Here is a 57671-nt window from a genome sequence, read left to right as displayed (position 1 = left end):
TAGATGGTGGCCTGGCGGTGGCGGCAGACGTTGGAGATCAGGCGGACTTCGCCGTCGACGCGTTTGAGCATCTTGCCGTGATCCATCCAGGCCAGGGTCTGGTAGTCGCCCTCGTTGGGCACCATCAGCTCGTGACCATAGTACTGGGGGGCGTCGGCGAACAGCAGCTTCTGCTCGAGCTCGTAGAACGCCGGATCGAAATAGGTATAAACGGGTAGCTGGGCGGCAGACGCTTGAAGCAGCTGCGGTGAAGCCAGATCAGACATTATTCCCACACCTCCGTGGAAGAAGATATAAGACCAGCCGAATCTCGCTGTTAAGAAGACGAGTTTACGGAACAGATTCAAAAAAACACAAAGGACCCTGCCGGGTCCGAGGCCGGGATTGTGCCCCCATTCCCGACCCCCGGCAAGCTTTTTTTGCCTTGCCCCGAGACTGAGACAACCGGTTTTGCCGGTAAATCCCCCGCACCTCCCCTAAAAAAGTGATTTTTGGCTTTTTTCCCACTTAGAATCAGTGGCTTGCCATATTGATGCAACGCAACATTAGAGCTACGTGATGTTTTGTGCTATAGTCCGCGCCGCACACAATTTGACACAGCTTGGCAAAGCCAGGCCGACACTGCCGCACCTCGGTTTCACCCGGTTTCCGACACCTGATGGCCCTCGGAGACAAGCCGGAAAACCACGACGGTTATTTGGCAGACAGCGACAGATGTTGCCTGCACGAACCTCCTGGCCCCACGGCCCGCGAAGACCATCTCACACACCGGCCGGTCCCCGCGCGGCGGCGGCAAAAGTGCCCGCCGCTTGCCTTGCTGTTTGTCAAAACGACACGGGAAACGAGTTTTTTATCATTCACCCGCTATTTTCAAGATTTAAGCCTATGAGTTCGAGCATTCTCGTCATCAACTGCGGCAGCTCCTCGCTGAAATTTGCCCTCATCGATACCGTCACCCAGCACACCAGCCTGACCGGGCTGGCCGAGAAGCTGGGGCTCGCCGATGCACAGATCACATTCAAGTATCAGGGCGGGAAAGCAGTGCAGACCTTGGCGGCCGGCACGCACGCCGCGGCGATGCATGCCATCCTCGGCCAGTTGCAGGAGCTGGGGCTGTTCGACAGCGTGCGCGCCATCGGCCATCGCGTGGTGCACGGTGGTGAGCGCTTCAAGGCATCGACCCGCATCGATGACGAGGTGATCGCCGCGATCGAGGATTGCGCCCGCCTCGCCCCGCTGCACAACCCGGCCAACCTGCTGGGCATCCACACTGCCCTGGAGAGCTTCCCCGGCCTGCCGCAGGTGGCGGTGTTCGATACCGCCTTCCACCAGAGCATGCCGGAGCGCGCCTACCTGTACGCGGTGCCGATGGCGCTGTACCGCGAGCATGGCGTGCGCCGCTACGGCTTCCACGGCACCAGCTACCGCTTCGTCAGCGGCGAGGCTGCCCGCATGCTGGGCAAGCCGCTCGAGGACACCGCTTTCGTCTGCGCCCATCTTGGCAACGGCGCCTCAGCCGCTGCCATCCTGGGCGGCCAGGGCATGGACACCACGATGGGCCTGACCCCGCTCGAGGGGCTGGTGATGGGTACCCGCTCGGGCGACATCGACCCGGGCCTGTTCGGCTACCTGGCCGGGGCGCTAAAGCTCGATGTGAACGGTGTCACCGAACTCTTGAACAAGCAAAGCGGCTTGTTGGGCTTGTCGGAGCTGTCGAGCGATTGCCGCGAACTGGAAGACGCGGCGCAGGCCGGCAATCCGTCCGCCATCCTGGCGCTGGAGGTGTTCAGCTACCGCTTGGCCAAGCAGATCGCCGCGCTGACGGTGGCGCTGGGCCGGCTCGATGCCGTGCTGTTCACCGGCGGCATCGGCGAGAACTCGTCCTACCTGCGCGAGCGCGTGATCAAGCTGCTGGGTTTCCTCGGCCTGCAACTGGACGCCGACGCCAACCAGCGCTGCATCCGCGGTCAGGCCGGCTGCATCACCACGGACGGTTCGGTCCCGGCACTGGTGATCAACACCAACGAAGAGCTGATGATCGCACTCGATACTGCCGCGCTGGTGGAACAGGCCCGCTAACCTCCTGACTCGGACAAACACACTATGCAGACGTTTTTTCTGGCCCCGCTGGGCTTCGATGCCGGCCTGACCTCGGTGGCACTGGGCATGATCCGCGCGCTGGAGCAGGCAGGCTTGCGCGTCGGCTTCGTCAAGCCGATCGCCCAGGGCGCCGGCCACAACGAGCCGGAGCGTTCCACTCATTTCGCTCGAGCCATCTGCCGCCTGTCCTCACCCGAGCCGCTGACGATGGAGCGGGTGGAACATTTTCTGAGCCAGGGTCAGGTCGACCAGTTGATGGAGGAAGTGGTCAGCCTGTACCAGCAGGCGGCACGAAACGTGGACGTGCTGATCGTGGAGGGCTTGGTGCCGGATCAGAAGCACCCCTACTCCACCTTCCTCAACACCCGGATCGCCCGTAACCTGCAGGCACAGACCGTGCTGGTCGGCGCGGCCGACAAGCTCGCCAGTCACGAGATCGCCGAGCAGTTGGAGATCAGCATCCAGGCCTTCGGCGGAGACCACGGCAAAATCGCCGGCTACATCCTCAACCGGGTGCCGAAGCAGCATGACACCGCCCAGATCGCGCTGGAAATCCTCGAGTCGAGCCAGGCTTTGCAGCACAATCGGCTGCCGCTCCTGGGAGCGATTCCGCTCGAGCCGGAGCTCTTGGCCCCGCGCACGCTGGACGTGGCCAATTACCTCCAGGCACGCCTGCTGCATGCCGGTCAGATGACCCGGCGTCGCGTGCGCAGCACGGTGATCACCGCACGCACCGTACCCAACATCGTGCATCTGTTGAAGCCGGGCGCGCTGATCGTGACGCCGGGCGACCGCGAGGACATCGTGCTGGCCACCGCCATGGCGAGCATGAACGGCGTGCCGCTGGCCGGCTTGCTGCTGACCTGCGACGCGCTGCCCGATCCGCGCATCCAACAGCTGTGCCACCAGGCCTTCACCAGCGGCCTGCCGGTGCTGGCCTCGGAGTCGAATACGCTGGAGACCACCAGCCTCCTGACCAATATGAGCCTGCAGGTGCCGGCCGACGATCTGGAGCGCATGGAGCAGGTGATCGGCTTCGTCGCCGAGCATCTCGACGCCAAGGCGCTGCGCAACCGCGTCGGCGCACCGCGCGAGCACCGCCTGCCGCCGCCGGCGTTCCGCTTCCAGCTGATGGAGAAGGCGCGCCAGGCCAACAAACGCATCGTACTGCCGGAAGGCAACGAGCCGCGCACCATCAAGGCCGCCGCCATCTGCCACGAGAAGCGCATAGCGCATTGCGTGCTGATCGGCAGCCGCGCCGAGATCGAGCAGGTGGCCGAGGCGCAAGGCATCACGCTGCCGGCCGACATCGAGATCATGGACCCGAACGAGGTGCGCGGCCGCTACGTGGCGCCGATGGTCGAACTGCGCAAGAGCAAGGGCCTCAACGCGCCGATGGCCGAGCAGCAGCTGGAGGACAACGTGGTGCTGGGCACCATGATGCTGGCACTGGACGAGGTGGACGGCCTGGTGTCGGGCGCGGTGCACACCACCGCCAACACCATCCGCCCGGCGCTGCAGCTAATCAAGACCGCGCCCGAGGCGAAACTGGTGTCGTCGGTGTTCTTCATGCTGATGCCGGAGCAGGTGCTGGTCTACGGCGACTGCGCGGTGAACCCGGACCCGAGCGCCGACGAGCTGGCCGACATCGCCATCCAGTCGGCCGACTCCGCCGCCGCCTTCGGCATCCCGCCACGGGTGGCGATGATTTCCTACTCCACCGGCTCGTCCGGCAGTGGCAGCGACGTGGAGAAGGTGCGCGAAGCTACCCGCCTCGCGCGCGAGAAGCGCCCGGACCTGATCATCGACGGCCCTATGCAGTACGACGCCGCCTCGGTGGAGAGCGTCGGCCGGCAGAAAGCGCCGGACAGCCCGGTGGCCGGCCGCGCCACGGTATTCGTGTTCCCTGAACTCAACACCGGCAACACCACCTACAAGGCGGTGCAGCGTTCGGCCAACGTGGTCAGCGTCGGCCCGATGCTGCAGGGCCTGCGCAAGCCGGTGAACGACCTGTCGCGCGGCGCGCTAGTCGACGACATCGTCTATACCATCGCACTGACCGCCATCCAGGCCGACCAGCAGGCACACTGAGCCTCGCCCCTCCCGACCCGGCGTGGTGAAAACGCACCACGCCGGACCGCAACCCGTTGCATCAATCAAACACTTGTTTTAGATTGCTACAGCGGGTTTTTGCGCTTAAAGCCCCGAAAAAAACACAACAAACAACGACATAACAAAACGAGGAACGGGAGGGTTACATCATGGCTATACGCCGCATTGCCGAGTGGTTCATTCCTGACAGGGTGCGCGAGTCGCACGAGTTGGTCATCCGCGCCCGCACCGTGATCAGCGTCGGCCTGCTGGCCGGGCTGATCGTGCCGGTGTTCGCGTTGTCTTACTTCAAGCTCAACCACCCGGCCATGGCCTGGGGCATCCTGGCGGGTGGCGCGGGGCTGCTGCTGGGGCCGGTGCTGCTGAGGCTGACCGGCGCCATCCGCTTCACCGCCGAATTCATCGTCGGCTGCATGTTCGCCATGGTGTGCTGGATGAGCTACGTCAACGGGGGCATCCTGTCGTCCAGCGTGGTGTGGTACGCCTCCATCCCGTTCACCGCGATCTTTGTCGGCGGGCGGCGCTCAGGCGTGGCGTGGACGCTGCTGACCTTGATCGCCATCGGGGTGTTCCTGCTGCTCGACGGCGACCCGGGCGCCCTGCCCGAGGTGCCGATTCCCGCCGACGAACATCCCAAGCTCCTGGCCAAGTCGCTGGCCGGCCTGTCGCTGGTGGTGCTGACCTTGGCCATGGCCTTCGACAAGGCCAAGGCGCAGGGCTTCCAGAAGCTGGAGGCGGCCCGAACCGAGGCCGAACGCGCCACCCAGGCCATGCAGCAGATGATGGAACAGGTGACGCGCTCGATCCACGCCGCCTCCTGTGCCAGCCGCGAGATCGCCGATAGCACCACGCTGATGGCACGCACCATGGCCGAGCAGCGCCAGCGTACCGAAGACATGGTGGTATCGGCGCAGCAGATGGCGGTGGTCACCGGCGAGAACGCCGAGCAGTCGATCAGCGCCACGCGCATGGCGGAGGACACCGGCCAGGCCGCCAACGACGGTGGACAGGCGATGGACCAAGCGGTGAGCCAGCTCAACCAGGCGGGACAGGTCATTTCCCACGCCGCCAGCCGGCTCGAGGCGCTGGAGAAATGCAGTGCCGAGGTCAGCGGCATCGTGCAACTGATCCGCGATATCGCCGAGCAGACCAATCTGTTGGCGCTCAATGCCGCGATCGAAGCGGCGCGTGCCGGCGAGTCCGGGCGCGGCTTCGCCGTGGTGGCCGACGAGGTGCGCAAGCTGGCGGAAAGAACGCAGGGGGCTACGCTCGACATCGAGCAGAAGATCCGGCTGATCGTCGACGGTACCAACCAGTCGGTCGATGCCATGCGCGACGGCAACACCCAGATGCAGGCCGGACGCAGCCACGCCATCGCCGCACAGGACAAGCTCGCCGGCATCATCCGCGACACCCTCCGGCTGGGCGGCCTGCTGCAGCGGGTCTCCGACGCCGAAGCCAGCCAGAACCAGGGCTTTTCCCATTTCGCCGGCACCATCACCGCGATGGGCGAGGCCACCCGCACGCTGACGACGGAAACCGAGACCATCGCCGATGCCACCCGCCGGCTCGACAGCCTGATCGAAGAGCTGGGCGCCAGTGTCGCCCAGTTCCACCGGCAGGCCGCCTGATAGCCGGTGATGAGGCTGGTAGCGAGGAAAGCTGCCGGCCTCTTTACATGATCGCCTCGGGCATGACGCCGTGGCCCCCTTGCCATCGGGAGAGCGCCCCGATCCCCCACCGACCAAACACCCCATTAATCATCAAAACGAATTTGCTTTCCAGTTTTTATTCGTTTGGAAAATAAAGCACCGCCGTTACAGTGGTCGTCATATCCGAACAGACATAGGAACTGCACGATGGCTTTGCGCAAATTCACCGTTCTCGCCACCACCCTCACCCTGCTGGCCGGCGCCGCCGCACCGGCGCTGGCCGGCATCTCGCTGCTCAACGTGTCTTACGATCCGACGCGAGAGCTCTACCAGGACTTCAACACCGCCTTCGCCAAGTACTGGAAGGGCAAGACCGGCGAAACCGTCACCATCAAGCAGTCGCACGGCGGCTCCGGCAAACAAGCGCGCGCGGTGATCGACGGGCTGGAGGCCGACGTGGTGACGCTGGCGCTGGGCTACGACGTGGACGCCCTGAACACCGAGGCCAAGCTGATCCCGCCAAACTGGCAGAAACGCCTGCCCAACAACGCCTCGCCGTACACCTCGACCATCGTGTTCCTGGTACGCAAGGGCAACCCCAAGGGGATCCGCGACTGGAACGACCTGATCAAGCCGGGCGTGGAAGTGGTGACCCCGAATCCGAAAACCTCCGGCGGCGCACGCTGGAACTACCTGGCGGCGTGGGGCTACGCGCTGAAGCAGCCGGGTGGCAACGAGGCCAAGGCCAAAGACTTCGTGAAGCAGTTGTTCCAGCACGTGAAAGTGCTGGACTCGGGCGCGCGCGGTGCCACCGTCACCTTTACCCAGCGCAACATCGGCGACGTGCTGCTGGCCTGGGAGAACGAGGCCTATCTCTCTACCAAGGAGCTGGGCCCGGACAGGTTCGACATCGTGACGCCTTCCGTCTCCATCCTGGCCGAGCCGCCGGTCAGCGTGGTGGACAAGGTGGTCGACAAGCACGGCACGCGCAAGGTCGCCGAGGCCTATTTGCAGTACCTGTACAGCCCGGCCGGCCAGGAGCTGGCGGCGCAGAACTACTACCGTCCGCGTGACCCGAAGGTGGCCGCCAAGTACGCCGACAAGTTCAGCAAGGTGAAGCTGTTCACCATCGATCAGGTGTTCGGCGGCTGGACCAAGGCACAGAAGGTCCACTTCGCCGACGGCGGCGTGTTCGATCAGATTCAGGCCAGGTAAGGCGGTAGCATTGCTCCGCGCCAAACCGGTTTACGCTGCTCTCTCTCCCCTCACGCCGTGTCGTCAGACCGGCGTGTTTTTTTGTCCATTTTAGGCATTCCAGTTATATGGAAATGCCCGATTTCCTTTTCGGAAAATCGAATAAGCAACGAAGAAATCCTTATTTTTAGAATAAGGAAACTGCACATATGCTGGTTCCGGTTATTAAGGGGAATCGCCATATGTCCAATCGTTCATCAAAGAAGGGGGGATAAGCCATGAAGTCCACCACCCTCCCGCGCGTCTTGCCGGGGTTCACGCTATCGCTGGGATACACCATCAGCTATCTGTCGCTGATCGTGCTGATTCCGCTGGCGGCCGTGTTCATCAAGACGTCCACCATGTCGCTGGATGCGTTCTGGCAGGCCGTCACGGCCCCGCGCGTGCTGGCCTCGTACCGCCTGAGTTTCGGCATGGCGCTGCTGGCCGCCGCCATCAACAGCGTGTTCGGCCTGCTGCTGGCGTGGTCGCTGGTGCGCTACCGCTTTCCCGGCAAGAAGCTGGTCGACGCCCTGGTCGATCTGCCGTTCGCATTGCCGACCGCGGTGGCCGGCATCGCGCTCACCGCACTGTACGCCGGTAACGGCTGGATCGGCCGCTATCTCGAGCCGCTGGGCATCAAGGTGGCGTTCGGGCCGCTCGGCGTGCTGGTGGCGCTGGTGTTCATCGGCCTGCCCTTCGTGGTGCGCACGGTGCAGCCGGTGCTGGAAGACCTCGACACCGAGCTGGAAGAAGCCGCGACCTGCCTTGGCGCACACCGCTGGCAGACCTTCCGCCACGTGATCCTGCCGGTGCTGCAGCCGGCGCTGATGACCGGCTTCGCGCTGGCCTTCGCCCGCGCCGTGGGCGAGTACGGCTCGGTGATCTTCATCGCCGGCAACATCCCGATGGTGTCGGAAATCACTCCTCTGATGATCATCAGCAAGCTCGAACAATACGATTACAGCGGCGCCACGGCGATTGCCAGCGTGATGTTGGTGGTGTCCTTCCTGCTGCTGTTGGCGATCAACGGTCTGCAGGCCTGGAGCGCCCGTAAAACCGGAAGGAGTGCATGATGGCCGGCGCCGTTTCTACCCTCTACAGTCAGCACGATCGTGCCGCCCTGCTGGAAAGCCGCCAAGCCACGCGTGAGAACCCCTGGGTCAAGGGCAGCATCCTGGTGGTGGCGTTGAGCTTCTTCGCCGTGTTCCTGCTGTTGCCGCTGTTGGTGGTGTTCGTCGAGGCTCTCGCCAAGGGCTGGGGCACCTATCTCGACGCGCTGACCGAACCGGATGCCCTCTCGGCGATCTGGCTCACGCTGGGCGCAGCGGCTATCTCGGTGCCGCTCAACCTGGTGTTCGGCGTGGCGGCGGCCTGGGCGATCACCCGCTTCGAGTTCCGCGGCAAGCAGCTCTTGATCACGCTGATCGACCTGCCGTTTTCGGTGTCGCCGGTGGTGGCGGGCTTGATCTACGTGCTGGTGTTCAGCAACCACGGCTGGTTCGGACCGTGGCTGTCGGCACACGACATCAAGATCATTTTCGCCATTCCCGGCATCGTGCTGGCGACGGTGTTCGTCACCGTCCCTTTCATCGCCCGCGAACTGATCCCGCTGATGCAGGCGCAAGGCCGCGAGGAGGAAGAGGCCGCGGTGGTACTGGGCGCGCGCGGCTGGCAGGTGTTCTGGCACGTCACCCTGCCCAACATCCGCTGGGCGCTGCTGTACGGCGTGATCCTGAGCAATGCCCGCGCCATGGGTGAGTTCGGCGCGGTGTCGGTGGTGTCCGGCCACATCCGCGGCGAGACCAACACCCTGCCGCTGCATGTCGAGATTCTTTACAACGAATACAACTTCGCCGCGGCCTTCGCCGTGGCCTCGCTGCTGGCCATGCTGGCGCTGCTGACCCTGGTGGTGAAGAGCTGGGTGGAGTGGCGCGCTCAGCGCGATTAACAAAAACCCTCCTGCGTTGTTGCGCCGCCTTGTCGTACTACTTGTACAGCCTGCGGCAGCGCGCCTAGCAGGAGCCGTTGCACTGATTTTTGTTAGCCGCGCCCAGGCGTGGTTAAGGAGAAAAATATGAGCATCCAGGTACAGAACATCCACAAGGCTTTCGGCAACTTCGTCGCGCTGGACAATCTCTCCCTCGATTTTCCCAGCGGCGAACTCGTTGCCCTGCTGGGGCCCTCCGGTTGCGGCAAGACCACCTTGTTGAGGGTCATCGCCGGGCTGGAACAGGCCGATTCCGGCAAGGTGCTACTGGAGGGCGAGGATGCCTCGGACACCCACGTGCGCGAGCGTCAGGTCGGTTTCGTGTTCCAGCACTACGCGCTGTTCCGCCACATGACAGTGTTCGACAACGTCGCCTTCGGCCTGCGCATGAAGCCGCGCAAGGAGCGTCCGTCCGAGGCCGAGATCAAGCGCAAAGTGCACGAGTTGCTGCAACTGGTGCAGCTCGACTGGCTGGCCGACCGCTTCCCGGCGCAGCTCTCCGGCGGCCAGCGCCAGCGCATCGCCTTGGCCCGCGCCCTGGCGGTGGAGCCGCGCGTGCTGCTCTTGGACGAGCCGTTCGGCGCGCTCGATGCCAAGGTACGCAAGGAACTGCGCCGCTGGCTGCGCCGCCTGCACGACGAGCTGCACATCACCTCGATCTTCGTCACGCACGATCAGGAAGAGGCGTTGGAAGTGGCCGACCGCGTGGTGCTGATGAACCACGGCAAGGTGGAACAGATCGGCACCCCGGACGAGGTCTATCGCCATCCGGCCACCTCCTTCGTCTACGGTTTCCTCGGTTCGGCCAACCGCTTCGAGGGCCGTCACGCGGCTGGCGGCATCGACGTCGGCGGCACGCACTTGGCGGCATCGGCGCACCACGCCGGCGAGGATAGCGAGGTGGTGGCCTTCGTCCGCCCCCACGAGCTGGACATCCTGCTGGACGAAGATGGTGCCGGTATCCCGGCGCGCATCACCCGTGTGCTCAGCGTCGGCGCCTTGACCCGTGTCGAACTCGAGGGCACCGGCAATCAGGACGGCCAGCACTACGACGTCGAACTTCCGTACGAGACCTGGCACGCCCAGGCCTTCAACGCCGGCCAGCAGGTCCGCCTGCAGCCGCGTGCGCTACGGGTGTTCGCCCAGAACGAAACGGCAGGACAGCGATGAACTTTCAGCAACTGCGCATCATCCGCGAGACGGTACGGCAGAACTTCAACCTGACCGAGGTCGCCAACGCGCTGTTCACCTCGCAATCGGGTGTCAGCAAGCACATCAAGGACCTGGAGGACGAACTGGGCGTCGAGCTGTTCGTGCGCAAGGGCAAGCGCTTCCTCGGCCTGACCGACCCGGGCAAGGAGCTGTTGACCATCGTCGAGCGCATGCTGCTCGACGCCGGCAACGTCAAGAGATTGGCCGAGCAGTTCAGCCAGCGCGACCAGGGCCAATTGACCATCGCCACCACCCATACCCAGGCGCGCTACGCCCTGCCCAAGGTGGTGACGGCGTTCAAGAAGGCCTTCCCCAAGGTGCACCTAGTGCTGCTGCAGGCGAGCCCGGACGAACTGGTGCGGCTGCTCTTGGACGGCCAGGCCGACATCGGCATCGCCACCGAGGCTATCTCGGAAGTGCCGGAACTGGTGTCCTTCCCCTATTACAGCTGGTATCACACGGTGATCGCACCGCCGGACCACCCTCTGCACAGCATCAAGCCGCTGACGCTGGAGGCGCTCGCTGACTACCCTCTGGTCACCTACCACCAGGGCTTCACTGGCCGTGCCCAGATCGACCGCGCCTTCGCCGAGGCCGGACTAGTGCCGGACGTGGTGATGGCGGCCCTGGATGCCGACGTGATCAAGACCTACGTCGAGCTGGAAATGGGCGTGGGCATCGTCGCCTCGATGGCTGTCGACGCACAGCGCGACCACGGCGTAGTCGAAGTCGACGCTCCCCCGTTGTTCGGCCACCAAACCTCACGCATCGCCATCCACCGCGGCCACTACCTGCGCAGCTACGCCTACCGCTTCATCGAATTGTGCTCGGCGGCACTGGACGAGGAGACAGTGCGACGCGCCTTGGCGCCGGTGGCGCAGGACTAACCTCCGCCCGCATTTGCCCAAAGGGCGGCCAGCCTGACAAGCAGGCTGGCCGCCCTGTCTGTTTCCATACAAGCAGCATCCCGTCCGCAACGCGCCCCGCCGTGGCCCTCAGCCACCATCGGCTTTCCCAGCCGCGTCAAGCAGAATGAAAATGACAACTTGTTCTATTTATAAAAATATCTTGCAATTGGAATATTTATTTTCAATAACAGAAACTCCACTACTGGAGTACATACCAATCGCTTGCTCAGCAGCGTAAACCCACCGCTTCCAATCCATCGGTAATGAGGAGTAAGGCACCATGGGCATCAGCAAGGGCATCGACATCTACGGCTACGTCAGCAATCCAAGCTATACGATTACCGCCGAGACGAGGGGAAACGACGATCTGACTTTCAGCCAGGCTGACGACCCCCTCATCGGCAGCATGCAGCACGGCCATCGCGAGATCGACAGCGGCAACATCGACTGGGACGAGCGCACCGGCCGCTTCACCCTGCAGGCCAAGGTCAACGGCAGCAAGGCCCTCACCCGCTACGCGGAGATCGCCCCCTCCACCGGCAACCTGGGCGACACCGACATGGGCAATATGCTCGACACCAACTCGGTGATCGCCCCTGGCCGCTACGCGGTGTCCTACGGCTTCTACGACGCCGGCCACAACCAGTCGCACCAGGCCTACCTCTACCTCACCGAAGACCATAGCCACTGGATGGGCAACCTCGCCGCCGCCAAACCGGCGGTGCTGGAGGCTCCATTCGGCAAGTTCGTGCTGCCCGGCGCCCACGATGCCGGCATGTTCACCGGCTTGGGCAATGCCGGTGAGGCCCGCGACCTCATCCACCGCCTGATCGTGCACTATGGCGACAGCGAGAAAGCCGCCGCCGCCATCATCACTGCGCTGGGCCTGGGAGCGGCATCGTTCCCGGTACTGGGGCCGACACTGACCACCGCGCTGGTCGCTGCCCTCGTACTGCTGGAAACCACCGACACCCCGCTGCGCGCGCTGGTGAACCTGGGCTACACCCAGAAGGAACCGATCAGCACCCAGTTGGCGCTGGGTACCCGCTACTTCGACTTCCGCCCCGGCTACAACGCCAGCTTCTACCGCAAGGACGACCTGCTGCGCCACCAGCACGCGTTCATTCCCGGCTGCCGCTTCGACGACTTCCTGCGCCGCGTGGTGGAATTCCTGGGCAGCCACTCGCAGGAAATCGTGGTCGTCAACATCAAGTACGACGGTTTCCTGGAAAACGGCATGAAACCGGCCGGCAGTGAAATCACCCGTTACCTCGGCACCGCGCTGGCCGGCAAAGGCATCGCGCTGGGCGACAGAACCGACCTGCAAACCAGCTACCAGGAACTGCTGGACAGCCGCAAGCGGCTGATCGTGCTGGAAGGCAATGATCACTGCCGCGACTCCTACTCGGACAGCGGCTACGCCACCAACGACCCCGCAAGCGTCATCGCCTGTCTGGACCAGACCCTCGCTCAACCCGAACAGGACTGGACCGTGCTCCAGTTGCAAGCCACCTATACCGCCACCACCGAGGGCATCGCCAAGGCGATAGCCACCTTCAGCGACGCCGCCTCGCCGCTGTTGTCCACCAAGGCCCGGTTCGACCACGCCACCTATCCGTGGGTCGCCGACCGCCGCCATGTCGCCGACCGTTGCGGAGGCCGGCTGCTGGTGCTGCTCAACGACTTCGTCGACAACGCGCTGACCAGCCATTGCCTGGCGATCACCCGGCAACGCCACGGCGAATAGGTCGACGGCAGCAAATCGCCACGGGTCCGGGTGGTGGTGGACTACTGCTGCAGATCGCCAGCCGGCTCGGCCAGCCTCAGGCCTAGCGACCCGCACCTCTGCTATACTCGCGCTTTCCCGTTTTCGCCGTTCTTTGAAGCGCATGACCACCACCCGCCCGCTGGCCGAACTGAAGGCCGCCCTGCCCTCCTGCCTGATCCGCGACCGCCACGGTCTGAAGCGCAAGCTCGCCGACGCCGAACAACGGCTGAAGAAACAGCAGCCGGCCGACAAGCTGCTGGCCGACGTGGCGCAGCAGATCGCCCGCTCGCAGAGCCGCGCCGAAGCGCGCTCGGCCCACCTGCCCAAGCCCGAGTTCGACCTTGCGCTGCCGGTCAACCAGAAGCGCGACGAGATCCGGGCCGCCATCGCCGCCCACCAGGTGGTAATCATCTGCGGCGAAACCGGCTCGGGCAAGACGACGCAGATCCCCAAGATCTGCCTGGAACTGGGACGTGGGGTGTACGGGCTGATCGGTCACACCCAGCCGCGCCGGCTCGCCGCGCGCTCGGTGGCGACGCGCATCGCGCAGGAACTGGGCAGCGAGTTGGGGGCCCACGTCGGTTTCAAGGTGCGCTTCACCGACAAGCTGTCGGAACGCAGCGTCATCAAACTGATGACCGACGGCATCCTGCTGGCGGAAACGCAGACCGACCGCTACCTCGAAGCCTACGACACCATCATCATCGACGAGGCACACGAGCGTAGCCTCAACATCGACTTCCTGCTGGGCTACCTCAAGCAGATGCTGCCGCGCCGGCCGGACCTCAAGGTGATCGTCACCTCGGCCACCATCGACGCCGACCGCTTCGCGCGCCATTTCGACAACGCGCCGGTGATCGAGGTCTCCGGCCGCACCTTCCCGGTGGAAGTGCGCTACCGCCCGCTCAAGGAGCGCGACGAAGACGAGCGCGAAGTGGAGATGGAAGACGCCATCGTCGAGGCGGTGGACGAAATCTCGCGCCACGGCCCGGGCGACATGCTGGTGTTCCTGCCCGGCGAGCGCGAGATTCGTGACACGGCGGAGAAGCTGCGCAAGTCCGGCATCCGCGGCTACGAGATCCTGCCGCTGTTCGCCCGTCTCTCCAACGAAGATCAGCAGAAGATCTTCAAGCCTTCGGGCGGACGGCGCATCGTGCTCGCCACCAACGTGGCCGAGACCTCGCTCACCGTGCCCGGCATCAAGTACGTGATCGATACCGGTCTCGCCCGCGTCAACCGCTACTCGCCGCGCGCCAAGGTCGAGCAGCTGCAAGTCGAAAAGATTTCCCAGGCGGCGGCGCGCCAGCGTGCCGGCCGTTGCGGCCGGGTCGAGGCCGGCATCTGTGTGCGCCTCTACGGCGAGGACGACTTCAACGCCCGCCCGGCCTTCACCGATCCGGAAATCGTGCGCTCCAACCTCGCCGCGGTGATCCTGCGCATGGCGGCGCTGCGGCTCGGCCGCGTCGACGAATTCCCCTTCATCGAAGCGCCGTCGTCCCGGCTGATCGCCGACGGCTACCAAGTGCTGACCGAACTGGGCGCGGTGGACGACAAGAGCGAGCTGACCCCGGTCGGCAAGGAACTGGCGCGGCTGCCGATCGACCCCAAGATCGGCCGCATGCTGCTCGCGGCGCGCGATCTGGGCTGTGCGCGCGAAGTGCTGATCATCGCTGCAGCGCTCTCCATCCAGGACCCGCGCGAGCGGCCGTTCGAAGCGCGCGAAGCCGCCGAGCGCGCCCAGCAGAAATTTGCCGACGACAAGTCCGACTTCCTGTCCTTCCTGCACCTGTGGGACTTCTTCCAGGACTCGCTCAAGCACAAGAAATCCAACCGCCAGCTGATCAACCTGTGCCACGAGCATTTCCTGTCCTATCTCAGGATGCGCGAATGGCGCGAACTGCACGGCCAGCTCGCCGAGATCGCCGCCGAGATGGGGCTGATCCAGCGCCACGAGGCCCACGCCGAAGCCGAAACCGGCGCCAACCTCGACCAGCTCAGCGCCAAGAAACGCCAGCAGCTCGACGCCGTCGCCTACGAGCGCCTGCACCAGGCGCTGCTGACCGGCCTGATCGGCAACCTCGGCATGAAATCGCAGGAAAGCGACGACTACCTCGGCGCGCGCGGCGTGCACTTCCACGTTTTCCCCGGCTCCGGCCTGAAGAAAGCTAAGCCGAAATGGCTAGTGGCGGCCGAACTGGTGGAAACCACCAAGCTCTACGCCCGCTGCGTCGGCAAGGTCGAACCAGAATGGGTCGAAAAGCTCGCGCCGCACCTCGTCAAATACCACTACTTCGATCCGCACTGGGAAAAGAGCCGCGGCGAAGTGGTGGCGAGCGAACGCGTCACCCTCTACGGCCTGACGCTGGTGCCGCGCCGCCCGGTCAGCTACGGCCGCATCGCGCCGGAAGAAGCGCGCGAACTGTTCATCCGTGGCGCGCTGGTGGCGATGGAATACGCCAGCAACGCCCCCTGGTTCCAGCGCAACCAGCAGTTGATCCGCGAGGTGGAACAACTCGAACACAAGGCGCGGCGCCAGGACGTGCTGGTGGATGAAGAGGCCCTCTACGCCTTCTACGCCGAACGCATCCCGGCGGATGTCGTCGACGCCGCCAGCTTCGAGGCCTGGCGCAAGCAAGCCGAACAGGCCAACCCCAAGCTGCTGTTCCTGACGCGCGAAGAACTGATGCGCCACGCCGCCCAGCACGTCACCGTCAATCAGTTCCCGGAATGGCTCGAGCATGAAGACGGCAAGCTGCGCCTGAAATACCGCTTCGAGCCCAACCACCCGCTCGACGGCGTGACCGTGGACGTGCCGCTCGCCATCCTCAACCGGCTCGAACCGGCGCCGTTTGAATGGCTGGTGCCGGGCATGATCCGCGAGAAGCTGCAGCTGATGATCAAGAGCCTGCCCAAACAGGTACGCCGCACCTGCGTGCCGGTGCCGGACTTCGTCACCCGCTTCCTGTCGGCCGACCCCGACCTGACCCAACCGATCGCCCCGCAGCTCGCGCGTTTCATCCTACGCGACACCGGCGGGGTGAAGGTGGCCGTCGACGACTTCGACCTCTCCACGCTGCCGCAGCACCTGCTGTTCAACTTCCGCGTCATCGACGACGGCAAGCAGGAAATCGGCCTCGGCCGCGACCTGCTGGCTTTGCAGAAGCAGTTCGGCCAGGCTGCTCAGCTCACCTTCCGCGACACCTCGGCCGAATTCGAGCGTGATGAAGTGACGAGCTGGGACTTCGGTGAACTGCCGGCGGCGATCCAGTTCGCACGCGGTCGCCAGCAACTCACCGGCTACCCGGCGCTGACGCTGGAAACCGACAAGGTGGCGATCCGCCTCTACGACACCGAATACGCCGCCCAGCGCGCCCACCGCCTGGGCGTGATCCGGCTGCTGCAACTGCAGCTCAAGGAACAGATGAAGCAGCTCGGCAAGGGCCTGCCCGGCATGACCCAGATCGGATTGCAATTGAGGGGCGTGGCCAACGTCGACGACCTCTTGGCCGACGCCATCGCCTGCATCTGCGACCGCGCCTTCATCGGTGACGACGAGTTGCCGCGCACCGAAAAGGCCTTCAACGACCAGAAGGCGCGGGCGCGCACCCGGCTGCCGGCGGTGATCCAGGCGGTGACTGCCTACCTCAACCAGATCGCCGGCGAATACCAGGCACTGCAGCCCAAGCTCGCCAAGCACAAACTGGGCCGCGAGCTCGCCGAACAGCTGGGCCGCCTCGTCCACAAGGGCTTCCTCTCCGCCACGCCGTGGAGCCAGCTCGCCCACCTGCCGCGCTATATGAAGGCGATGAGCCTGCGCATGGACAAGCACGCGGCCAACCCGCAGCGCGACGGCCAGCGTGCCGCCGAAATCCGCCAGTTGTGGACGCTGTGGGAAACCCGCCTGGCCGAGGCCGAAGACAAGGGCGAAGCGACGCCGGAACTGCTCGACTTCCGCTGGAAAATCGAAGAGTTGCGCGTCAGCCTGTTTGCCCAGGAGCTGAAAACGCCTTACCCTGTCTCGCTCAAGCGCTTGATGAAAGAATGGGAAACCATTTCGGGTAAATAAGTCCCCCACCTTGTTTACCGGGCCTAAACTTGTAGCATGGCTTGGAGAATCGAAAAAGAATGACAGCGTCTTCTGGAAAAAATCCGCTGGACAGCCTTATCAAGGTCGGGGAAGCACTGCCCATCAACCTCTACACCAAGAACGGCTTCCTGCTGCTGGGCAAGGGCCATTACGTCCTGACCGACAAGCAGAAGGAACGCCTGCTTGCCCACAGCTCGGTCGAGGCCACCCAGCGCGCACTGCAGAACAAGCCCGACCCCACGGCCAAGCGGGCCGACGGCACAGCGGAACTGATCGAGCCGTTCGAAGAAGTGCACAACATCACCCCCCGGCTCGACTACCTGCTCAACTGCGCCCTGTCCGAGCCGATGTTCGAGCTCAAGCTGCGCGAACTGGCCGAGCGCCTGATCGGGCTGTGCGACAAGGTGCCGGACGGGCTGCTGGCGTCGATGCTGCTGCTGCCGATCCAGCGCTATACCGCCGCACACAGCATCCACACCGCCATCCTCGCAGCCCTGATCTCCAAGCGGCTCGACACCCCGGCGGACGCCCGGCTGATCCTGATCGCCGCCGCGCTCACCATGAACCTCTCCATCGCCCCGCTGATGGACGAGCTCTACAGCCAGGCCGCCCCGCTCACCCCGGAGCAGCAGGAGGAAGTCGCCGGCCACCCGCTGCTCTCCTCCGCCATCCTGCGCGAATGCGGCGTCGCCGACGAACTGTGGCACACCTTGGTGCAGCAGCATCACGAGGAATGGGACGGCAGCGGCTACCCGCAGCGGCTGGAGCGCGCCGACATCCACCCGCTGGCCCACCTCCTGCATCTGGCCGACATCTCCGCCGCCAAACTGGTGCCGCGCAGCTACCGCAAGGCCATCCTGCCGCAAAACGCGCTGGCCCAGTTGTTCCAGAACCGCGACCAGCAGGTCGACAGCCAGTACGTCACGCTGCTGGTGAAGGAAATGGGCGTCTACCCGCCAGGCAGCTTCGTCCGGCTGGCCAGCCACGAACTCGGCGTGGTCGTCGCCCGGCGCGAGCGCGCCGACCAGCCCCTGGTCGCCGCCCTGCGCCGTGAAGACGGCGCGGCCTATGGCGGCCCTCTCTTGCGCGAAACGAGGCAGAAGGAATACCAGATCATGGGCATGATCCCGCTAAGCCAGGCCGGCATCCGCCCGCAATACCTGTCGGGGCTGTGGAAGAAGAGGAAGCACTAGGACTGCGGCATTATCCACCCGCCGCTCCGCCTCGTGCAGGCTACAATGGCATCAGCCAATGCGTGATAAATACCCATGAGCAACCACCCCGATAACAAGACCAAACTGCATCCCCTGCTGCTCAGGGTCGGGCAGGAACTGCCTGTCGACGTCTACGCCAACAATGGCCTCCTGCTGCTGAAAAAAGGCCATTACGTACTCAGCACGGAGCAGCGCGACAAGCTGCTCAACGTCGGGATGGGGGACAAGGATGCCGTCGAGGCCCGGCTCGAACGGGAAAAGCGCGAGCGCGCCGAGGCGTTGCGCAAGCAGGAAGAAGCGCAACGGCCGGCCAACCCGCTGCTGGAGATGGAGTTTCTCGGCCAACGGGTACAGGGCTTGCTGATCCACGGCCTGGCCGTCGCCGGTCTGGGCGACAGCCTGCACAGCGTCGCCCGGCGTCTGCACGAGCTGGCCCTCAGCCAGCCTGACGCCTTGCTGGCAGCCATTCTGCTGGTGCCGCAACGCGATCACGGCAGCGGCCACCCCTTGCATGCGGCCGCGTTGCTGGCGGTGCTGAGCCGCCGCCTGGGTCTCGCCGAAGCGGCCCAGCACAGTCTGATCGGCGCCGCGCTGACCATGAACATCGCGGTCACCGGCCTGCTCAACCAGATGTCCGCTCAAGACACGCCGGCCACACCCCAGCAACGCGAGGCGCTGTTCGCTCATCCACTGCTGAGCTCGGCCATTCTGCGCGAGGCCGGCATCGACGACGAGCTGTGGCACACGCTGGTGCAACAGCATCACGAGGAATGGAACGGTTCGGGCTACCCGCTGCGGCTGAAGCGCGGCGAGATCGAGCCGCTGGCGCATCTACTGCATCTGGTCGACGTTCTGACGGCCCGGCTGTCACCCTCGCCCGGCCACGCTAGCGAGCCGGCGGCACGCATCATGGCCAAGCTGTTCCAAGGCGGCTATGGCGAATTCGACCCGCAGTACACCGCCTTGCTGATCAAGGAGATCGGCATCTACCCGCCGGGCAGTTGCGTGCGGCTGGCCAACGGCGAAATCGCCGTGGTCACCCACCGCCGCGAGAAAGCCAACGAGCCCCGCGTGGCGGCGCTGCGCAAGGCGGACGGCCCGCCCTACGCCGAGCCGCTGCTGCGCGAGACCCGCAACCCCGGTTTCCACATCATCGAAGCGGTGACACTGGCCCAGGCGGGGGTCCGCCCCGGCTTTCTCGCCAAGCTGTGGAAGCCCTGAACGGCAGGGCACTAAAGACAAAGGCCACCGCATGCGGTGGCCTTGCTCTTGATGGAGTAGCCGGATCAGCTGGCCTCGCCCACCGCCGGCCCCTTCAGCGCATCCGGCGGCATGGCGAGACGCGCCACCGTGGCGCGGGCGGCGGCGAAGGCGGCGCTGTCCAGCGTCTTTTCCCACTCCGCCTGTTCGCCCTGCCCTTCCATGCGCGCCAGCCGTTCTGCCAGCCCGGCAATGGCCGGATCGGCGAGCGTGGCGAGCAGTTCGTCGGCGAGATCCGGGCGGTTGCATACCAGGGCCATGTCGCAGCCGGCTGCGAAGGCAGCTCGCGCCCGGTCGGCGATACCACCGGCCCCAGCCGCCCCTTCCATGCACAGATCGTCGGAAAAGATCACCCCATCGAAACCGACCCGGCGACGCAGGATGTCCTGCAACCAGACGCGCGAGAAACCGGCCGGCTGGTCATCCACCTGCGGATAGACCACATGCGCCGGCATCACCGAGGTCAGGCCGGCGGCGGACAGGCGCACGAAGGGTTTGATGTCATCGGCCATCAGCTCGTCCAGGCCGCGCTCGTCGACCGGGATGACGTGATGGCTGTCGCCCTCGACATAGCCATGGCCGGGAAAGTGCTTGCCGCAGGTCGCCATGCCGCCCTTTTTCAAGCCGCGCTGCAGCGCCAGCGCCAGGGCGGACACCACTTCCGGATCGCGGCTGAAGCTGCGGTTGCCGATCACCGCGCAACGCCCCCAGTCGAGATCGAGCACCGGGGTGAACGACAGGTCGACGCCGCAGGCGCGCAGCTCGGCGGCCAGCACGTAGCCGACGGTCTCGGCCAGGCTTTCCGCTTCGCCCGGATCACGCTGCCAGGCTTCGCCCAGCACGCGCATCGGCGGCAGCCGGGTGAAGCCGTCGAGGAAGCGCTGCACGCGGCCACCCTCGTGGTCGACCGCGATCAGCAGGTGCGGTGTGCGCAGGGCGCGGATTTCGGCGGTCAGCGCCTTGAGTTGCTCGATGTTCTCGAAATTGCGCCGGAACAGGATCACCCCGCCGACCAGCGGTTGGCGGAGCCGCTCGCGCTCGGCGTCGCTCAGGGTAAAGCCCGCCACGTCCACCATCACGGGGCCGCGCGGCAAGGAAACAGTGCTGTGCATAGGAGTCAGGCCTGCAAGTGGGCTGGAGGAGTGGCCAGGGGCACGCCCTCCAGCACGACAAAGGCGAGCGCGTGGTCGCGCTCGTCGCTGATGGAAAGATGGCTGCCGACCACGCCACGGCTTTCGGCGAAGCGCTGCAACTCGGGACTGAAGACCAGCAGCGGCTTGCCCAGGGCATCGTGATCGACGGCGATGGCGGTAAGCAGCACCGGGGCGCGGATACCGGTTCCCAAGGCTTTCGAGGCCGCTTCCTTGACGGCGAAGCGCTTGGCCAGCAGGCGCGCCGGGTCGCTGCTGGCGGCAAAGGCGGCCCGCTCGGACGGTGCCAGGATGCGCCGCCCGGCCTTGTCGCCCCAGCGGTCCAGCAGGGCCTGCATGCGCGCCACGGCGACGATGTCGGTGCCGATGCCGTAGATCATGGTAACGATCGCTTACTGATGGGCGTCGCGCCGGCCTTCGATCATCAGCGCCTTCATCGAGCGCACCGCCTCGGGGAAGCCGACGAACAGCGCCTGGCTGACGATGGCGTGGCCGATGTTGAGCTCGGCGATTTCGGCAATCGCCGCCACCGGCTTGACGTTATGGTACGAGAGGCCATGGCCGGCATTGACCACGAAGCCGAGGTGCGCGGCGAACACCGCCGCCTCACGCACTCGCGCCAGTTCGCGCTCACGTTCGGCCTGATGCACGGCGTCGGCGTAGGCGCCGGTATGCAGCTCAATCACGCGGGCGCCGGCGTCGCGGGCCGCCTCGATCTGCTGGTTGTCCGGGTCGATGAACAGCGACACGCGGATGCCGGCCTCGGTGAGGGCCTGGGTGTAGTCGCGCACCTGGTCGAAGTGGCGGATCACGTCGAGCCCGCCCTCGGTGGTGATCTCTTCGCGTTTTTCCGGCACCAGGCAGACGTCGTCCGGCTTGACCGCCAGCGCATTGGCCAGCATTTCCTCGGTCAGCGCCATTTCCAGGTTCATGCGCGTCTTGATCACCTGGCGCATCGCCACCACGTCGGCGTCCTGGATGTGACGGCGGTCTTCGCGCAGGTGCAGGGTAATCAGGTCGGCACCGGCCGTCTCGGCCACCAGCGCCGCCTCGACCGGGCTCGGGTAACGGGTGCCGCGCGCCTGGCGCAGGGTGGCCACGTGGTCGATATTCACGCCCAACAGAATCATCGTCTACTCCATCTCCCTCTGGCGTCAGTCGCCCAGGGCACTAATTGATTGCAGCAGCTCGCGGGTGGCCAACGCTTGCGCCCCCAGGAGCTGCCCCAGAAAAAGTCGCATCAGGCTGCGCGCTGCGCGCCGCGTGGACAGTTCGGTAAAGTCGCCGCCGACCATGGCCAGCAGCGCCCGTCCCTCGATCACTTGTTGCGTCGCCTGCACCGGTTCACCGTGCCAGCGCTGCGGCACCTGCTCGGGGCCGCACAGGTAGGCGGCGTCGGGTTCCACGCTCCGCCCTGCCGCATCGACGTCGAACGGTGGCGCGTAACCCAGTGCGCGCACCAGGCCCAGCTCGAAACGGCGCAGCACCGACGACAGCGAACCGCCCGCCGCCAGCCCGCGCACCGCCTCGGCGTAGACCGCGAAGGCTTCCGGGTGCGGGTCGTCGCGCGCAGTCAGCTTGATCAGCAGTTCGTTGAGGTAGAACCCGCACACCAGCGGCAGACCGGCCAGTTGCGGTACCCCGCCCTGCCAGTCGGCGGTGTGCAGGGTGCGCACTTCGTTCTTGCCGAACCAGGCCAGCCGCAGCGGCTGGAACGGCAGCAGCACCCCGCGTAGGTCGGAACGGGGACGGCGCGCGCCGCGCGCCACCAGGGTGATACGCCCATGATCGCGCGTCAGCACGTCGAGAAGCAGGCTGGTTTCGCGGTACGGCTGGGCATGCAGCACGTAGGCCGGCTGGCGGTCAATCCGGCCCGGGTTCATCGTCCCTCGGGTTCGTGAAATCGTGCGCACGCTCGACGCGTGCCACCTTCAGCGAGAAAGCCTGATACCACACCTCGCGCCCGAGGCGCTGAGCCACCATGTGCTCGGCGTGGTGGCGCCAGGCGGCGATCGCTTCCACGCTATCCCAGTAAGACACGGTAATGCCGAAACCGTTTTCATCGCGGGCGCTTTCCACGCCGAGAAACCCCGGCTGCACGCTGGCCAGCCGCATCATGCGCTCGGCCATCTCGGCGTAGCCCTGGTCACCGTCGGTGCGCTGCGAGGAGAAGATGACGGTCCAGTAAGGCGGCAACGGCAGGGACGCTGGCATGATCAGTTGAGGCCGAATTCCTTGAGGAAGCGCACGTCGTCCGCCCAGCCGCTCTTGACCTTGACCCACACTTCCAGATAGACCTTGCCGTCGAACAGTTTTTCCATGTCGAGGCGGGCTTCGGTCGAAATCTTCTTCAGCTTCTCGCCGCCCTTGCCGATCAGGATGCCCTTCTGGCCTTCCTTGTCGACCAGCACGGCGACGTGGATGCGGCGCAGCGCGCCGTCGAGTTCGAACTGCTCGACTTCCACGTTCATCGAGTACGGCAGTTCCTCGCCCAGGTAGCGGAACAGCTTCTCGCGCACGATCTCGGCGGCGAGGAAGCGCTCGCTCTTGTCGGTGACCATGTCTTCCGGGTAGAGCGGCATCGATTCCGGCAGGTGCGGGCGCACCTTGTCGAGCAGCTCGGCGAGACGCTGGCCGTGCTTGGCGCTGACCACCTCGACGTCGGCAAAGGCGAAATCTGCCCTCACGGTCTCGATGAATTCGGCCAGAGCCAGCTTGTCCTTGGCCTTGTCCAGCTTGTTGATCACCAGCATCACCGGGGTGTGCTTGGGCAACAGCGGCAACAGTTCCTTGTCGGCCCCGGTCCAGCGCATGGCTTCGATGACGAACAGCACGCAATCGACGTCCGACAGCGTTTCCTTGACGCTGCGGTTGAGCACCTCGTTGAGCGCCCCCTTGTGGAAGGTCTGGAAACCAGGGGTGTCGACGAACACGAACTGCGCGCTGTCTTCGGTATGGATGCCGTTGACGCGGTGGCGCGTGGTCTGCGCCTTTTTCGAGGTGATGCTGACCTTCTGGCCGATCAGGTGGTTCATCAACGTCGATTTGCCGACGTTGGGACGGCCGACGATGGCGACAAAGCCGCAGTGGAATGGGGTATCAGTCATGCGTGTTTCTTGCCCGAGGACAGCTTCCGTTCGAGGTGTGCCAGTGCGGTTTCGGCCGATTGCTGCTCGGCGGCGCGGCGGCTGCTGCCCTCGCCGGTGACGATGACAGCCAGTTCGCCCAAGTCGCACTCCACCTTGAACCATTGTTCATGAGCCTCTCCGCTCTGGGAGAGGATGCGGTATTTCGGCAACGCCAGCTTGCGCGCCTGCAGGGCTTCCTGCAAGCGAGTCTTGGCATCCTTGGCGTGCTTGGTGGGATCGATCGCGGCCACACGCGCCTCGTACAGGCGGCGTACCACGCTCTCGGCGGCGGCGAAGTCGGCATCGAAGCTGACGGCGGCGAAGGTCGCTTCCAGTGCATCGGCCAGGATGGACGGACGGTTGAAGCCTCCGCTCTTCAGTTCGCCTTCTCCCAGGTACAGGTAGTCGCCCAAACCCAATCCTTGGGCGATTTCGGCCAGCGCGCTCTGGTTGACCAGGTTGGCGCGCAGGCGCGACAACTCCCCCTCGCTCAGACGGGGGAAGCGATCGAACAGCATGCGCGCCACGGTATAGTTGAGAATGCTGTCGCCGACGAATTCAAAACGCTCGTTGTTGGGCGTGCCGTAGCTGCGATGCGTCAGGGCCTGGCGCAACAGTTCCGGGCGTGAAAAACGATAGCCCAACGCGGCCGACAGGCGGCCAAACTTTACTTCGGTCTGCGATACACTCATTGGGAAGAATCGGTTTTGCCTGCTTCGGTTTCAAAATCAAACGTCAGGCCGACATTGGCGAACAACGGCACTTCACGGCGATAGGCGGCACGGATATGCACTACGCCGGAACCTGCCACCACCTGGAGATCCTGGCCGCGGATCGAACTGATGTCGGCCACATCGGCCTTGGTATTGAAGTCCTTGCGAATCTGGTATTCGCTGGAGGAGGTTTCACTGCCCAAATCTCTTACCGCTTGCTTGACCGCCGCGTATTCGACGTAGACCGGGATCACCTTGAAACCCAGCAGTACGACGCCGCCGATAAAGGCCATCAGCACCAGCGTCGAAATGAACGTAAAGCCGTATTGACCTCGTTGCATTGCTCCCTCCCCCTTAGACTGTCAAAGCCGAAGACCGCTCAGCGGATGCTATGACCGATACGCGACAGGTCGCTGAAGTTCATCCACACCAGGAATGCCTTGCCCACCAGCAGCTTGTCGGCGACGAAGCCCCAGTAGCGGCCGTCCAGGCTGTTGTCGCGGTTGTCGCCCATCATGAAATAGTGCCCTTCCGGCACGCGGCAGGTGAAGCCATTGTCATCATAGACACAACGCTCGCGGAAAGGAAAATCCATGACCTGGCTCAGGCTCAGCGTCGGCGCTTCCGGGATGTTGAGCACCTTGAAACTCTTGGCGCCCAGCTTCTCCTGGTATTGTTCGTTGCGGATCATGGCCAGGCCCTGCTCCAGGTACTCGTAGTTGCCATCCTGCTGATCCGGCACCGGCTGTCCGTTCACGATCAGACGCTTGTTGCGGTACTCCACCGTGTCGCCCGGCAGACCGATTACGCGCTTGATGTAGTTGATGCTGGGCTGCGGCGGAAAGTTGAACACCACCACGTCGCCCCGCTCGACCTTGTTGACCGGGATCAGCACGGTGTTCAGCACCGGCACGCGAATACCGTAGGAGAACTTGTTGACCAGGATGAAATCGCCGACCACCAGCCCCGGCCGCATCGAGCTGGAGGGAATCTGGAAGGGCTCGACCAGGAAGGAGCGCAGCACGAACACCACGAAGATGACCGGGAAGAAACCGCGCGCGTAGTCGACGAAGTGCCCCACCTCGCGGTTTTCGGCCTGCCTCTTCTTGGCCAGCAGCAGCTTGTCCAGCGCCCATACCGCCCCGGTGATCAGCACGAACACCAGCATCACGGCGGTGAAGCTCATGGCGCTGGACAGCATGCCGAAGCCACCCACCACCAGCGCGAGGTAGCCCCACTGAATGGATGCCGGCCAGTCCTTGGCGGCCGCCTCACGTTTGCCGCCGCTGAAGACGATCAGCATCAGGCCGATGACGGCCACCACCACGAACACCCAGAACAGATTTCCCCCCACTTACTTGTCCCCCACTTGAAGAATGGCGAGGAAGGCTTCCTGAGGAATTTCCACGTTGCCCACCTGCTTCATGCGCTTTTTGCCGGCCTTCTGTTTTTCCAGCAGCTTTTTCTTGCGGGTGATGTCGCCGCCGTAGCACTTGGCCAACACGTTCTTGCGCAGCGCCTTCACCGTCTCACGGGCAATGATATGGCTGCCGATGGCGGCCTGCACCGCGATGTCGAACATCTGGCGCGGGATCAGCTCGCGCATCTTGGCCACCAGTTCACGACCACGGTACTGGCTGCTGCCGCGGTGCACGATCAGCGACAGCGCATCCACCTTTTCGCCGTTGACCAGCACGTCCAGCTTGACCAGGTCGGCGGCGCGGAATTCCTTGAACTCGTAGTCCAGCGAGGCGTAACCGCGGCTGGTGGACTTGAGCTTGTCGAAGAAGTCCATCACCACTTCGTTCATCGGCAGATCGTACTTCAGCATCACCTGGCGGCCCATGTACTGCATGTTCACCTGTACGCCGCGCTTCTGGTTGCACAGCGTCATCACCGCGCCGACGTAGTCCTGCGGCACCAGGATGGTGGCGGTGATGATGGGCTCGCGCAGCTCGTCGAACTTGCCCGGATCCGGCAGTTTGGACGGGTTTTCCACCTCGATCACGCTGCCGTCCTTCATCACCACTTCGTACACTACAGTGGGCGCGGTGGTGATGAGATCCATGTCGAACTCGCGCTCCAGGCGCTCCTGCACGATCTCCAGGTGCAACAGGCCGAGGAAGCCGCAGCGGAAGCCGAAGCCCAGCGCCTGCGACACTTCCGGCTCGAACTTGAGCGAGGCGTCGTTGAGCTGCAACTTCTCCAGCGCGTCGCGCAGCGCGTCGTAGTCGTGCGATTCGACCGGGTAGAGGCCGGCGAACACCTGGGACTGCACCTCCTTGAAGCCCGGCAGCGGCTCGGTGGCCGGCTGGGTAGCCAGCGTGATGGTGTCACCCACCTTGGCCGACTTCAGCTCCTTGATGCCGGCGATGACGAAGCCCACTTCGCCGGCGTTGAGGCTGGCGCGCTGCACCGACTTCGGCGTGAACACGCCGACCTGCTCGCACAGGTACTCGGCGCCGGTGGCCATGAACTTGATCTTGTCCTTGGGCTTGAGCTGGCCGTCCTTGACGCGCACCAGCATCACCACGCCGACGTAGTTGTCGAACCAGGAGTCGATGATGAGCGCCTTGAGCGGGCCGTCCGGGTTGCCCTGCGGCGGCGGAATCTTGGTCACCACTGTCTCGAGGATGTCCTCGATGCCGATGCCGGACTTGGCCGAGGCGCGTACCGCGTCGATCGCCTCGATGCCGATGATGTCCTCGATCTCCTGGCTGACGCGCTCGGGCTCGGCCGCCGGCAGGTCGATCTTGTTGAGCACCGGCACCACTTCCACACCCAGGTCGATGGCGGTGTAGCAGTTGGCGACGGTCTGGGCCTCGACGCCCTGCGAGGCGTCGACCACCAGCAGCGCGCCTTCGCAGGCGGACAGCGAGCGGCTGACTTCGTAGGAAAAGTCGACGTGCCCCGGGGTGTCGATCAGGTTCAGGTTGTAGACCTGACCGTCGCGCGCCTTGTACTGCAGCGCCGCGGTCTGGGCCTTGATGGTGATGCCGCGCTCTTTCTCGATATCCATCGAGTCGAGAACCTGGGCGCTCATCTCGCGCATTTCCAGGCCGCCGCAGAACTGGATGAAACGGTCGGCCAGGGTCGATTTGCCATGGTCGATATGGGCAATGATCGAGAAGTTTCGGATGTTTTTCATCGGTATCCAGCAAAAATTAAGGGCACGCTGGCGTGCCCTTGACAACTCACACTGGCGCGGATTTTAGCCGATTTCGCCAAGATGTGCAGCCAGCCGCTGAGTATCCAGATGGTAATGACAGATTTCGTTGTCGCCATCCATCAAGACCGGCACCAGTTCGTTGAAGCGCTCCTCCAGCACGGGGTCCGCGTCGACGTCGATCACGTCGAGCGCGAAGCCGTGCTTTTGCTGCCACGGCTGGAGTTCGGCCAGCATCTGGTGGCACAGGCTGCAATACTCGCGAAAATACAGCGTCAGCCTCATTTAATCTCCTCAACGGTCAGCGGCACGAACAGCGTCACACCACGCCGCAACACCTGCAGCGCGATGGTGCCGCCCTTGCGTACCGAGCGCAGCGCCTCGCGCAGCTGGCGCGCACTCCTCAGCGGTTCGTCGCCGACACCGACGATCACATCGCCCGGCGCCATGCCGGCGCGCGCCGCCGACCCGCTCGCCTTCTGCACCAGCAGGCCGTATTCGACGCCGAGCCGCCTGAGCTGCACCGGCGCCAGTTCGGACAACTCCAGGCCGATGGACGCCATGCGCTCGCCTTGCGGCTCGGTCGGTTTCTGCGGCTGGCGGAATTCGCGCTCGGCGATGCTCGGCGCCTCTTCCTGCAACTCTTCCAGTACCACGGTCACCACGCGGGACGTGCGATTGCGCCAGATTTCCAGCGCCACCGGCTTGCCCGGCCGGAGGGCGCCGATCAGGCGCGGCATGTCGGCCGAGGATTCGACCGGCTGGCCGTCGATCTTGCGCACGACGTCACCGACGCGCAGCCCGGCCCGATCCGCCGGGCCGCCCTTCTCGACCGAATTGATCAACGCCCCGGCCGTCACCCCACGCAAGCCGAACGACTCGGCCAGTTCCTGCGTCAGCTCCTGGATGGACACGCCGATACGGCCCCGGCTCACCTTGCCTTCCGCCTTGAGCTGTTCGGCCACCTTCACCGCCACGTCGATGGGGATGGCGAAGGAAATGCCCATGAAGCCGCCGGAGCGGCTGTAGATCTGCGAGTTGATGCCGACCACCTCACCCTTGAGGTTGAACAGCGGCCCGCCGGAATTGCCGGGGTTCACCGCGGCATCGGTCTGGATGAACGGCACGTAGTTTTCGTCCGGCAGGCTGCGACCCTTGGCCGAGACGATGCCAGAGGTGACCGAATTCTCGAAGCCGAACGGCGAACCGATGGCCAGCACCCACTCCCCGACCTTGAGGTTGGCCGACGAACCCAGATGCGCCACCGGCAAGCGGGTCGCATCGATCTTGAGCAGCGCCACGTCGGTACGGGCATCCGAGCCGATCAGCCGTGCCTTGAAGCTGCGCTTATCACCCAGCGTCACCGTGATCTCCTCGGCCTTTGCTACCACGTGCGAGTTGGTCAGCACGTAGCCGTCCGACGAGACGATGAAGCCCGAACCGAGCGAGCGTTCCTTGCGTTCTTGCTGCTGGGGCGGGGCGAAACGGCGGAAGAATTCGAAGAACGGGTCGCCGCTGAATTCCTCGGGCACGGCGTTGATGGTCGAGCGCACAGTCTGCGTGGTGCTGATGTTGACCACGGCCTTGCCTTCCTGCTCGACGATCTGGGTGAAGTCCGGTAGGGGGCGCGCCTCGGCGGCCCATACCGGCCCGGAAATCACGGCAGCTGCCAGCATGGCAGAGACAATCAGTTTTTGGACCGACATGTTTTCTCCAGCATGAAAGGTTCAGAAGGAAACTTGGCGGTGATGATCGGCTGAAATGCGGCCGAATGCCGATGACAGCAGGCAGATCGACCCACCGCCAGCAAGGGGAAGGAAGAAACCGGGCAGGCCAGCCGGCGGCACTGACAGGGCATTCATCGGCGCTCCTTCAGGGCCCCTCAGGGAGTGGAACGGGGAGGCTCCCATGCGCATGCCTGCCCCATTGCCAGTACGCGAGCCCGGATTTCAGCCATATTTATTTCTGGACGACCCGGATCGATTTGAGCAAGGACAGCATGCTGGCTTCGGGCAGGTCGCCGACCAGGGTCAGCTGCATGCCTCCCTGGCTGGTCGTCGCCATGCCGACGGCGCCGTACAGGGTACTCACCCGCTCGGCCCGCTGTTCGCCTGCCTGCGGCTCGATGAACAGCGACAGCATGACCAGGCCGTCGGTATACACCAGATGCCGCACCAGACGCTCGGCCTGCCCCGAGAGGCTGCGTTGCACGGCGCGGATCAGGCGGAAGCCGCTGGGCAGACCGCTGACCTCCACGCCCTCCACTCCCGTTCCGCTCGATGCCGCCGCGCTCGCGTTGCGGATCGGGAAGCTGAGCGAGTAATGCGGCTTGAACAGGCTGCGATCCTTCGGGGCGACCAGCTCGATCTCGGTGAACATGTACTGTTCGATCGGCTCCTGCGCCGGAGTCAGCGTCATGATCTTGAGCGGCAGCAGGCTGGTGCGATCGAGACAGAGCCGCATACCGTAACGCGCCTTGTCCTTGGCCTTGAGTTCGAGCCAATCGCATTCGCGCTGCGCCACCCGGTCGCCGGTCAGGCGTTTGAGCGTGTAGGACTCGGCAACGCCGGCCATGTCGTCCGGCAACAGGGCCGGGAACAGCCGCATCGCACTGACCTTGGCGGCCATCAGGGCCTTCTTGTCCGGGCCGTAGCCGATCAGCTCGTTGCCGTTGCGAACGATCTCGCGCGGCGTGCCGTCGAGCGACTGGCGCAACTCGATCACCCCTTCCGCCCCAGTGCCGCGCACGATGCTGAACGTTTCCACCACACCGCTCATCTGGTGCAGATAGGTACCGGTCAAGACTTGGTTGCGGCTTACCTGGGCGGATTTCTTCAGGGTCTGCCAGTCATCGGCGGCATGCGCCAATGCCGGCAAAGCGAAACAGACAATGGCAGTCAGGTGCTTCAGCCGCATCAATGGCGAACTCCATTGCCGAGCGAGACTTTCACCACATCAGGATCGGAAGCCAACTCCTGATGCGCCAGCAGATAAGGGTCTTCCCCATTGCCATTCGCCATCGGACCATTGGCCGGCTCCACCTGCTGAGCCACCTGCACCGGCACCCCCTTGTCGGCGGCAACCATGGCCGTACCCTGGTCGTTGACCGCCAGTTGCTGCCACGCCACCACGGCAGCAAAACTCATGCTCGCGGCCAGTGCCACGGCGCTGACGGTGCGCACGCGCCCCTCTCGCAGCCAGCGTCGCGGCGCCAGCACAGTCGGCTCCTCGGCCAGTCGGGCAGCCACCCGATGGCGCACGTTGATGCTGTTCAGGCCAGAGGCACGCATGGCATCACCGATCAGATGATACTCATCCCATGCTTCCTTCAACGACTCGTCGGTACTGGCGGCGGCAATGACCCTGGCAGCCTCCGGTCCATCGAGTTCGTTATCCACCAGTGCGGATAATGATTCTTTCATGCTTACCACCTTTTATTCTTGGCCGTATCAAGCAACGGCCGAAGCTCGGATGCGATTGCCTCGCGCGCCCGGAAGATGCGCGAACGAACCGTACCGATGGGACAATTCATCACCTTGGCAATTTCGTCGTAGGAAAGACCATCCATTTCCCGCAGCGAAATCGCCGTCCTCAGCTCCTCAGGAAGCGCCTCTACCGCTGCATTCACCGTGTTCAGGATTTCCTTGTTCATCAACTCCGATTCGGGGGTGTTGAGGTCGGGGAGCTGCGACGCCATGTCGAAACTCTCGCCATCCTCGTCCTCCACCTCACTGTTGATGACCGGGCGTCGCCCGCTGGCACTGAGGAAGTTCTTGGCGGTGTTGATGCCGATACGGTATAGCCAGGTATAAAACGCACTCTCGCCACGAAAGGATGGCAAGGCGCGGTATGCCTTGACGAAGGCCTCCTGCGTCACGTCTTCGATGTCTGCGCTGTCACGTAAAAACCGTGACAACAGCCGGGCCAAACGGCGCTGATACTTGCTGACAAGCAAATCGAACGCTCTTTTTTCACCTCGCTGCGCACGCTCCACCAACTGTTGATCGATTTCACGATCACTCATGTCGTTGTAATGCTCCCTGAATTGCCCACCGGTTTAATTGGTGTATTCACGTGGTGGACACGGTCTAGACCAGAGGGTGGGTGATGAGTTCCCACTGGTGGTGCTGAGCGAAACATAGCAGAGATAGGCCGGGACGGAAACGGCCTGCGGGGAGGACAAACCGGTCGTAGCCACCACGCCGGGACTGACCCAACCGGCCTTCCCTCGGCCTGACGACCGCCATCCCGGCATCCCTCCTTCCGAGTCATGACCGGCCCGCCGCATCCCGATCTGCGATTTATCCGGCGGTGGACGCCCATACCGTCTACCCTCTGGTTAAGGATGATGGCTTGAGGGTTTGTCACCCTTTACAAACCAACCAAGCACTTGCTAGAATCGGCTCACTCACTCAGACGACGCCAAGGAGAACGTGCGATGCAAACCCCGGGAAACCGCTTCAGACAGGCCGTAGAGCAGGAAAAACCGTTGCAGGTGATGGGCGCGGTGAACGCCTACGCCGCCCGCCTGGCCGAGCACGCCGGCTTCAAGGCGCTCTACCTCTCCGGCGGCGGCGTGGCGGCCTGCTCGTGCGGCATCCCCGACCTTGGCATCACCACGCTGGAAGACGTGCTGATCGACGTGCGCCGCATCACCGAGGTGACCGAACTGCCGCTGCTGGTGGACATCGACACCGGCTGGGGCGGCGCGTTCAACATCGCCCGCGCCATCCGCAGCCTGGAGAAGGCCGGCGCGGCCGCGGTGCACATCGAGGACCAGGTGCAGCAGAAGCGCTGCGGCCATCGCCCGAACAAGGCCATCGTGCCGAAGGACGAGATGGTCGACCGCATCAAGGCGGCGGTGGATGCACGCCGCGACGACAGCTTCGTGATCATGGCGCGTACCGACGCGCTGGCGGTGGAAGGCCTGGAGGCAGCGATCGAGCGCGCCGTGGCCTGCGTCGAAGCCGGCGCCGACATGATTTTCCCCGAGGCGATGACCGATCTGGCGATGTACAAGCAGTTTGCCGATGCCGTGAAGGTGCCGGTGCTGGCCAACATCACCGAGTTCGGCTCCACCCCGCTCTACACCACGCAGGAACTCGGCGCCAACGGGGTGTCGCTGGTGCTCTATCCGTTGTCGGCATTCCGCGCCATGAGCAAGGCGGCGCTGGAGGTGTACAGCGCGATCCGCCAGGACGGCACGCAGAAGAACGTGATCGACAAGATGCAGACGCGCATGGAGCTGTACGACCACCTCGGCTACCACGCCTACGAGCAGAAGCTGGATGCGTTGTTCAGCCAGGACAAGTAATCACAGACCGTATCGGGTTGGCCCGAAGACTCATCGAATAAACCGCAGGCCGCCCCACATTGCCTTTACATAGAGGAGAAGGAAATGAGTGAAGTCGTTCTTACCGCCAAACCGAAGAAATCGGTCGCCCTGTCCGGCGTGGCCGCTGGCAACACCGCGCTGTGCACCGTCGGCCGCAGCGGCAACGACCTGCACTACCGCGGCTACGATATCCTGGACCTGGCCGCCCACTGCGAATTCGAGGAGGTGGCCTACCTGCTGGTGCACGGCAAGCTGCCGAACCAGGCGGAACTGGCCGGCTACAAGAAGAAGCTGAAATCGCTGCGCGGCCTGCCCGCCTCGGTGAAGGCGGTGCTGGAGGCACTGCCCGCCGCCGCCCACCCGATGGACGTGATGCGCAGCGGCGTCTCGGCGCTGGGCTGCGCGCTGCCGGAGAAGGACGACCACAACATGGCCGGCGCGCGCGACATCGCCGACCGTCTGATGGCATCGCTGGGCTCGATGCTGCTCTACTGGTACCACTTCAGCCACAACGGCAAGCGCATCGAGGTGGAAACCGACGACGACTCCATCGGCGGCCACTTCCTGCACCTGTTGCACGGCGAGAAGCCGTCCGAGCAGTGGGTACGCGCCATGCACACCTCGCTCAACCTGTACGCCGAGCACGAGTTCAACGCCTCCACCTTCACCGCCCGCGTCATCGCCGGCACCGGCTCGGACATGTACAGCGCCATCACCGGCGCCATCGGCGCGCTGCGCGGCCCCAAGCACGGCGGCGCCAACGAGGTGGCGTTCGAGGTGCAGAAGCGCTACGAGAACCCGGACGAAGCCGAGGCGGACATCAAGGCCCGCGTCGAGCGCAAGGAAGTGGTGATCGGCTTCGGCCACCCGGTCTACACCATCGCCGACCCGCGCAACAAGGTGATCAAGGAAGTGGCGCGCGAACTCTCGCTGGCCGCCGGCGATACCAAGATGTTCGACATCGCCGAGCGCCTGGAGACGGTGATGTGGGACATCAAGAAGATGTTCCCCAACCTCGACTGGTTCTCGGCCGTGAGCTACCACATGATGGGCGTGCCGACCGCGATGTTCACCCCGCTGTTCGTCATCTCCCGCACCAGCGGCTGGAGCGCGCACGTGATCGAACAGCGCATCGACGGCAAGATCATCCGTCCGTCCGCCAACTACATCGGCCCGGAAGACCAGCCGTTCGTGCCGCTGAGCCAGCGCTGACACCCCCCTCCAGCCGGGCGCGCCGCGGCCCGCCCGGCACCGGCATCCTCATGACCGCTTCCAAGGCGGATGAAGATGTCGGGAGCGGATCGCCACCACCTGCCGGCGCGGCTGTACCGGCAGGCTGGCTGAAACATGGACGGAGGCGGCCGGCGAGCCGCCCCGCTGACACAGAATTTCACCCTCGGGCCTCGACACCATGAATACCGCATACCGCAAACCCCTGCCCGGCACCGCCCTGGATTACTTTGACACGCGTGCGGCGGTCGACGCCATCCAGCCCGGTGCCTACGACAAGCTGCCGTACACCTCGCGCGTACTGGCCGAACAGCTGGTACGCCGCTGCGACCCGGCACTGCTGACCGACGCATTGAAGCAGCTGATCGAACGCCGCCGCGACCTGGATTTCCCCTGGTACCCGGCACGCGTGGTGTGCCACGACATCCTGGGCCAGACCGCGCTGGTCGACCTGGCCGGCCTGCGCGACGCCATCGCCGAAAAAGGCGGCGACCCGGCCAAGGTGAACCCGGTGGTCCCCACCCAGCTCATCGTGGATCACTCGCTGGCAGTGGAATGCGGGGGCTACGATCCGGAGGCGTTCGAGAAAAACCGTGCCATTGAAGACCGCCGCAACGAGGACCGTTTCCACTTCATCGACTGGACGCGCACCGCGTTCAAGAACGTGGACGTGATCCCGGCGGGCAACGGCATCATGCACCAGATCAACCTGGAAAAGATGTCGCCGGTGATCCAGGCACGCGACGGCGTGGCCTTCCCCGATACCTGCGTCGGCACCGACAGCCACACCCCGCACGTGGACGCGCTGGGCGTGATTGCCATCGGCGTGGGCGGACTGGAAGCGGAAACCGTGATGCTGGGCCGCGCCTCGATGATGCGCCTGCCGGACATCGTCGGGGTGAAACTCACCGGCCAGCGCCAGCCCGGCATCACCGCCACCGACATCGTGCTGGCGCTCACCGAGTTCCTGCGCAAGGAGCGCGTGGTCGGCGCCTGGGTGGAATTCTTCGGCGACGGCGCGGCCAAGCTGAGCATCGGCGACCGCGCCACCATCTCCAATATGTGCCCGGAATACGGCGCCACCGCCGCGATGTTCTACATCGACGGGCAGACCATCGATTACCTGAAGCTCACCGGCCGCGAACCGGAGCAGGTGGCGCTGGTGGAAAACTACGCCAAACTCACCGGCCTGTGGGCCGACAGCCTGGCCCACGCTGAGTACGAACGCGTGCTGGAGTTCGACCTGTCCAGCGTGGTGCGCAACATGGCCGGCCCCTCCAACCCGCACAAGCGCCTGCCGACCTCGGCCCTGGCCGAACGCGGCATCGCCGACGAAGCCAAGCTGCAGGCGGCTCGCGCCGAGGAAGCCCAGGGTCTGCTGCCGGATGGCGCGGTGATCATCGCCGCCATCACCAGCTGCACCAACACCTCGAACCCCCGCAACGTGGTGGCGGCCGGTCTGCTGGCGAAGAAAGCCAATGCGCTGGGGCTGGTACGCAAGCCGTGGGTGAAGACCTCGTTCGCGCCCGGCTCCAAGGTGGCCAAGCTGTATCTGGAAGAAGCCGGCCTGCTGCCGGAGCTGGAAAAACTGGGGTTTGGCATCGTGGCCTACGCCTGCACCACCTGTAACGGCATGTCCGGCGCACTGGACCCGAAAATCCAGCAGGAAATCATCGATCGCGACCTGTACGCCACCGCCGTGCTGTCCGGCAACCGCAACTTCGACGGCCGCATCCACCCCTACGCCAAGCAGGCCTTCCTGGCCTCGCCGCCCTTGGTGGTGGCCTACGCCATTGCCGGCACCATCCGCTTCGACATCGAGCAGGATGCGCTGGGCTACGACAAGGACGGCAAGGCCATCACCCTGAAAGACCTGTGGCCGAGCGACGAGGAAATCGACGCCATCGTGGCGCGCTGCGTGAAGCCGGAGCAGTTCAAGCAGATCTATATCCCGATGTTCGATCTGGGCGCGGTGGAAGAAGCCAAGAGCCCGTTGTACGACTGGCGCCCGATGTCCACCTACATCCGCCGCCCACCGTACTGGGAAGGCGCACTGGCCGGCGAGCGCACGCTCAAGGGCATGCGTCCGCTGGCACTGCTGCCGGACAACATCACCACCGACCATCTGTCGCCGTCCAACGCCATCCTGGCCAACTCGGCCGCCGGCGAATACCTGGCGAAAATGGGCCTGCCGGAGGAGGACTTCAACTCCTACGCCACCCACCGCGGCGACCACCTCACGGCGCAGCGCGCCACCTTCGCCAACCCGCAGTTGGTGAACGAGATGGCCGTGGTAGACGGCGAGGTGAAGCGCGGCTCGCTGGCACGCGTGGAGCCGGACGGCAAGGTGATGCGCATGTGGGAAGCCATCGAGACCTACATGGAGCGCCGGCAGCCGCTGATCATCGTGGCCGGCGCCGACTATGGCCAGGGCTCCTCGCGCGACTGGGCCGCCAAGGGCGTGCGCCTGGCGGGGGTGGAAGCCATCGTCGCCGAAGGCTTCGAGCGCATCCACCGCACCAACCTGATCGGCATGGGTGTGCTGCCGCTGGAGTTCAAGCCAGGCGTCACCCGCAAGACCCTGGGCCTCGACGGCACCGAAACCTACGACGTGATCGGTGAGCGCCAGCCGCGCGCCGACCTGACGCTGGTGATCCACCGCAAGAACGGCGAGACCGTGCAGGTGCCGGTGACCTGCCGTCTGGACACCGCGGAAGAAGTGTCGATCTATGAAGCCGGCGGCGTGCTGCAGCGCTTCGCCAAGGACTTCCTGGAAGGTGCCAGCGCCTGACGGCAGCCTTGCAACCGGCCTTGAACAGACCGGGTGGGGGCGGCCGACAGGCCATACCCACCCACTTCAGGATGATGGGTTACGCTACGCTTCACCCATCCTATGCATGATTTTGTCAGGACTCACCATGGCTCATCTTCCCCAGATCCGCATTCCAGCCACCTACATCCGCGGCGGCACCAGCAAGGGCGTGTTCTTCCGCCTGCAGGACCTGCCGGAACGCTGCCAGGTGCCCGGCCCGGCGCGCGACAAGCTGTTCATGCGCGTGATCGGCAGCCCCGACCCCTACTCCGCCCACATCGACGGCATGGGTGGCGCCACCTCCAGCACCAGCAAGTGCGTGATCCTGTCGAAAAGCACCCAGCCCGACCACGACGTGGACTACCTGTACGGCCAGGTCGCCATCGACAAGGCTTTCGTGGACTGGAGCGGCAACTGCGGCAACCTCTCCACCGCCGCCGGCGCCTTCGCCATCCATGCCGGCCTGGTCGACCCGGCACGCATTCCGGACAACGGCGTGTGCGTGGTACGCATCTGGCAGGCCAACATCCAGAAAACCATCATCGCCCACGTGCCGGTCACCAACGGCCAGGTGCAGGAGACCGGCGATTTCGAGCTGGACGGCGTGACCTTCCCGGCCGCGGAGATCGTGCTGGAATTCCTCGATCCGTCCGATGACGGCGACGAGGGCGGCGCCATGTTCCCCACCGGCAAGCTGGTGGACGAGCTGGAGGTGCCCGGCGTCGGCACTCTCAAGGCCACCATGATTGCCGCCGGCATCCCCACCGTGTTCGTCAACGCGGCCGACATCGGCTACACCGGCACCGAGCTGCGCGAGGACATCAACACCGACCCCGCCGCGCTGGCGAAATTCGAGGCCATCCGCGTGGCCGGCGCGCTGAAGATGGGCCTGATCAAGTCGCCGGAAGAGGCCGCCACGCGCCAGCACACGCCGAAGATTGCCTTCGTCGCCCCCCCCACCGACTACACCGCCTCGAGCGGCAAAGAGATCAAGGCGGACGAGATCGACCTCCTGGTGCGCGCGCTGTCGATGGGCAAGCTGCACCACGCCATGATGGGCACGGCCGCCGTGGCCATCGGCACCGCGGCAGCGATACCGGGTACGCTGGTCAACCTGGCTGCCGGCGGCGGCGAGCGCCAGGCGGTGCGCTTCGGCCACCCCTCCGGCACATTGCGTGTCGGCGCGGAAGCCAGGCAGATCGACGGCCAGTGGACCGTGACCAAGGCCATCATGAGCCGCAGCGCCCGCGTGCTGATGGAAGGCTGGGTGAGGGTGCCGGGCGACGCGTTCTGAGCACGAGCCAGGGCAGCAGGCGGGCTACACTGTAAGACAGCGACGGTCCGTTCACCCAGTTTCGGCCACTTGGCCGAGGCGGATGATCGGGCCTGCTTGCCGTGCGGCAGCGTCAACCCGGCTCGTCCTTGTGCCGCCCCCTGGCGCAAGGACGGCGACTGGCGCTATATCCGCGCAAGGAGGAACGCATGTCTGCCCCTGTTTCCAATATTCGCCCCGACGCCGATCAGGTTCTCGTCGACATCGCCGACTACGTCGCCGATTACGCCATCGACTCCGCCGAAGCCTGGAACACTGCCCGCCTGTGCCTGATGGATACCTTGGGCTGCGGACTGGAAGCGCTGTCCTACCCCGCCTGCACCAAGCTGCTGGGGCCGATCGTGCCGGGCACCGTCGTGCCCAACGGCGCCAGGGTGCCCGGCACCCAGTTCCAGCTCGACCCGGTGCAGGCGGCCTTCAACATCGGCGCGATGATCCGCTGGCTCGACTTCAACGACACCTGGCTCGCCGCCGAGTGGGGGCATCCCTCCGACAACCTGGGCGGCATCCTCGCCACCGCCGACTGGGTCTCGCGCGAGCGCCTCGCCCGCGGCCAGACGCCGCTGACCATGCGGGACGTGCTGGAGGGCATGATCAAGGCACACGAGATCCAAGGCTGTCTCGCGCTGGAGAACAGCTTCAACCAGGTCGGCCTCGACCACGTGGTGCTGGTGAAAGTGGCATCCGCCGCCGTCTGTGCCAGGCTGATGGGCGCCAGCAAGGAAGAGGTCGTCAACGCCGTGAGTCAGGCCTTCGTCGATGGCCAGAGCCTGCGCACCTACCGCCACGCCCCGAACACCGGCTCGCGCAAGTCGTGGGCGGCCGGTGACGCCACCAGCCGCGCGGTGCGACTGGCGCTGTTCAGCCTGAAGGGCGAGATGGGCATTCCCAGCGTGCTCACGGCCAAAACCTGGGGCTTCTACGAGGTACTGTTCAAGGGCAAGCCGTTCACGTTCCAACGCAGGTCTGATAACCAGATTTACGGCAGCTACGTGATGGAGAAGGTGCTGTTCAAGATATCGTTCCCGGCCGAGTTCCATGCGCAGACCGCCGTCGAGTGCGCGATGACGCTGCACGGCAAGCTGGCCGAGTTGGGCAAGTCCGCTGCCGACATCCAACGGATCACCATCCGCACCCACGCGGCCTGCCTGCGCATCATCGACAAGAAGGGGCCGCTGGCGAACCCGGCCGACCGCGATCACTGCATCCAGTACATGGTGGCGGTGCCGCTGATCTTCGGCCGCCTGACCGCCGCCGACTACGAGGACGACGTCGCCGCCGACCCGCGCATCGACGTGCTGCGCGGCAAGATCGAGTGCGCCGAGGACCCGGCCTTCACCCGCGACTACCACGATCCGGACAAGCGCAGCATCGCCAATGCGCTGACCGTCACCCTGAACGACGGCAGCGTGCTCGACGAAGTGGTGTGCGAATACCCAATCGGCCACCAGCGCCGCCGCGCCGAGGGCATCCCGCTGCTGGAGGCCAAGTTCAAGACCAACCTGGCGCGCCGCTTCCCGGCCAAGCAGCAGGCGGCGATCTTCGCGCTGTGCAACGACGCCGAGAAGCTCATGGCCACGCCGGTGAACGTCTTCACCGATATGTGGGTGATCTGAGGTAGAGCGGCAGAAAAGGGGCGGCTGGCCTTGGGGGCGAGGCCGGCCGAAGCGGGAGACGAAACCGCTCCGCCGTGAGGGCTCACCATGGATTGCCTGGTGGCGCAGCGCACGGGTTTTGCGCTATCGTTTTCAAGCTTGGAGGCACCCTCCCCCTATTGAAGACAACACCATGAAACGCGACTTCCTCCCGCAAGACCACCCGATGCTGCGCCAGCATGCGGCACCGGTGACCGCGTTCGACACGCCGGAACTGCATGACCTGGTGCAGGACATGTTCGACACCCAGTTCGCCGGCAACGGGGTGGGGCTGGCGGCACCGCAGATCGGCGTGCCGCTGCGCGTCATCGTGTTCGCCTACGCCGGTGGCGAACGCGCACCCGGCGCGCCGGAGATTCCGCCGACGGTGCTGATCAACCCGGAAATCACCCCCGAATCCGGACAGCTGGAGGAGGACTGGGAGGGCTGCTTCAGCGTCCCGGGGCGCCGCGAGCAGGTACCGCGCTGGCATGCCATCCGATACCGCGCCCAGGATCTCCAGGGCAGCCCGGTCGAGGGCCGGGCCGAAGGTTTCCACGCCCGCATCATCCAGCACGAGGTCGACCACCTGAACGGCACGCTCTTCATCGACCGCCTGCCACCCGGCGCCGCCGACACGCCACCCACCACACCGGGACCGGCCGAATAAATGCCCCCTTCCCCATGACAATAAGCCTTGCGGCCAGTCCGGATAGCACCGGGTCTGGCCGCAAGGCTTTTAGGCGATAGCCGCGGGCCGTCCCGGCGCGTCAACGCGCCGAACTTGCGGCTGGACGCTGCCTGCAAACGGGCAGGGTGAAGCGATAGCCAATCATCGCCCGTCTCCCCCACATCACGACGACAAAGCCTTTGCCGGACGGCAAAGACGGATGGGGCCATCCTCATCCCAACCCGCAACGGCTCATACCGCCGCCCGAAAGACCCTTTCGTCATCGCGGCGATAGACTCCGTTCCCTCGTTGTTATATGGTTGCCTGTTTCTGCCGTGTGCATGAAAACAAGCAACGCTCCGGCTGCATGGAACAACAATATGACCCTGACAAAAACCTTGCAAGGACTGCTGCTGGCGCTGGCACTCATCACCAGCGGCGGTCGTGCCCTGGCCAATGGCCCGACACTGCGCGTTGGCATCGTCAGCGACAACCCGCAGGGCGCCATCGCCAAAATGACGCCGCTGACCAAACAATTGGCGGGCCAGCTCTCGTCGCTGGGCATCAACGAGGGGCAAACCGTGGTGGCCCAGGACCCTGCGGCCATGGCCCGGAAGCTCAAGGCCGGCGAGGTGGACCTGGTGCTGGGCAGCGCCTACACGATCATCAAGCTGAATGAGCTGGCGGGGGCGGAACCGTCCTCGCTGCTGTTCTGGCGCAAGGGGGTGCGTACCTACCACACGCTGTTCTTCGTGCGTCGCGATAGCGCCATCCAGTCGCTAAACGACCTGAAAGGCAAAGCCATCGCCTTCGAAGACCCCTACTCCACTTCGGCCTTCGTCATGCCGCGGGCCGAACTGGCCTTGCAGGGGCTGACCGCCGTCCCCAAGGCCCAGGCCGGTGCCAACAGCGTCGGCTACGTCTTTGCCGAGCAAGAACTCAACCAGGCGTTCCTGGTTGCCGAGAAGCGCACCGATGCCGGCGCCTTCAACAACAACGACTGGGACAAGCTGCCTGCCAAGCTACAGGCCGAACTGCGCGTCATCCACCGCACCCGGCCGATACTGCGCTGGCTGGCGTGCTTCGCTCCCCGCACCCCTGCTCGGCTGCGGCAGGCGGTGGAATCGGCACTGCTGGGGATGGAAGGACAACCCGATGGCTTGAAGGCACTGGAGGCAGACCACATCAAGCGCGTCGAGCGGATGACGCCCGCCGACCGCGAATCGCTTGATTACGTCAGACGCATCGTGGCGACTTCTGGACGATGAAGCATCGCGCCGCACTTGGTCGCCGCTATGCGCTCTATATCGGCGGCACCTGTTTTGCCGCGCTGTCGCTGCTGCTGGTGGCGATGGCGGCTATCGTCTTTTCGGACGGGGCGTCTCTGCGCGACCGCCTGAAACAGCAGCTGCATGCCGATTACATCCAGGAGCAACAGGCCGAGCGCAGGCAACTGGCCGCCTATATCGGCAGGGAGTTCTTCAACCCGCTCTACCAGCTCGACATCGACTACATCAACAAGCGCATCCGGCGGATGAAGGCCGAGCTACCCATCGAGCAATTCCTGGTCGCCGATGCCAGTGGCAAGGTGCTGACCGACGGCAGCGCCGCCAACCCGGCCTACGGCACGCACCTCGGCACCGGCGCCACGGCCGGCAGCCACCGGCTCAGCCGCTTCCCCATCGTCTCGTCCGACGGACAGGTGATAGGCTACGGCGCCATCCTCTGGTCTGACCACCCACTGCAACAGGCACTGGCACGGCAGGATGGGCAGATAGCCGCCACCTGGCACGCGCTCATCCAGCGCTTTCTGCTGCTGGGCGGGCTAGGCCTGCCGGTGCTGGCGCTGATCGCACTGGCCGTCGGTACGCGGCTGTCGCGGCGACTAAGCGCACCGCTGCTGAGACTGCGCGATGCCGCAAGGCGGGTAGCCGAGGGCGACCTCGACGTTCAGGTCGATACCAATACCGCCGACGAGATGGCCGAGCTGACACGGGACTTCAACCACATGGTGCATCGCCTGCGCAAGACCACCGTCTCGCGTGATACGCTGCGCAAGTCCGAGGCCCGCTTCCGCAGCCTGGTCGAAGTCAGCTTCGACGGCATCGTGCTCACCGACGAGAGCGGGCTGGTGCTCTATGCCTCGCCGGCGGCGGAAAGCATGACCGGTTACCGGAATGGCGAACTCACCGGCCAGCCCATCGCCACGCTGCTGGCCGAGAGCGAGCAGACCTCCTTCGCCGCCGCCCTCGATCAAGTCCTGCAGGGTCGGCCGCTCAAGGGTGCGGCACTGGAAGTCCGGGACAAGCAGGGCCGCGCCCTGTCGCTCGAGATCAATGCGGTGCCGGTCAGGGGCGACGCTGGCGTGCCAGGGATCCAGCTGGTCCTGCGCGACGTCAGCGAGCGCCTGCGCCAGCAACGACAGCTGGAATACCAGGCAAACTACGACTCGCTGACCGGTCTCTCGAACCGCAGCCACCTGGCCAGCCGGCTGACCGGCACGCTGGAGCTGGCACGCGACAACGGTATGCTCGCTGCCATCCTGCTGCTCGACCTGGACCGCTTCAAGACGATCAACGACAGCTTGGGACACGGCATCGGCGATGGCGTACTTCAGGAAGTGGCCCGTCGCCTCAAGGGGTGCATGCGCGACATGGATACGGTGGCGCGCCTGGGCGGCGACGAGTTCGTGCTGGTGGCGGCCAATCTTGACGACAGCGACGCCGCCGGCCGCGTCGCCGAACGGGTGATCCAGGTGTTTACCCAACCCTTCAACGTAGGCGGCCACGACCTGCTGATCACCCCCAGCATCGGCATCAGCCTCTACCCCCAGGACGGCGAAGATGCGGAAGTACTGCTGAGCAACGCCGACGCCGCGATGTACCGCGTCAAGAGCCAGGGCCGCCACGGCGTTGCCTTCTACACGCCGGAAATGAGCCTGCACGCGATGGAGCGGCTGGAACTGGAGACGGCCCTGCAGCAGGCGCTCAGGAACGAAGAATTCACCCTGCACTACCAGCCCCGGTTCGCGCAGGACGGTCGCCGCCTTCTCAGCGCCGAGGCCCTGATACGCTGGCAGCGGCCGGGAAATGGCCTGGTGCCGCCGGCTCAGTTCATCCCACTGGCCGAAGAAACCGGCCTGATCGTTCCTCTCGGCGCCTGGGCGTTGCGCACCGCCTGCACCCATTGCCGGGCCTGGCAGGAGGCTGGCTGGCCAGGAGTCAGCGTTGCGGTCAACGTCTCCGTCCGGCAGTTCCACAACGACGACATTGTGGCCCTGTGCCGTCAGGTGCTGGCCGAAACCGGCCTGCCGCCCCACCTGCTGGAACTGGAGATCACCGAAACCCTGGCCATGGTCAACCCGGCGGCCACCATCGCCACGCTGCAGGAGCTGAAGGCGCTGGGGCTGCGGATCTCGCTGGACGACTTTGGCACCGGTTATTCCTCGCTGAACCAGCTCAAACGCTTTCCCATCGATAGCCTGAAAATCGATCGCTCCTTCGTCAAGGACATCACCACCGACCCCGACGATGCCACCATCACCGTCACCATCATCGCCATGGCCCACGCCATGGGACTGTCGGTCATTGCCGAAGGGGTGGAAACGGAAGAGCAGGCCGATTTCCTGCGCCAGCACCGCTGCGACGAGTTCCAGGGCTACTACTTCGGCCACCCCTTGCCGCTGGACACTCTGCTACCCCAGTCCGGATCAGCTGAGCGGCCCAACGATCACGTCGTTCCGACTTGACGACCGACGCCAAACGGCTGGCGTACCCCAGCATGAGGCCATGAGCCCCACCGCCAACCACGGCACCTCAGCCCTGCGCCATCCGCCTCAGATACTCCGGCACCTGCTTCGCCGCCACCTTTTGCAGCCCGCACAGCAGCTGATGCGACACGTGACCCACACCATGCTGGGCCCGCAGCACCTGCGCCAGGTGCCCCATCAGGTTGGCGGCCATTTCGGCGTCGGCCAGCGCGCGGTGCGCCTGTCCGGTGGCCGGCAAGCCGGCCCAGCGCGTCAGCGTGCCGAGCTGGTGATTGGGCGCCGCCGGTAGCAGGCGCCGCGCCAGCAGCAGGGTGCAGGCGAAGTCCTGCTTGCGGGTGTGGCCCAGCCGGGCCAGCTCAAAGTCCCAGAACTTGCGGTCGAACGCAGCGTTGTGCGCCACCAGCGGCGTGTCGCCGACGAACTCGGCGGCCTCGCGCATCACCGTGTCGGCCGGCGGCGCGCTCTTCAGCATGGCGTTGCTGATGCCGGTGAGCCGCTCGATCTCCGGCGGCACCCGCACCCCGGCGTTCATCAGGCTCTGGAAGCGGCCTGTCACCCGGCCATGCTCCAGCAGCACCACCGCGATTTCGGTGGCGCGGCAGCCGACGCCGGGGCTCAGCCCGGTGGTCTCGAAGTCGATGACGGCAACGCGCTCCATGCCGCCCTTGCCCTGTCGCTCAATCATTCAGTGCCGCCTTGGCTGCCTCTTCCGGCGTCAACCCGTCGTAGAACTGGTCGGTGTACCACTCGGCCTGTTCCTCGATATGTTCCTGCGCCTCGCGTGGCGTGGCGCCGGCGGCCACCAGAAGGGCTTCGACCTCGGCGCACCACTCCAGCAATGCGCGGGTTTCCGGATCGAGATCCTTGTCTTTTTTTGCCATGACGATTCGCGTCCTGTAGGGGGAGTCGAAAAAAACGATGCGGCATTGTACGCGATCCGGCGCGGCGCAGAGTCGCGTGCGCTATCGTTAGGGCAGAACGAGGAGAGCGACGGGATGGACATCCCCCCGCTGAGGCGGGCGCAGGGCGCCGCAATAGCCACAAGGAGAAGAATATGAACCACGAGGTGTACTGGCTGCTGGAGCTGGCCATCCAGCCCGGCAAGCGCAGCGAGTTCCACCAATTGATGAGCGACATGATCGACGTCACCCAGGCCAACGAGCCCGACACGCTGAACTACGAATGGAGCATCAGCGCCGACGGTACGGCCTGTCACATCTACGAGCGCTACCAGGATTCGGCGGCGGTGCTGATTCACCTGAGCACGTTCGGCACCCACTTCGCCGATCGCTTCTTCGCCTTGCTGACCCCGACCCGCTTCGTCATCTACGGCTCGCCCAGCGCCGAACTGAAACAGGCGCTGGCCGGTTTCAACCCGACCTATCTGACAGCGGTTGGCGGCTTCCACCGCTGACTCCAGCCCATACCAAAGTTGGCCGCGCACACAACCGTTCGGCCAACCTTTTGTGTCCGACTCCTTCTACAATGGGGCATTCTTCATTGCGAGGAACCTCCATGTCGACCAGTCTTGCCACCGTAGCCACCGCCCCGCTCTCGCGCCAGCGCGTCGCCGCGCTCACCGTACTGGCCATGACGGCGTTTGCCGGCAACTCGCTGCTGTGCCGCCAGGCACTGAAGCACACCGCCATCGACCCCGCCACCTTCACCACGCTGCGGCTCGTCTCTGGCGCACTGGTGCTGTGGCTAATCGTGCGCCTACGCGGCGATAGCGGCGTCGGCCGCGGCCGCTGGCGCTCGGCACTGGCCTTGTTTCTTTATGCCGCCGGCTTCTCGTTCGCCTACGTCAGCCTGTCAGCGGCCACCGGTGCCCTGCTGCTGTTCGGCGCGGTGCAGGCGACGATGATCGGGGTCGGGCTGGCCAAGGGCGAACGATTGAGCGGCCGGCAGCTCGTCGGACTGGTGGCGGCGCTGGGCGGGCTGGCGGGCCTGCTGCTGCCGGGTTTGGCGGCCCCGCCGCTGGCGGGAGCGGTGATGATGCTGCTGGCCGGCGTGGCCTGGGGCGCCTATTCGCTGCTCGGCAAGGGTGCGGGCGATCCGACCAGGGTGACGGCCGGCAACTTCCTGCGTGCGGTACCGCTGGCGATCTCGCTGAGCCTGCTGCTGATGCCGGCGGCGTCGTGGGACACCGCCGGCACCGTGTACGCGCTGCTGTCCGGCGCGCTGGCCTCGGGGGTCGGCTACGCCGTCTGGTACACCGCTCTGCGCGGGCTCTCCGCCACCAGCGCGGCCACGGTGCAGCTCACCGTGCCGGTCATCGCCGCGGCCGGCGGCGTCGTGCTGCTCGGCGAGCCGCTGACGCTGCGCCTGGTGCTGGCGTCGGTCGCCATTCTCGGCGGGGTGTGGCTGGTGATCGCTGGCAAGCGGGCGGGCAGCCGGTGACGGGGAGCAATTGGGCATGACGACTGAGCTCGACGCCCTGCTGGCCGAGGTCCGGGCCTGCCGCCACTGCGAACCCCATCTGCCGCTGGGGCCGCGCCCGGTGCTGCAGGCATCGGCGACGGCGCGCATCCTCCTGGTGGGCCAGGCGCCGGGCGTGCGCGTGCACGAGACCGGCCTGCCGTTCAACGATCCTTCCGGCGACCGCCTGCGGCGCTGGCTCGACATGGACCGCGACACCTTCTACGACCCGGGCCGGCTCGCCATCGTACCGATGGGGTTCTGCTATCCCGGCAAGCAGGGCAGCGGCGACGCCCCGCCGCGCCCGGAGTGCGCCGCGCTGTGGCGCCGGCGCCTGCTCGAGCAGTTGCCCGAGATTCGCCTCACCCTGCTGATCGGCCAGTACGCGCAGGCCTGGCACCTGGGCGCACGGCGCAAGAAGACGCTGACCGATACGGTGAAGGCCTGGCGTGAGTACCATCCGGAGCTGTTCGTCCTACCCCACCCCAGCCCGCGCAATATCCGCTGGTTCGTCGGCAACCCATGGTTCGAGGACGAAGTGGTGCCGGAACTGCGCGCCGCCATCGCCAAGGCGCTGGGCGGGAGCTGACGCGTACGCCTCCCGGCCCACGACGCCACACCCAGCCGGAGCAACGAAAAACGCCCCGGCTTCCATCAGGAAACCAGGGCGTTGCCGTCCAGGCCAGACGCAGTGCTAAGTACGCGTCACAACTTGAACTGCGACACCAGCCCGCGCAGCTCGTCGCCGCGCTGCGCCAGCGTCTGAATGGTCTTCAGCGCATCCTGCAGCGAGGCGTCGGTCTGCTGCGCCATGGCGTTGACGCGCTCGGCGCTGCGCGCCATCTCGTTGGTGGCCACCCCCTGCTCCGAGGTGGACGAGGTGATCTCGCTCATGCGCACCGAGATGTCCTCGGCGTGCCCTTTGATGCGCTCCACCTTGCCGGCGGCCTCACGCGACAGTGCCACGCCGGTGGCGACGCGGGCGTTGGTGGTGTCGGCATGGGCGATGGCCTGGCCGGTCTGCTCCATCACGCGGTCGATCATCTGGGCGATCTGCACGGTGGCGACGGCGGTGCGTTCGGCCAGCTTGCGCACTTCGTCGGCCACCACGGCGAAACCGCGTCCCTGCTCGCCGGCACGCGCCGCCTCGATCGCGGCGTTGAGCGCCAGCAGGTTGGTCTGGTCGGCGATGTCGCGGATCACCGCCACGATGCCCTTGATCTCTTCCGACTGGCCGGACAGGCCGTTCATCACCTGCTGCAGCGACTCCACGGAGTGCACGATGGATTCCACCTCGCGCGCCACTTCGGCCATGCTCTGGTACGAATCGATCGAGTTCTGGCGCGACTCCGACACCAGCGACTCGGTCTCGCCGACGTGGTCGGCGATGTGGTTGATGCTGACGGTGATTTCCTCGATGGTGGCAGCGGTGGACGACAGCTCACCCGACTGCACGCGCGAATCCTCGGCGATCTGCTCGGCCACACGGTTGAGCTGGGCGGCGTCGTCGGCCAGCGCCTGCGATTCGTGGCGCACGGTCAGGAACATCTCGCGCAGCTTGGCCATGAACTGGTTGAACGCCTCGGCGATCTGGCCGACTTCGTCCTGCGACTTCACCGGCAGGCGCAGCGTCAGGTCGCCGTGACCGCTGGCGACGTCACGCATGGCGTCGCGCATCAGCGACAGGCCGGACATCATGCGCGCCACGCCGCCGTACACCACCACCGAGGCGATCACCACGCCCACCACCAGCAGGCCGACCATCAGCAGCAGCAAGTGATCGAGCTCGCTGGTGGCCGCCGCCAGCGGCACCATCACGCCGAGCAGCCAGCCGGTCTTGCCGACCGGGTGCAGCGTGGTCATGTAGGTCTTGCCGTCCAGGCTGATCTGCTGGATCTGGCCATCCTTGCTGATGGCCGACGGGTCGTAGCCCGGCATCACCTCGGTGATCTTCTTCAGGCCGGAATCCGGCGCCGGGTGGGCGATGGTCAGGCCATCCTGGGTCATCAGGAAGGCGTAGCCGTCGCCGGGCAGCTTGGCCGAGACGATTTCGTCCACCACGCGCTGCAGCGTGACGTCGCCGCCCGCCACCGCCACCAGGTTGCCGCCGTCGCGGCGCGCCTTGGCGAAGGTGATGATCGGACGCTTGGTGGCAGCGTCGATGTAAGGCGGTGAGGCGATGGCCTCTTCGGAGGCGGCGGCCGCCTTGTACCACGGGCGGCCGGTCGGGTCGTAGCCCGGCGGCACCGGTGCGGCCTTGCTGAACTGCGTCATGGTCTTGTCCGGCTGACCGACATACATGTCGTCGAATCCGCCGGCATCACGCGCCTGATCGAGCATCGGCTGCAGCTCTCCGCTGCCGAAGCGCGGCAGCACCGAAGCCACCACGGCTTGGCGCGACTGCACCCACTCGGTGACGAAACTGGTCTTGCCGGTGACGGCCTGGTGGATCTCGTTGCGGATCGATTCCAGCAGGCTGTCGCGCATCTTCCAGTAGGCGGCGCCACACAGCAGGGCGGCCAACACCACCACCACCGTGATGACGAAAGCCATCATGCGTGTACGTAAGGATTTCATATTGTGTGTCTCATTGCGGCTATTGTTCTTCACGGCAACGGCGGCGGTGTCACCCCGCCTGGCTCGCTGCCGCACTCCCCTGATTGCTGCATCCGCCCGCTTCGCTTCGGTCTGGCACAGTCGGGCGGACACAGTATACAAAAACCCCTTATAAAATCACGTGTCAGTTAATACAAATTTCATATAACCGCTGTCATTGCACCATGTCGGTGCATTTTCGCGACAGCGACCTGCTGCCACACGGGTTCCGGCCGAGCTTGGCGCCCCATCCCGCCGCGCCGGTACCGAGGTGCACCTGACCCCGGTCGAGTACCGCCTGCTCGCCGCGCTGATCAAGGGCCAGGGCCGCGTGCTGACGCACCGCCAGCTGCTGCTCGATACCTAGGGACCGGACTACGTGGAGCGCCCGCACTACCTGCGCATCTACATGGGCCACCTTCGCCAGAAGCTGGAGGACGACCCGTCTCAGCCCAGGCACCTGCTGACCGAACTGGGCGTGGGCTACCGGCTGCAGACCTGAGCGCCGGCTATCCGACCCGCATGCCCGACAAAAAGCCCAACCAGATCGATTGGGCTTTTTTATTCAGCATAGACGATTGAGTCAATTCAAGCAGAACGAATTAGCCCACCCTCGGCGACCGCACTTACCTGAAAGGTAGAGCTGCGCAGCGCTAGCCATCCGGCCTTGCCTCCGGACAGAACATCCGGCTCATTGCGCAGCAGATGGCCGCGCCCACTCCGCCACGGCACGGATGTCCTGCGGCGTGGTGCGGCAACAGCCGCCGATCAGCCGGGCTCCGGCCTGGTGCCAACCGCGCGCCGCCTCGGCGAAACGGTTGGCGTCGGCGTGGCCGTGCCAGCACTTGTGCTCGGGGTCGTAATGCTCGCCGGAATTGGGATAGACCAGCAGCGGCTTGCGGCTGACGGCCTGCGCCGCCAACACCAGCGACGGGATGTACTCGGGTGCGGTGCAGTTCACCCCCACCGCCACCACCTGCTCCACCTCATTGAGTTCCGCCACCGCGTCGGCCAGCTTCTCGCCCTGGCAGGTATGCTCGCTGTCCTTGCAGCTGAAGCTGATCCAGGCGCGCGCCGTCGGGAACTCCTCGGCCAGCAGCCGCGCCAGCGCACGTGCCTCGACTTGGCACGGGATGGTCTCGCAGGCCAGCAGGTCGGCACCGGCTTCCAGCAGCACCTTGAGGCGCGGGCGATGGAAATCCATCAGCTGCTGCTCGCTGAGGCCGTAGTCGCCGCGATACTCCGAACCATCGGCCAGCATCGCACCGTACGGCCCGACCGAGGCCGCCACCAGCGGGCGTGGACGCCCTGGGCGGTGAGCCGGATCGCTCCAGAAGGCGTCGCGTGCCTCAACCGCCAGCGTGATCGCACGGCGCATCAGGCCGGCCGCCGCTTCGGTGTCGTAGCCGCGCCGGGCGAAACCCTCGAAGGTGGCCTGGTAGCTGGCGGTGGTGGCGACGTCGGCCCCCGCGGCGAAGTAATCCTCGTGCACCTGGCGGATCAGTTCGGGTTGCTCGATCAGCATGCGCGCCGACCACAAGGGGTCGTTGAGGTCGCAGCCGCGCTGCTGCAGTTCGGTGGCCAGAGCGCCGTCCAGGATCAGCACCGGGTAGTCGGCCAGGATGGCGGCGACGGGGTCGTGGCTGGGGGTAGTCATGATGCTCATGCTTGATGGGTATGAGAATGACGCATTATGCGTTCAATGGCCGGCCAGCTCAATTCATCGCTAGAACGCTCATTGGCACGGAGGCTCAGCCGCCACCGGCAAAGAGGAATGGAGGCTGGCCTAAGTCCCGCTTCGGCCAGCCTCGACACGGCTCACAGCCCGTATTTCTTCACCTTGTCGTACAGCGTGGTCTTCGGCATGTTGAGCGCGATACTGGTCTGGCTCAGGTTGCCGTCATGGCGGCGCATCACCTCGGCAATCATCGCCTTCTCGAACGCCTCCACCGCCTCGGCCAGGCTCGGCGGCGGGGTGTCGCCGGCGGCGGCGCCCTTGAACACTGGCAGCCCCAGCGCGAAGCGTTCGGCGACGTTGCGCAGCTCGCGCACGTTGCCTGGCCAGTCGTGCGCCATCAGCCGCGACAGCGTCTGACGGTCGGCCTCGGGCGCCTCGCGGCCGTAGCGCAGCGCCGCCTGCTGCAGGAACGATTCGAACAGCAGCGGGATGTCCTCGCGCCGCTCGCGCAAGGGCGGCAGCTCCAGCGTCACCACGTTGAGACGGTAGTAGAGGTCGGAGCGGAAACGCCCCTGCTGCCCCAACTGCTCGAGGTCTTCCTTGGTGGCGGCGATCAGCCGGCAATCGACGTCGACCAGCTGGTTCGAGCCCAGTCGCTCCAGCTTGTGTTCCTGCAGCACCCGCAAGAGCTTGATCTGCAGGTTGATCGGCATGGTTTCCACTTCGTCGAGGAACAGCGTGCCCTTGTTGGCGTGCTCGATCTTGCCGATGCGGCGCTTGCCGGCGCCGGTGAAGGCGTTGGCCTCATGGCCGAAGATCTCGCTCTCGAACAGGTTCTCCGGCAGGCCGCCGCAGTTGAGCGCGACGAAGTTGTGCGCGTTGCGTCGGCTGTACTCGTGCAGGCAGCTCGCCACCAGCTCCTTGCCGGTGCCGGTCTCGCCGTGGATCAGCACGTTGGCCGACGTGTCGGCCACGTTCATGATCAGCTGGCGCAGCTGCTGGATGGCCGGCGAGCGGCCGATCAGGCGCTGCTCCAACGCGGTACGTCCGTGCAACTGGCGCTGCAACGCCGCCACTTCCAGCGTCAGCCGGCGCTGCTCCAGCGCGCGCCGCGCCACGTCCACCAAGCGCTCCGGCGAGAACGGCTTCTCGACGAAGTCGTAGGCGCCGTCCTTCATCGCCTGCACCGCCAGCGTCACGTCGCCGTGGCCGGTGATCAGCACCACCGGCAGCGCACGATCCTGCTCCTTGAGGCGGCGCATCAGTTCCATGCCGTCCATGCCGGGCAGGCGGATGTCGCTGATGACGATACCGGCGAAATCCGGCCCGATGCGCTTGAGCGCCGCCTCGGCGCTGTCCACGCCGATGACCGGGATGTCTTCCAGCTGCAGCGCCTGCTCGCAGCCCAGGCGCACGGTGGGATCGTCCTCGACGATCAAGACGGATAGCAATTCTTCTTCAGTCATGGTTCTGTTTTACTGCCGCCAGCGGCAGGGTCAGGATGAATTCGGCACCACCGCCGTCCGGGCTCTGCGCGATCAGCGAGCCGCCGACTTCGCTGGCCATGCCGGCCGACAAGGCCAGGCCCAGCCCCAGCCCGCGCCCTTCCGGCTTGGTGGTGAAAAAGGGTTCGAACAGCCGCGAGCGCACCTCCTCCGGCAGCCCCGGCCCGCTGTCGCGCACCGACAGCCGGCAGCTGCCGCCGTCGAGATGCAGTGAGAGCTGCAGTTCACGCCGCGGGCAGGTCTGCATCGCATCGAGGGCGTTGCCGATCAGGTTGACCAGGATCTGTTCGAGGCGGGTCTGGTCGATCAGCACGCGGCAGTCGTCCAGCTCGCGCACTACCTTGACCGGCGGGCTGGCCAGGCGCGGCTGCAGCAGGAACAGTGCCGCGTCCACGGCTTGCAGCACGCTGGCCTCGCCGATCGGCTCGGTCGACTTGCGTGCGAACGAGCGCAGTGACGTGGTGATCTTGCCCATGCGCTCGACCAGCTCGTTGATGGTCTGCAGGTTGGCCGACGCGGTCTCCAGCTTGCCGCGCGCCAAGAATTTCATAGTATTGCCCGACAGCGTGCGCAGCGCGGCCAAGGGCTGGTTGAGCTCGTGCGCGATGCTGGTCGACATCTGCCCGATCACCGCCAGCTTGCCGGCCTGCACCAGCCCGTCCTGTGCCTTGCGCAGCGTGTGCTCGGCCAGCTGGCGCTCGCGGATCTCGGCCTTGAGCCGGTCGTTACTGGCAATCAGATCAGCGGTACGCTCGGCGATCTTGCGCTCCAGCTGGCTGTTGGCACGCTCCAGCGCTTCGCGCGCGGCAAACCGCGCCGCCAGCACCTTGCGCCGCTCGTTCCACGCCACCAGCACGATCACCAGGATGGCGAAGCTCGCCACCGCCAGCGCGGCGTTGCTCAGCGCCGTCTTGCGCACCGTCTTGAGCGGGGTCAGCAGGGTCAGCTTCCACGAGGTGTCCTTCAGAGCGCGTGTCTGCGCCAGGAAGTCGGTCGGGTGCTTGTCGCTCTTGGCGCTGGCACCGGGCATCTGCAGCGACCAGCGTTCCAGCCCGACCCCCAGCGTCTGGCGCTGCGCCACCTGCAACAAGGGCAGCGGAGCCCAGTAATAGCGCAGGCTGCGCGCCAGCTCCTCGCGCCGCGCCGCCGACAGTTGCCCCAGCGTGTGCAGCTTCCACTCCGGCTCCGAGGCCAGGATAATGACGCCGTTCTCGTCGCTGACGAAGGCGTCGGTATCGGCCCACTGCCAGCTCGGCTCGAGCTGGTCAAGCCGCACCTTGACCACCGCCACGCCGATGATCTTGCCGTCCTTCTTCAGCCCCTGCGCCAGGTAGTAGCCGGGCTCGGCGCGCGTGGTGCCGACGCCGTAGGAGCGCCCCTGCCCGCCCTTGAGCGCCTGCTGGAAATAGTCGCGGAACGACAGGTCCTCGCCGACGTAGCTGTCGGCGCGGCGCCAATTGCTCGACGCCAGCACCCGCCCCTCGGTGTTGATCACGTAGATAGTGCTGGTCGAGGTCTGCTGGTTCAACTCTTCCAGATAACGGTTGGCCAAGGCCTGCGGGCCAGGAAACGGATCGGGCGAAGTCAGCACGTTGAGGATGCGCTCCTCCAGCCCGAGGATGTTCGGCACGAAGGTGTATTTGTCGATCTCGCTCTCCAGCCCACGCGCGTGCAGCTCCAGCTGGCGCGTGCCGCTGTCAGCCAGCGCCTCGATGCCGCTGCGCTCGCTCACCCGGTAGGTGGCGTAGCCGGTGGCCAGCATCATCCCGAGCACGACGGCGAGCAGGTAGGGCAGAAAACGTTTGGGAATACGGAAGATCACGATCAGGTCGGTTCAGACGATTCGGCAAATACGGTCATGTATCGTTCTAACACAGAGCCGCCAGCGAGGACAGCCCTGCAAGGAAAACGGCCTCGCGCAGGGAGGCCGTTCGGGGTAACGCTATAGAAGTCGATCAGGCGCGAGCCGGTGCCAGGTCGTCGACCTCGGCATCCGGATCGGTATCGTCGTCTTCCTCTTCGGTCACGGTGGCGCCCAGCGCGCCCTCGGACTTGGCCACCACGCAGGAGGCGATGGCGTTGCCAATCACGTTGGTGGCGGAACGGCCCATGTCGAGGAAGTGGTCGATGCCCAACAGCAGCAGCAGGCCGGCTTCCGGAATGTCGAACTGTGCCAGCGTGGCGGCGATCACCACCAGCGAGGCGCGCGGCACGCCGGCGATACCCTTCGAGGTCACCATCAGGATCAGCATCATGGTGATTTCCTGTGCCAGCGTCAGGTCGATGCCGTAGGCCTGGGCGATGAAGATGGTAGCGAAGGTACAATACATCATCGAACCATCAAGGTTGAACGAGTAGCCCATCGGCAGCACGAAGCTGGCCACCTTGCGCGAGCAGCCGAAGCGCTCCAGGCGCTCCAGCGTCTTCGGGTAGGCCGCTTCGGAGCTGGCGGTCGTGAACGCCAACAGCAGCGGCTCGCGCACCATCTTCATCAGCGTCAGCACGCGACGGCCGAGGAACAGGCTGCCGGCGGCGATCAGCACCAGCCACAGGACGCCGATCGACAGGTAGAACTCGGCCATGAAGGTACCATAGGTACCGAGAATGCCCAGGCCTTCCTTGGCCACCATGGCGGCGATGGCGCCGAACACCGCCAGCGGGGCGAAGTTCATCACGAAGCCGGTCACCTTCAGCATGATATGCGAAAGAGAATCGAGCATATCCACCACCGGCTTGGCTCGCTCGCCAATGGCAGCGCCGGCGCAGCCGAAGAACACCGAGAACACCACGATCTGCAGGATCTCGTTCTTGCTCATCGCCTCGACCACGCTCTTCGGAATGGCGTGGGTGATGAAGTCCTTCAGCGTGATGGCCCCCTTCTCGATGCCGGTAGCCGCGCTCACGTCCGGCAGCGGCAGGCCGATGCCGACACCCGGCTTGAGCAGGTTGACCATGATCAGGCCCAGGCTCAGCGAGATGAACGAGGCTGTCATGAACCAGGCCATGGTCTTGGCGCCGATGCGGCCCACGGTCTTGGCATCCTCCATCTTGGCGATGCCCACCGCCAGGGTGGAGAACACCAGCGGCGCGATGATCATCTTGATCAGACGCAGGAAGATGTCGGTCAGGATCGACACGTTGTCGGCGAACGACTTGATCGCGGCCTCGTCGGCGGCCATTTCACGCCATGCGTAACCGGTCAGAATACCCAGCACCATCGCGGCCAGGATGAAGGTGGTCAGTTTATTAAGTTTCACTAAGTGCCTCTCCAGTGAAGGTCTGCCCCGTGGCCGCCGTGGCGACCCGGGCGATGGAGCCGGTCTTGCCGACCGCCCCGCCTTTGCTCGTCCATCCGGCCGGCGGCCGGGTGAACCATTGGTTGGTCCCTGCCCGTGCGCGGATGCGCCGGGGCTGGAAATCGTCTTGTTGTCGGCCGGCCAGGGCGTGTGGGCGTCGCCCGGACCGGCGGCTCCTTAATTGCACGAAGCGTGCCAGCGCAGACCTCGGAAACGGCACCGCAATACACTGTTTTTGTTGCATTTTTTTTAATGACGGCGAGATGGCGACGGATCGGCGTAATCGCGCCGCTACAGACGTTCGGTTATCCGAACGAGGCATCAAAACGGAGGATGGCGACCGGGTAGCCGCCAAAACGGAAAAAGGCTGACCGAAGACGATGCTTCGGCCAGCCTTTCAGGGAGAGAGAAACGGGACGATCAGACCGACAGGTAGGACGACTGCTTCAGCCCGCGGCAGAACTCGGCGAAGTAGGTATTGCGCTCGTCGGCCGACAGCTTGGCGGCGCGCGCCTTCTCCTCGTAGCGGTTGAGGATCTCCTCCGGCGACAGGTGCACGTAGCGCAGCATGTCCTCGATGGTGTCATGCTCCTCCACGCCGGAGAACTCCAGGCGGCAGCCCTCGCGCACGAACACGTTGACCGAGTCGGTGTCGCCGAACAGGTTATGCATGTCGCCCAGGATTTCCTGGTAGGCGCCGACCATGAAGGCCGCGACCAGATACTCGTCGCCCGGCTTCACCTCATGCACCGCCATCGACGACTCGATGCTCTGCTGGTCGACGTAGTGCTTGATCTTGCCGTCGGAATCGCAGGTCAGGTCCTGCAGCACCGCCCGCCGCGTCGGCTGCTCCTGCAAGCGGTGCACCGGCATGATCGGCAACACCTGGTCGATGGCCCAGGTATCCGGCAGCGACTGGAACACCGAGAAGTTGCAGAAGTACTTGTCGGCCAGCTTGTCGGTCAGCTCGTCGAACACCTGACGCTGCGAGCGCTGGTGGGTCAGCTGCAACTGGCCATGCAGCCGGCGGCACAGCGCGTAGTAGAGCTGCTCGGCGGTCGCCTTGTCCTTCAGACTCAACCGCCCTTCCGCGTACATCTCGGCCACTTCCGCCACATAATGGCTGGCGCGATGATAGGTTTCGGTCACCATCTCCGCGTCGGTCAGCTTGGTCAGTTCATAGAGCTTCTTCAGCGGCGCCGCCAGCGTCTCCACATCGCCCAGCACCGGCACGTTCTCCGGCAGACGCTCGACGTCGGTCACGTTCATGATCAGCACCGCGTGGTGCGCGGTCATGGCGCGCCCGGACTCCGACATGATGCGAGGATGCGGCAGGCCGTTCTCGTCGCAGAACTCGGCCAGCATCGACACGATCACCTCGGCGTACTCGTCCATGTCGTAGTTGATCGAGCTGGCGTTGCGCGAATGGGTGCCGTCGTAATCGACCCCCAGGCCGCCGCCGACGTCGACGTGGTCGAGCGGCAGGCCCAGCGCACGCAACTCGCCGAAGTAGCGGATCGCCTCGCGGAAACCCAGGCGGTAGTCGGCAATGTTGGCGATCTGCGAACCCATGTGGAAATGCAACAGGCGCACGCAATCGGCCATGCCGGCCGCCTCCATCTTGCCGGCCACGTCGATCAGCTGGGACGCCGACAGGCCAAACTTGCCCTTCTCACCCCCGGTATCGGCCCACTGGTTGTCG

49 protein-coding genes (2 of these 49 cut by a window edge) are annotated in these 57671 nt (G+C 65.2%); 24 read left to right on the top strand and 25 right to left on the bottom strand.

The window, feature by feature from the left end:
• A protein-coding gene (locus tag PSEMAI1_RS0107890; protein ID WP_024302355.1) for an aromatic ring-hydroxylating dioxygenase subunit alpha crosses the window boundary here: on the bottom strand, positions 1 to 266 show its start. The gene continues 844 nt to the left of window position 1, outside the view; the window shows 266 of its 1110 coding nt (coding positions 1–266); the start codon lies at positions 264 to 266; its stop codon lies beyond the left edge, outside the window.
• A gap of 619 nt (positions 267 to 885) precedes the next feature.
• On the opposite strand from PSEMAI1_RS0107890, the gene PSEMAI1_RS0107885 reads away from it, so the two are divergent.
• From PSEMAI1_RS0107885 to PSEMAI1_RS0107825, 12 genes are all read left to right on the top strand, one after another.
• Positions 886 to 2079, top strand: a complete 1194-nt coding sequence (locus PSEMAI1_RS0107885; protein ID WP_024302354.1) for an acetate/propionate family kinase — start codon at positions 886 to 888, stop codon at positions 2077 to 2079.
• A gap of 24 nt (positions 2080 to 2103) precedes the next feature.
• On the top strand, positions 2104 to 4191 hold the full coding sequence (gene pta / locus PSEMAI1_RS0107880) for a phosphate acetyltransferase (RefSeq protein WP_024302353.1): 2088 nt from the start codon (positions 2104 to 2106) through the stop codon (positions 4189 to 4191).
• A 170-nt stretch (positions 4192 to 4361) separates the two neighbouring features.
• Positions 4362 to 5843 carry a methyl-accepting chemotaxis protein gene (locus PSEMAI1_RS0107875; RefSeq protein WP_024302352.1) on the top strand — a complete coding sequence of 494 codons (1482 nt, stop codon included), beginning with the start codon at positions 4362 to 4364 and terminating at the stop codon, positions 5841 to 5843.
• Positions 5844 to 6071: 228 nt separating this feature from the next.
• A complete protein-coding gene (locus PSEMAI1_RS0107865) occupies positions 6072 to 7079 on the top strand; it encodes a sulfate ABC transporter substrate-binding protein (protein WP_024302351.1) in 1008 nt (335 codons plus the stop codon).
• A gap of 257 nt (positions 7080 to 7336) precedes the next feature.
• The gene (cysT, locus tag PSEMAI1_RS0107860) at positions 7337 to 8173 is read left to right on the top strand and encodes a sulfate ABC transporter permease subunit CysT (protein WP_024302350.1); all 837 of its coding nucleotides are present in this window, start codon (positions 7337 to 7339) and stop codon (positions 8171 to 8173) included.
• Complete coding sequence (gene cysW / locus PSEMAI1_RS0107855; RefSeq protein WP_024302349.1) at positions 8173 to 9048, top strand: sulfate ABC transporter permease subunit CysW; 876 nt, start codon at positions 8173 to 8175, stop codon at positions 9046 to 9048. The genes cysT and cysW overlap by 1 nt, the downstream gene beginning before the upstream one ends.
• Positions 9049 to 9174: 126 nt before the next feature.
• On the top strand, positions 9175 to 10257 hold the full coding sequence (locus PSEMAI1_RS0107850; RefSeq protein WP_024302348.1) for a sulfate/molybdate ABC transporter ATP-binding protein: 1083 nt from the start codon (positions 9175 to 9177) through the stop codon (positions 10255 to 10257).
• On the top strand, positions 10254 to 11186 hold the full coding sequence (locus tag PSEMAI1_RS0107845) for a CysB family HTH-type transcriptional regulator (RefSeq protein ID WP_024302347.1): 933 nt from the start codon (positions 10254 to 10256) through the stop codon (positions 11184 to 11186). Before PSEMAI1_RS0107850 ends, PSEMAI1_RS0107845 begins: the two co-directional genes overlap by 4 nt.
• A 301-nt stretch (positions 11187 to 11487) precedes the next feature.
• On the top strand, positions 11488 to 12954 hold the full coding sequence (locus PSEMAI1_RS0107840; RefSeq protein WP_024302346.1) for a hypothetical protein: 1467 nt from the start codon (positions 11488 to 11490) through the stop codon (positions 12952 to 12954).
• A gap of 142 nt (positions 12955 to 13096) precedes the next feature.
• Positions 13097 to 17041, top strand: coding sequence for an ATP-dependent RNA helicase HrpA (gene hrpA, locus PSEMAI1_RS0107835; RefSeq protein WP_024302345.1), 3945 nt, complete (start codon positions 13097 to 13099; stop codon positions 17039 to 17041).
• Between the two features lie 59 nt (positions 17042 to 17100).
• A complete protein-coding gene (locus PSEMAI1_RS0107830) occupies positions 17101 to 18255 on the top strand; it encodes an HD-GYP domain-containing protein (protein WP_024302344.1) in 1155 nt (384 codons plus the stop codon).
• Between the two features lie 75 nt (positions 18256 to 18330).
• Positions 18331 to 19497 carry an HD-GYP domain-containing protein gene (locus PSEMAI1_RS0107825; RefSeq protein ID WP_024302343.1) on the top strand — a complete coding sequence of 389 codons (1167 nt, stop codon included), beginning with the start codon at positions 18331 to 18333 and terminating at the stop codon, positions 19495 to 19497.
• Positions 19498 to 19562: 65 nt separating this feature from the next.
• On the opposite strand, the gene nagZ is transcribed toward PSEMAI1_RS0107825, so the two are convergent.
• From nagZ to rpoE, 16 genes are all read right to left on the bottom strand, one after another.
• Positions 19563 to 20648: a beta-N-acetylhexosaminidase gene (nagZ, locus tag PSEMAI1_RS0107820; protein ID WP_024302342.1), complete on the bottom strand. Its 1086-nt coding sequence runs from the start codon at positions 20646 to 20648 to the stop codon at positions 19563 to 19565.
• A 5-nt stretch (positions 20649 to 20653) separates the two neighbouring features.
• Positions 20654 to 21067: a holo-ACP synthase gene (gene acpS / locus PSEMAI1_RS0107815; protein WP_024302341.1), complete on the bottom strand. Its 414-nt coding sequence runs from the start codon at positions 21065 to 21067 to the stop codon at positions 20654 to 20656.
• 12 nt (positions 21068 to 21079) lie between these two features.
• Positions 21080 to 21817: a pyridoxine 5'-phosphate synthase gene (pdxJ, locus tag PSEMAI1_RS0107810; protein WP_024302340.1), complete on the bottom strand. Its 738-nt coding sequence runs from the start codon at positions 21815 to 21817 to the stop codon at positions 21080 to 21082.
• 24 nt (positions 21818 to 21841) lie between these two features.
• Entirely contained in the window at positions 21842 to 22570 is a 729-nt protein-coding gene (gene recO, locus PSEMAI1_RS0107805; protein WP_024302339.1) for a DNA repair protein RecO, read from the bottom strand.
• On the bottom strand, positions 22551 to 22901 hold the full coding sequence (locus tag PSEMAI1_RS0107800) for an antibiotic biosynthesis monooxygenase (RefSeq protein WP_024302338.1): 351 nt from the start codon (positions 22899 to 22901) through the stop codon (positions 22551 to 22553). The genes recO and PSEMAI1_RS0107800 overlap by 20 nt, the downstream gene beginning before the upstream one ends.
• A gap of 2 nt (positions 22902 to 22903) precedes the next feature.
• The gene (gene era / locus PSEMAI1_RS0107795) at positions 22904 to 23794 is read right to left on the bottom strand and encodes a GTPase Era (RefSeq protein WP_024302337.1); all 891 of its coding nucleotides are present in this window, start codon (positions 23792 to 23794) and stop codon (positions 22904 to 22906) included.
• Entirely contained in the window at positions 23791 to 24507 is a 717-nt protein-coding gene (gene rnc / locus PSEMAI1_RS0107790) for a ribonuclease III (RefSeq protein ID WP_024302336.1), read from the bottom strand. Before rnc ends, era begins: the two co-directional genes overlap by 4 nt.
• Entirely contained in the window at positions 24504 to 24869 is a 366-nt protein-coding gene (locus PSEMAI1_RS0107785) for a DUF4845 domain-containing protein (RefSeq protein ID WP_024302335.1), read from the bottom strand. The genes rnc and PSEMAI1_RS0107785 overlap by 4 nt, the downstream gene beginning before the upstream one ends.
• A gap of 38 nt (positions 24870 to 24907) precedes the next feature.
• A complete protein-coding gene (gene lepB, locus PSEMAI1_RS0107780) occupies positions 24908 to 25882 on the bottom strand; it encodes a signal peptidase I (protein ID WP_024302334.1) in 975 nt (324 codons plus the stop codon).
• Positions 25883 to 27676, bottom strand: coding sequence for a translation elongation factor 4 (gene lepA / locus PSEMAI1_RS0107775; protein ID WP_024302333.1), 1794 nt, complete (start codon positions 27674 to 27676; stop codon positions 25883 to 25885).
• Positions 27677 to 27739: 63 nt separating this feature from the next.
• Positions 27740 to 27979, bottom strand: a complete 240-nt coding sequence (locus PSEMAI1_RS0107770) for a glutaredoxin family protein (RefSeq protein ID WP_024302332.1) — start codon at positions 27977 to 27979, stop codon at positions 27740 to 27742.
• Positions 27976 to 29400: a DegQ family serine endoprotease gene (locus tag PSEMAI1_RS0107765; RefSeq protein ID WP_024302331.1), complete on the bottom strand. Its 1425-nt coding sequence runs from the start codon at positions 29398 to 29400 to the stop codon at positions 27976 to 27978. The genes PSEMAI1_RS0107770 and PSEMAI1_RS0107765 overlap by 4 nt, the downstream gene beginning before the upstream one ends.
• 21 nt (positions 29401 to 29421) lie before the next feature.
• Positions 29422 to 29556, bottom strand: a complete 135-nt coding sequence (locus PSEMAI1_RS22295) for a hypothetical protein (protein ID WP_255327046.1) — start codon at positions 29554 to 29556, stop codon at positions 29422 to 29424.
• A 97-nt stretch (positions 29557 to 29653) separates the two neighbouring features.
• Positions 29654 to 30610 carry a MucB/RseB C-terminal domain-containing protein gene (locus PSEMAI1_RS0107760; protein WP_024302330.1) on the bottom strand — a complete coding sequence of 319 codons (957 nt, stop codon included), beginning with the start codon at positions 30608 to 30610 and terminating at the stop codon, positions 29654 to 29656.
• On the bottom strand, positions 30610 to 31116 hold the full coding sequence (locus PSEMAI1_RS0107755; RefSeq protein ID WP_024302329.1) for a sigma-E factor negative regulatory protein: 507 nt from the start codon (positions 31114 to 31116) through the stop codon (positions 30610 to 30612). The genes PSEMAI1_RS0107760 and PSEMAI1_RS0107755 overlap by 1 nt, the downstream gene beginning before the upstream one ends.
• Positions 31117 to 31118: 2 nt before the next feature.
• Positions 31119 to 31718: an RNA polymerase sigma factor RpoE gene (rpoE, locus tag PSEMAI1_RS0107750; protein ID WP_024302328.1), complete on the bottom strand. Its 600-nt coding sequence runs from the start codon at positions 31716 to 31718 to the stop codon at positions 31119 to 31121.
• 414 nt (positions 31719 to 32132) lie between these two features.
• Here rpoE and prpB point away from each other — a divergent pair, with 414 nt between their 5' ends.
• The 8 genes from prpB (at position 32133) to PSEMAI1_RS0107710 (ending at position 44456) form a co-directional block, all read left to right on the top strand.
• Entirely contained in the window at positions 32133 to 33008 is an 876-nt protein-coding gene (gene prpB / locus PSEMAI1_RS0107745; RefSeq protein WP_024302327.1) for a methylisocitrate lyase, read from the top strand.
• A gap of 84 nt (positions 33009 to 33092) precedes the next feature.
• A complete protein-coding gene (gene prpC / locus PSEMAI1_RS0107740; protein ID WP_024302326.1) occupies positions 33093 to 34241 on the top strand; it encodes a 2-methylcitrate synthase in 1149 nt (382 codons plus the stop codon).
• A gap of 199 nt (positions 34242 to 34440) precedes the next feature.
• The gene (gene acnD / locus PSEMAI1_RS0107735) at positions 34441 to 37050 is read left to right on the top strand and encodes a Fe/S-dependent 2-methylisocitrate dehydratase AcnD (protein WP_024302325.1); all 2610 of its coding nucleotides are present in this window, start codon (positions 34441 to 34443) and stop codon (positions 37048 to 37050) included.
• 127 nt (positions 37051 to 37177) lie between these two features.
• Positions 37178 to 38365 (top strand): 2-methylaconitate cis-trans isomerase PrpF, encoded by a 1188-nt coding sequence (prpF, locus tag PSEMAI1_RS0107730; RefSeq protein ID WP_024302324.1) that lies wholly within the window; start codon positions 37178 to 37180, stop codon positions 38363 to 38365.
• Positions 38366 to 38553: 188 nt separating this feature from the next.
• A complete protein-coding gene (locus PSEMAI1_RS0107725) occupies positions 38554 to 40020 on the top strand; it encodes a bifunctional 2-methylcitrate dehydratase/aconitate hydratase (protein ID WP_024302323.1) in 1467 nt (488 codons plus the stop codon).
• 172 nt (positions 40021 to 40192) lie between these two features.
• On the top strand, positions 40193 to 40708 hold the full coding sequence (gene def / locus PSEMAI1_RS0107720) for a peptide deformylase (RefSeq protein WP_024302322.1): 516 nt from the start codon (positions 40193 to 40195) through the stop codon (positions 40706 to 40708).
• 380 nt (positions 40709 to 41088) lie between these two features.
• Complete coding sequence (locus PSEMAI1_RS0107715) at positions 41089 to 41976, top strand: phosphate/phosphite/phosphonate ABC transporter substrate-binding protein (RefSeq protein WP_024302321.1); 888 nt, start codon at positions 41089 to 41091, stop codon at positions 41974 to 41976.
• Positions 41973 to 44456 carry an EAL domain-containing protein gene (locus tag PSEMAI1_RS0107710; RefSeq protein ID WP_024302320.1) on the top strand — a complete coding sequence of 828 codons (2484 nt, stop codon included), beginning with the start codon at positions 41973 to 41975 and terminating at the stop codon, positions 44454 to 44456. The genes PSEMAI1_RS0107715 and PSEMAI1_RS0107710 overlap by 4 nt, the downstream gene beginning before the upstream one ends.
• A 67-nt stretch (positions 44457 to 44523) precedes the next feature.
• On the opposite strand, the gene PSEMAI1_RS0107705 is transcribed toward PSEMAI1_RS0107710, so the two are convergent.
• Entirely contained in the window at positions 44524 to 45135 is a 612-nt protein-coding gene (locus PSEMAI1_RS0107705; protein WP_024302319.1) for a 3'-5' exonuclease, read from the bottom strand.
• Positions 45136 to 45154: 19 nt separating this feature from the next.
• Positions 45155 to 45358: a hypothetical protein gene (locus PSEMAI1_RS0107700; RefSeq protein WP_024302318.1), complete on the bottom strand. Its 204-nt coding sequence runs from the start codon at positions 45356 to 45358 to the stop codon at positions 45155 to 45157.
• 173 nt (positions 45359 to 45531) lie between these two features.
• Between PSEMAI1_RS0107700 and PSEMAI1_RS0107695 the strand changes: the two genes are divergently transcribed.
• From PSEMAI1_RS0107695 to PSEMAI1_RS0107685, 3 genes are all read left to right on the top strand, one after another.
• Positions 45532 to 45891: a putative quinol monooxygenase gene (locus tag PSEMAI1_RS0107695; protein ID WP_024302317.1), complete on the top strand. Its 360-nt coding sequence runs from the start codon at positions 45532 to 45534 to the stop codon at positions 45889 to 45891.
• Positions 45892 to 45992: 101 nt separating this feature from the next.
• Positions 45993 to 46877 (top strand): DMT family transporter, encoded by an 885-nt coding sequence (locus PSEMAI1_RS0107690; protein ID WP_024302316.1) that lies wholly within the window; start codon positions 45993 to 45995, stop codon positions 46875 to 46877.
• A 16-nt stretch (positions 46878 to 46893) separates the two neighbouring features.
• On the top strand, positions 46894 to 47484 hold the full coding sequence (locus PSEMAI1_RS0107685) for a uracil-DNA glycosylase family protein (protein ID WP_024302315.1): 591 nt from the start codon (positions 46894 to 46896) through the stop codon (positions 47482 to 47484).
• Between the two features lie 116 nt (positions 47485 to 47600).
• On the opposite strand, the gene PSEMAI1_RS0107680 is transcribed toward PSEMAI1_RS0107685, so the two are convergent.
• On the bottom strand, positions 47601 to 49472 hold the full coding sequence (locus PSEMAI1_RS0107680; RefSeq protein ID WP_198019590.1) for a methyl-accepting chemotaxis protein: 1872 nt from the start codon (positions 49470 to 49472) through the stop codon (positions 47601 to 47603).
• Between the two features lie 397 nt (positions 49473 to 49869).
• On the opposite strand from PSEMAI1_RS0107680, the gene PSEMAI1_RS22475 reads away from it, so the two are divergent.
• A complete protein-coding gene (locus tag PSEMAI1_RS22475; RefSeq protein WP_369793185.1) occupies positions 49870 to 49992 on the top strand; it encodes a winged helix-turn-helix domain-containing protein in 123 nt (40 codons plus the stop codon).
• Positions 49993 to 50181: 189 nt separating this feature from the next.
• Here the strand turns inward: PSEMAI1_RS22475 and mmuM are convergent, their stop codons facing one another.
• The 5 genes from mmuM to speA form a co-directional block, all read right to left on the bottom strand.
• Positions 50182 to 51147 (bottom strand): homocysteine S-methyltransferase, encoded by a 966-nt coding sequence (gene mmuM, locus PSEMAI1_RS0107670; protein ID WP_024302313.1) that lies wholly within the window; start codon positions 51145 to 51147, stop codon positions 50182 to 50184.
• Between the two features lie 161 nt (positions 51148 to 51308).
• A complete protein-coding gene (locus PSEMAI1_RS0107665) occupies positions 51309 to 52634 on the bottom strand; it encodes a sigma-54 dependent transcriptional regulator (protein WP_024302312.1) in 1326 nt (441 codons plus the stop codon).
• Positions 52627 to 54495: an ATP-binding protein gene (locus tag PSEMAI1_RS0107660; RefSeq protein ID WP_232219861.1), complete on the bottom strand. Its 1869-nt coding sequence runs from the start codon at positions 54493 to 54495 to the stop codon at positions 52627 to 52629. The genes PSEMAI1_RS0107665 and PSEMAI1_RS0107660 overlap by 8 nt, the downstream gene beginning before the upstream one ends.
• Positions 54496 to 54628: 133 nt before the next feature.
• Positions 54629 to 55930, bottom strand: a complete 1302-nt coding sequence (locus PSEMAI1_RS0107655) for a dicarboxylate/amino acid:cation symporter (protein WP_024302310.1) — start codon at positions 55928 to 55930, stop codon at positions 54629 to 54631.
• A 459-nt stretch (positions 55931 to 56389) separates the two neighbouring features.
• Positions 56390 to 57671 carry the 3' portion of an arginine decarboxylase gene (gene speA / locus PSEMAI1_RS0107650; protein WP_024302309.1) on the bottom strand. 608 nt of this gene lie beyond the right edge of the window, so 1282 of the gene's 1890 nt are visible here — the last part of the coding sequence; its start codon lies off the right edge, out of view — the gene reads right to left on this strand; its stop codon occupies positions 56390 to 56392.

Source organism: Pseudogulbenkiania sp. MAI-1, from assembly GCF_000527175.1.
Lineage (GTDB): Bacteria > Pseudomonadota > Gammaproteobacteria > Burkholderiales > Chromobacteriaceae > Pseudogulbenkiania.
The sequence above is the reverse complement of the archived record's forward strand: the minus strand, read 5'-3'. Positions and strand labels throughout refer to the sequence as shown.

Excerpts from the sequence above, each read along its gene's own strand:
- PSEMAI1_RS0107845 (WP_024302347.1), top strand. The coding sequence starts at position 10,254 with ATGAACTTTCAGCAACTGCGCATCATCCGCGAGACGGTACGGCAGAAC.
- prpF (WP_024302324.1), top strand. The coding sequence starts at position 37,178 with ATGGCTCATCTTCCCCAGATCCGCATTCCAGCCACCTACATCCGCGGC.
- PSEMAI1_RS0107825 (WP_024302343.1), top strand. The coding sequence starts at position 18,331 with ATGAGCAACCACCCCGATAACAAGACCAAACTGCATCCCCTGCTGCTC.
- PSEMAI1_RS0107755 (WP_024302329.1), bottom strand. The coding sequence starts at position 31,116 with ATGAAAGAATCATTATCCGCACTGGTGGATAACGAACTCGATGGACCG.
- era (WP_024302337.1), bottom strand. The coding sequence starts at position 23,794 with ATGACTGATACCCCATTCCACTGCGGCTTTGTCGCCATCGTCGGCCGT.
- PSEMAI1_RS0107840 (WP_024302346.1), top strand. The coding sequence starts at position 11,488 with ATGGGCATCAGCAAGGGCATCGACATCTACGGCTACGTCAGCAATCCA.
- PSEMAI1_RS0107685 (WP_024302315.1), top strand. The coding sequence starts at position 46,894 with ATGACGACTGAGCTCGACGCCCTGCTGGCCGAGGTCCGGGCCTGCCGC.
- PSEMAI1_RS0107800 (WP_024302338.1), bottom strand. The coding sequence starts at position 22,901 with ATGCCAGCGTCCCTGCCGTTGCCGCCTTACTGGACCGTCATCTTCTCC.
- PSEMAI1_RS0107695 (WP_024302317.1), top strand. The coding sequence starts at position 45,532 with ATGAACCACGAGGTGTACTGGCTGCTGGAGCTGGCCATCCAGCCCGGC.
- PSEMAI1_RS0107715 (WP_024302321.1), top strand. The coding sequence starts at position 41,089 with ATGACCCTGACAAAAACCTTGCAAGGACTGCTGCTGGCGCTGGCACTC.
- cysW (WP_024302349.1), top strand. The coding sequence starts at position 8,173 with ATGGCCGGCGCCGTTTCTACCCTCTACAGTCAGCACGATCGTGCCGCC.
- PSEMAI1_RS0107770 (WP_024302332.1), bottom strand. The coding sequence starts at position 27,979 with ATGAGGCTGACGCTGTATTTTCGCGAGTATTGCAGCCTGTGCCACCAG.
- PSEMAI1_RS0107760 (WP_024302330.1), bottom strand. The coding sequence starts at position 30,610 with ATGCGGCTGAAGCACCTGACTGCCATTGTCTGTTTCGCTTTGCCGGCA.
- PSEMAI1_RS0107665 (WP_024302312.1), bottom strand. The coding sequence starts at position 52,634 with ATGACTGAAGAAGAATTGCTATCCGTCTTGATCGTCGAGGACGATCCC.
- PSEMAI1_RS0107700 (WP_024302318.1), bottom strand. The coding sequence starts at position 45,358 with ATGGCAAAAAAAGACAAGGATCTCGATCCGGAAACCCGCGCATTGCTG.
- prpC (WP_024302326.1), top strand. The coding sequence starts at position 33,093 with ATGAGTGAAGTCGTTCTTACCGCCAAACCGAAGAAATCGGTCGCCCTG.
- prpB (WP_024302327.1), top strand. The coding sequence starts at position 32,133 with ATGCAAACCCCGGGAAACCGCTTCAGACAGGCCGTAGAGCAGGAAAAA.
- PSEMAI1_RS0107765 (WP_024302331.1), bottom strand. The coding sequence starts at position 29,400 with ATGTCGGTCCAAAAACTGATTGTCTCTGCCATGCTGGCAGCTGCCGTG.
- hrpA (WP_024302345.1), top strand. The coding sequence starts at position 13,097 with ATGACCACCACCCGCCCGCTGGCCGAACTGAAGGCCGCCCTGCCCTCC.
- cysT (WP_024302350.1), top strand. The coding sequence starts at position 7,337 with ATGAAGTCCACCACCCTCCCGCGCGTCTTGCCGGGGTTCACGCTATCG.
- recO (WP_024302339.1), bottom strand. The coding sequence starts at position 22,570 with ATGAACCCGGGCCGGATTGACCGCCAGCCGGCCTACGTGCTGCATGCC.
- acnD (WP_024302325.1), top strand. The coding sequence starts at position 34,441 with ATGAATACCGCATACCGCAAACCCCTGCCCGGCACCGCCCTGGATTAC.
- PSEMAI1_RS0107710 (WP_024302320.1), top strand. The coding sequence starts at position 41,973 with ATGAAGCATCGCGCCGCACTTGGTCGCCGCTATGCGCTCTATATCGGC.
- PSEMAI1_RS0107875 (WP_024302352.1), top strand. The coding sequence starts at position 4,362 with ATGGCTATACGCCGCATTGCCGAGTGGTTCATTCCTGACAGGGTGCGC.
- rnc (WP_024302336.1), bottom strand. The coding sequence starts at position 24,507 with ATGAGTGTATCGCAGACCGAAGTAAAGTTTGGCCGCCTGTCGGCCGCG.
- PSEMAI1_RS0107725 (WP_024302323.1), top strand. The coding sequence starts at position 38,554 with ATGTCTGCCCCTGTTTCCAATATTCGCCCCGACGCCGATCAGGTTCTC.
- lepA (WP_024302333.1), bottom strand. The coding sequence starts at position 27,676 with ATGAAAAACATCCGAAACTTCTCGATCATTGCCCATATCGACCATGGC.
- PSEMAI1_RS0107865 (WP_024302351.1), top strand. The coding sequence starts at position 6,072 with ATGGCTTTGCGCAAATTCACCGTTCTCGCCACCACCCTCACCCTGCTG.
- PSEMAI1_RS0107850 (WP_024302348.1), top strand. The coding sequence starts at position 9,175 with ATGAGCATCCAGGTACAGAACATCCACAAGGCTTTCGGCAACTTCGTC.
- mmuM (WP_024302313.1), bottom strand. The coding sequence starts at position 51,147 with ATGACTACCCCCAGCCACGACCCCGTCGCCGCCATCCTGGCCGACTAC.
- PSEMAI1_RS0107705 (WP_024302319.1), bottom strand. The coding sequence starts at position 45,135 with ATGGAGCGCGTTGCCGTCATCGACTTCGAGACCACCGGGCTGAGCCCC.
- PSEMAI1_RS0107830 (WP_024302344.1), top strand. The coding sequence starts at position 17,101 with ATGACAGCGTCTTCTGGAAAAAATCCGCTGGACAGCCTTATCAAGGTC.
- nagZ (WP_024302342.1), bottom strand. The coding sequence starts at position 20,648 with ATGCACAGCACTGTTTCCTTGCCGCGCGGCCCCGTGATGGTGGACGTG.
- def (WP_024302322.1), top strand. The coding sequence starts at position 40,193 with ATGAAACGCGACTTCCTCCCGCAAGACCACCCGATGCTGCGCCAGCAT.
- pdxJ (WP_024302340.1), bottom strand. The coding sequence starts at position 21,817 with ATGATTCTGTTGGGCGTGAATATCGACCACGTGGCCACCCTGCGCCAG.
- pta (WP_024302353.1), top strand. The coding sequence starts at position 2,104 with ATGCAGACGTTTTTTCTGGCCCCGCTGGGCTTCGATGCCGGCCTGACC.
- PSEMAI1_RS0107785 (WP_024302335.1), bottom strand. The coding sequence starts at position 24,869 with ATGCAACGAGGTCAATACGGCTTTACGTTCATTTCGACGCTGGTGCTG.
- PSEMAI1_RS0107885 (WP_024302354.1), top strand. The coding sequence starts at position 886 with ATGAGTTCGAGCATTCTCGTCATCAACTGCGGCAGCTCCTCGCTGAAA.
- acpS (WP_024302341.1), bottom strand. The coding sequence starts at position 21,067 with ATGATCTACGGCATCGGCACCGACATCGTCGCCGTGGCGCGCATGCAG.
- PSEMAI1_RS0107680 (WP_198019590.1), bottom strand. The coding sequence starts at position 49,472 with ATGAAATCCTTACGTACACGCATGATGGCTTTCGTCATCACGGTGGTG.
- PSEMAI1_RS22295 (WP_255327046.1), bottom strand. The coding sequence starts at position 29,556 with ATGAATGCCCTGTCAGTGCCGCCGGCTGGCCTGCCCGGTTTCTTCCTT.
- rpoE (WP_024302328.1), bottom strand. The coding sequence starts at position 31,718 with ATGAGTGATCGTGAAATCGATCAACAGTTGGTGGAGCGTGCGCAGCGA.
- PSEMAI1_RS0107690 (WP_024302316.1), top strand. The coding sequence starts at position 45,993 with ATGTCGACCAGTCTTGCCACCGTAGCCACCGCCCCGCTCTCGCGCCAG.